This window comes from Streptodolium elevatio, from assembly GCF_053592165.1.
In genome coordinates, this window is sequence record NZ_JBSFVE010000016.1 from 1 (window position 1) to 57,212 (window position 57,212).

The 57,212-nt window shown below is 71.9% G+C and carries 52 protein-coding genes, 1 pseudogene and 1 riboswitch (1 of these 54 running past the window's edge); of the genes and pseudogenes, 37 read left to right on the top strand and 16 right to left on the bottom strand.

Going from position 1 to position 57,212, the window contains the following annotated elements:
• Positions 1-146 precede the first annotated feature (146 nt).
• Together ACWD12_RS26585 and ACWD12_RS26590 are read right to left on the bottom strand one after the other, a co-directional pair.
• Positions 147-578: a PPOX class F420-dependent oxidoreductase gene (locus ACWD12_RS26585; RefSeq protein WP_358361526.1), complete on the bottom strand. Its 432-nt coding sequence runs from the start codon at positions 576-578 to the stop codon at positions 147-149.
• 48 nt (positions 579-626) lie between these two features.
• Entirely contained in the window at positions 627-1,529 is a 903-nt protein-coding gene (locus tag ACWD12_RS26590) for an NAD(P)-dependent oxidoreductase (RefSeq protein ID WP_450101653.1), read from the bottom strand.
• An 84-nt stretch (positions 1,530-1,613) separates the two neighbouring features.
• On the opposite strand from ACWD12_RS26590, the gene ACWD12_RS26595 reads away from it, so the two are divergent.
• On the top strand, positions 1,614-1,979 hold the full coding sequence (locus ACWD12_RS26595) for a MerR family transcriptional regulator (RefSeq protein ID WP_358361533.1): 366 nt from the start codon (positions 1,614-1,616) through the stop codon (positions 1,977-1,979).
• 26 nt (positions 1,980-2,005) lie between these two features.
• Here ACWD12_RS26595 and narI read toward each other — a convergent pair whose 3' ends face one another.
• Genes narI through ACWD12_RS26615 form a run of 4 tightly spaced genes read right to left on the bottom strand, consistent with a single transcriptional unit; the run spans position 2,006 to position 8,995 of the window.
• A complete protein-coding gene (narI, locus tag ACWD12_RS26600; RefSeq protein ID WP_450101808.1) occupies positions 2,006-2,722 on the bottom strand; it encodes a respiratory nitrate reductase subunit gamma in 717 nt (238 codons plus the stop codon).
• 17 nt (positions 2,723-2,739) lie between these two features.
• Positions 2,740-3,483 carry a nitrate reductase molybdenum cofactor assembly chaperone gene (gene narJ, locus ACWD12_RS26605; RefSeq protein WP_450101809.1) on the bottom strand — a complete coding sequence of 248 codons (744 nt, stop codon included), beginning with the start codon at positions 3,481-3,483 and terminating at the stop codon, positions 2,740-2,742.
• A 5-nt stretch (positions 3,484-3,488) separates the two neighbouring features.
• A complete protein-coding gene (narH, locus tag ACWD12_RS26610; RefSeq protein ID WP_450101654.1) occupies positions 3,489-5,276 on the bottom strand; it encodes a nitrate reductase subunit beta in 1,788 nt (595 codons plus the stop codon).
• Entirely contained in the window at positions 5,276-8,995 is a 3,720-nt protein-coding gene (locus ACWD12_RS26615) for a nitrate reductase subunit alpha (protein ID WP_450101655.1), read from the bottom strand. The genes narH and ACWD12_RS26615 overlap by 1 nt, the downstream gene beginning before the upstream one ends.
• Positions 8,996-9,316: 321 nt before the next feature.
• On the opposite strand from ACWD12_RS26615, the gene ACWD12_RS26620 reads away from it, so the two are divergent.
• Positions 9,317-10,138: a vWA domain-containing protein gene (locus ACWD12_RS26620; RefSeq protein WP_358361541.1), complete on the top strand. Its 822-nt coding sequence runs from the start codon at positions 9,317-9,319 to the stop codon at positions 10,136-10,138.
• A 108-nt stretch (positions 10,139-10,246) separates the two neighbouring features.
• Positions 10,247-11,599, top strand: coding sequence for a replication-associated recombination protein A (locus ACWD12_RS26625; RefSeq protein ID WP_358361543.1), 1,353 nt, complete (start codon positions 10,247-10,249; stop codon positions 11,597-11,599).
• 71 nt (positions 11,600-11,670) lie between these two features.
• On the opposite strand, the gene ACWD12_RS26630 is transcribed toward ACWD12_RS26625, so the two are convergent.
• The 3 genes from ACWD12_RS26630 to ACWD12_RS26640 form a co-directional block, all read right to left on the bottom strand.
• On the bottom strand, positions 11,671-12,531 hold the full coding sequence (locus tag ACWD12_RS26630; RefSeq protein WP_450101656.1) for an MBL fold metallo-hydrolase: 861 nt from the start codon (positions 12,529-12,531) through the stop codon (positions 11,671-11,673).
• 327 nt (positions 12,532-12,858) lie between these two features.
• Entirely contained in the window at positions 12,859-14,229 is a 1,371-nt protein-coding gene (locus ACWD12_RS26635) for a threonine/serine exporter family protein (protein ID WP_358361548.1), read from the bottom strand.
• 363 nt (positions 14,230-14,592) lie between these two features.
• Positions 14,593-15,462, bottom strand: coding sequence for a DUF2470 domain-containing protein (locus ACWD12_RS26640; RefSeq protein WP_450101657.1), 870 nt, complete (start codon positions 15,460-15,462; stop codon positions 14,593-14,595).
• A 125-nt stretch (positions 15,463-15,587) separates the two neighbouring features.
• On the opposite strand from ACWD12_RS26640, the gene rpsD reads away from it, so the two are divergent.
• The 7 genes and pseudogenes from rpsD (at position 15,588) to ACWD12_RS26675 (ending at position 22,781) form a co-directional block, all read left to right on the top strand.
• The gene (gene rpsD / locus ACWD12_RS26645; RefSeq protein WP_358361554.1) at positions 15,588-16,196 is read left to right on the top strand and encodes a 30S ribosomal protein S4; all 609 of its coding nucleotides are present in this window, start codon (positions 15,588-15,590) and stop codon (positions 16,194-16,196) included.
• A gap of 349 nt (positions 16,197-16,545) precedes the next feature.
• Positions 16,546-16,974, top strand: coding sequence for a DUF948 domain-containing protein (locus ACWD12_RS26650; protein WP_358361557.1), 429 nt, complete (start codon positions 16,546-16,548; stop codon positions 16,972-16,974).
• A gap of 1 nt (position 16,975) precedes the next feature.
• Positions 16,976-17,479 carry a DUF6167 family protein gene (locus ACWD12_RS26655; RefSeq protein ID WP_450101658.1) on the top strand — a complete coding sequence of 168 codons (504 nt, stop codon included), beginning with the start codon at positions 16,976-16,978 and terminating at the stop codon, positions 17,477-17,479.
• Entirely contained in the window at positions 17,479-20,148 is a 2,670-nt protein-coding gene (alaS, locus tag ACWD12_RS26660) for an alanine--tRNA ligase (protein WP_450101659.1), read from the top strand. Before ACWD12_RS26655 ends, alaS begins: the two co-directional genes overlap by 1 nt.
• A gap of 83 nt (positions 20,149-20,231) precedes the next feature.
• A pseudogene (gene ruvX, locus ACWD12_RS26665) lies at positions 20,232-20,675 on the top strand (Holliday junction resolvase RuvX); the annotation flags it as partial.
• 130 nt (positions 20,676-20,805) lie between these two features.
• Complete coding sequence (gene mltG / locus ACWD12_RS26670) at positions 20,806-21,948, top strand: endolytic transglycosylase MltG (RefSeq protein ID WP_358361565.1); 1,143 nt, start codon at positions 20,806-20,808, stop codon at positions 21,946-21,948.
• Positions 21,921-22,781 (top strand): shikimate dehydrogenase, encoded by an 861-nt coding sequence (locus tag ACWD12_RS26675; protein WP_450101660.1) that lies wholly within the window; start codon positions 21,921-21,923, stop codon positions 22,779-22,781. The genes mltG and ACWD12_RS26675 overlap by 28 nt, the downstream gene beginning before the upstream one ends.
• Positions 22,782-22,973: 192 nt before the next feature.
• On the opposite strand, the gene ACWD12_RS26680 is transcribed toward ACWD12_RS26675, so the two are convergent.
• Complete coding sequence (locus tag ACWD12_RS26680) at positions 22,974-23,747, bottom strand: hypothetical protein (protein WP_450101661.1); 774 nt, start codon at positions 23,745-23,747, stop codon at positions 22,974-22,976.
• Between the two features lie 274 nt (positions 23,748-24,021).
• Between ACWD12_RS26680 and ACWD12_RS26685 the strand changes: the two genes are divergently transcribed.
• From ACWD12_RS26685 to ACWD12_RS26715, 7 genes are all read left to right on the top strand, one after another.
• Entirely contained in the window at positions 24,022-24,720 is a 699-nt protein-coding gene (locus ACWD12_RS26685) for a prepilin peptidase (RefSeq protein ID WP_450101662.1), read from the top strand.
• A gap of 257 nt (positions 24,721-24,977) precedes the next feature.
• Positions 24,978-26,162 (top strand): chorismate synthase, encoded by a 1,185-nt coding sequence (gene aroC / locus ACWD12_RS26690; RefSeq protein WP_358361576.1) that lies wholly within the window; start codon positions 24,978-24,980, stop codon positions 26,160-26,162.
• Positions 26,163-26,220: 58 nt separating this feature from the next.
• Complete coding sequence (locus ACWD12_RS26695; RefSeq protein ID WP_450101663.1) at positions 26,221-26,853, top strand: shikimate kinase; 633 nt, start codon at positions 26,221-26,223, stop codon at positions 26,851-26,853.
• Entirely contained in the window at positions 26,850-27,944 is a 1,095-nt protein-coding gene (gene aroB / locus ACWD12_RS26700; RefSeq protein WP_450101664.1) for a 3-dehydroquinate synthase, read from the top strand. The genes ACWD12_RS26695 and aroB overlap by 4 nt, the downstream gene beginning before the upstream one ends.
• Positions 27,941-28,384, top strand: coding sequence for a type II 3-dehydroquinate dehydratase (gene aroQ, locus ACWD12_RS26705; protein WP_358361582.1), 444 nt, complete (start codon positions 27,941-27,943; stop codon positions 28,382-28,384). Before aroB ends, aroQ begins: the two co-directional genes overlap by 4 nt.
• Positions 28,385-28,671: 287 nt before the next feature.
• Positions 28,672-28,732, top strand: a riboswitch (cobalamin riboswitch).
• Positions 28,733-28,814: 82 nt separating this feature from the next.
• On the top strand, positions 28,815-29,048 hold the full coding sequence (locus ACWD12_RS26710; protein ID WP_358361584.1) for a CbtB domain-containing protein: 234 nt from the start codon (positions 28,815-28,817) through the stop codon (positions 29,046-29,048).
• Positions 29,049-29,067: 19 nt separating this feature from the next.
• Positions 29,068-29,847 carry a CbtA family protein gene (locus ACWD12_RS26715; protein ID WP_450101665.1) on the top strand — a complete coding sequence of 260 codons (780 nt, stop codon included), beginning with the start codon at positions 29,068-29,070 and terminating at the stop codon, positions 29,845-29,847.
• 183 nt (positions 29,848-30,030) lie between these two features.
• Here ACWD12_RS26715 and ACWD12_RS26720 read toward each other — a convergent pair whose 3' ends face one another.
• The gene (locus ACWD12_RS26720) at positions 30,031-32,361 is read right to left on the bottom strand and encodes a trypsin-like serine peptidase (RefSeq protein WP_450101666.1); all 2,331 of its coding nucleotides are present in this window, start codon (positions 32,359-32,361) and stop codon (positions 30,031-30,033) included.
• Positions 32,362-32,791: 430 nt separating this feature from the next.
• On the opposite strand from ACWD12_RS26720, the gene ACWD12_RS26725 reads away from it, so the two are divergent.
• From ACWD12_RS26725 to ACWD12_RS26755, 7 genes are all read left to right on the top strand, one after another.
• Entirely contained in the window at positions 32,792-33,907 is a 1,116-nt protein-coding gene (locus ACWD12_RS26725) for an aminopeptidase P family protein (protein ID WP_450101667.1), read from the top strand.
• Between the two features lie 64 nt (positions 33,908-33,971).
• Positions 33,972-34,538 (top strand): elongation factor P, encoded by a 567-nt coding sequence (gene efp / locus ACWD12_RS26730; protein WP_450101668.1) that lies wholly within the window; start codon positions 33,972-33,974, stop codon positions 34,536-34,538.
• Positions 34,538-34,966 (top strand): transcription antitermination factor NusB, encoded by a 429-nt coding sequence (nusB, locus tag ACWD12_RS26735; RefSeq protein ID WP_358363370.1) that lies wholly within the window; start codon positions 34,538-34,540, stop codon positions 34,964-34,966. Before efp ends, nusB begins: the two co-directional genes overlap by 1 nt.
• Before the next feature lie 280 nt (positions 34,967-35,246).
• Positions 35,247-36,704 (top strand): MFS transporter, encoded by a 1,458-nt coding sequence (locus ACWD12_RS26740; RefSeq protein WP_450101669.1) that lies wholly within the window; start codon positions 35,247-35,249, stop codon positions 36,702-36,704.
• 2 nt (positions 36,705-36,706) lie between these two features.
• Positions 36,707-38,275 (top strand): pyridoxal phosphate-dependent decarboxylase family protein, encoded by a 1,569-nt coding sequence (locus ACWD12_RS26745; RefSeq protein ID WP_450101810.1) that lies wholly within the window; start codon positions 36,707-36,709, stop codon positions 38,273-38,275.
• 2 nt (positions 38,276-38,277) lie between these two features.
• Positions 38,278-38,643: a YidH family protein gene (locus tag ACWD12_RS26750; protein ID WP_358363367.1), complete on the top strand. Its 366-nt coding sequence runs from the start codon at positions 38,278-38,280 to the stop codon at positions 38,641-38,643.
• Positions 38,640-38,987 (top strand): DUF202 domain-containing protein, encoded by a 348-nt coding sequence (locus tag ACWD12_RS26755; RefSeq protein ID WP_358363366.1) that lies wholly within the window; start codon positions 38,640-38,642, stop codon positions 38,985-38,987. The genes ACWD12_RS26750 and ACWD12_RS26755 overlap by 4 nt, the downstream gene beginning before the upstream one ends.
• Before the next feature lie 84 nt (positions 38,988-39,071).
• Here ACWD12_RS26755 and ACWD12_RS26760 read toward each other — a convergent pair whose 3' ends face one another.
• Positions 39,072-39,572, bottom strand: a complete 501-nt coding sequence (locus ACWD12_RS26760; protein WP_358363365.1) for a MarR family winged helix-turn-helix transcriptional regulator — start codon at positions 39,570-39,572, stop codon at positions 39,072-39,074.
• A gap of 184 nt (positions 39,573-39,756) precedes the next feature.
• Between ACWD12_RS26760 and ACWD12_RS26765 the strand changes: the two genes are divergently transcribed.
• Entirely contained in the window at positions 39,757-40,143 is a 387-nt protein-coding gene (locus ACWD12_RS26765; protein ID WP_450101670.1) for a hypothetical protein, read from the top strand.
• Positions 40,144-40,231: 88 nt separating this feature from the next.
• Here ACWD12_RS26765 and ACWD12_RS26770 read toward each other — a convergent pair whose 3' ends face one another.
• Positions 40,232-41,848: an MFS transporter gene (locus ACWD12_RS26770; protein WP_450101671.1), complete on the bottom strand. Its 1,617-nt coding sequence runs from the start codon at positions 41,846-41,848 to the stop codon at positions 40,232-40,234.
• 140 nt (positions 41,849-41,988) lie between these two features.
• Between ACWD12_RS26770 and ACWD12_RS26775 the strand changes: the two genes are divergently transcribed.
• Positions 41,989-42,720, top strand: a complete 732-nt coding sequence (locus tag ACWD12_RS26775; RefSeq protein ID WP_358363361.1) for a TetR family transcriptional regulator — start codon at positions 41,989-41,991, stop codon at positions 42,718-42,720.
• Between the two features lie 294 nt (positions 42,721-43,014).
• On the top strand, positions 43,015-44,031 hold the full coding sequence (locus ACWD12_RS26780; protein WP_450101672.1) for a LacI family DNA-binding transcriptional regulator: 1,017 nt from the start codon (positions 43,015-43,017) through the stop codon (positions 44,029-44,031).
• A gap of 94 nt (positions 44,032-44,125) precedes the next feature.
• Here ACWD12_RS26780 and ACWD12_RS26785 read toward each other — a convergent pair whose 3' ends face one another.
• Complete coding sequence (locus ACWD12_RS26785; RefSeq protein ID WP_450101811.1) at positions 44,126-44,680, bottom strand: TetR/AcrR family transcriptional regulator; 555 nt, start codon at positions 44,678-44,680, stop codon at positions 44,126-44,128.
• 274 nt (positions 44,681-44,954) lie between these two features.
• Between ACWD12_RS26785 and ACWD12_RS26790 the strand changes: the two genes are divergently transcribed.
• Both ACWD12_RS26790 and ACWD12_RS26795 read left to right on the top strand, forming a co-directional pair.
• The gene (locus ACWD12_RS26790) at positions 44,955-46,442 is read left to right on the top strand and encodes a purine-cytosine permease family protein (protein WP_450101673.1); all 1,488 of its coding nucleotides are present in this window, start codon (positions 44,955-44,957) and stop codon (positions 46,440-46,442) included.
• A gap of 164 nt (positions 46,443-46,606) precedes the next feature.
• Positions 46,607-48,247 carry an amidohydrolase gene (locus ACWD12_RS26795; RefSeq protein WP_450101674.1) on the top strand — a complete coding sequence of 547 codons (1,641 nt, stop codon included), beginning with the start codon at positions 46,607-46,609 and terminating at the stop codon, positions 48,245-48,247.
• Positions 48,248-48,333: 86 nt separating this feature from the next.
• Here the strand turns inward: ACWD12_RS26795 and ACWD12_RS26800 are convergent, their stop codons facing one another.
• Positions 48,334-49,197, bottom strand: a complete 864-nt coding sequence (locus ACWD12_RS26800) for an SDR family oxidoreductase (RefSeq protein WP_450101675.1) — start codon at positions 49,195-49,197, stop codon at positions 48,334-48,336.
• Positions 49,198-49,346: 149 nt separating this feature from the next.
• Between ACWD12_RS26800 and ACWD12_RS26805 the strand changes: the two genes are divergently transcribed.
• Both ACWD12_RS26805 and ACWD12_RS26810 read left to right on the top strand, forming a co-directional pair.
• Positions 49,347-49,829 carry a winged helix-turn-helix transcriptional regulator gene (locus ACWD12_RS26805; protein ID WP_358363352.1) on the top strand — a complete coding sequence of 161 codons (483 nt, stop codon included), beginning with the start codon at positions 49,347-49,349 and terminating at the stop codon, positions 49,827-49,829.
• Positions 49,830-49,843: 14 nt separating this feature from the next.
• A complete protein-coding gene (locus tag ACWD12_RS26810) occupies positions 49,844-50,113 on the top strand; it encodes a hypothetical protein (protein ID WP_450101676.1) in 270 nt (89 codons plus the stop codon).
• 217 nt (positions 50,114-50,330) lie between these two features.
• On the opposite strand, the gene bldD is transcribed toward ACWD12_RS26810, so the two are convergent.
• Positions 50,331-50,834 (bottom strand): transcriptional regulator BldD, encoded by a 504-nt coding sequence (bldD, locus tag ACWD12_RS26815; protein ID WP_358363696.1) that lies wholly within the window; start codon positions 50,832-50,834, stop codon positions 50,331-50,333.
• A gap of 396 nt (positions 50,835-51,230) precedes the next feature.
• Here bldD and pyrR point away from each other — a divergent pair, with 396 nt between their 5' ends.
• The 6 genes in view from pyrR to carB are tightly spaced (at most 3 nt apart) and all read left to right on the top strand, a layout consistent with a single transcriptional unit that may run on beyond the window.
• Positions 51,231-51,869, top strand: a complete 639-nt coding sequence (pyrR, locus tag ACWD12_RS26820; RefSeq protein WP_358363698.1) for a bifunctional pyr operon transcriptional regulator/uracil phosphoribosyltransferase PyrR — start codon at positions 51,231-51,233, stop codon at positions 51,867-51,869.
• Positions 51,870-51,872: 3 nt separating this feature from the next.
• A complete protein-coding gene (locus tag ACWD12_RS26825) occupies positions 51,873-52,853 on the top strand; it encodes an aspartate carbamoyltransferase catalytic subunit (RefSeq protein ID WP_450101677.1) in 981 nt (326 codons plus the stop codon).
• On the top strand, positions 52,850-54,139 hold the full coding sequence (locus tag ACWD12_RS26830) for a dihydroorotase (protein WP_450101678.1): 1,290 nt from the start codon (positions 52,850-52,852) through the stop codon (positions 54,137-54,139). Before ACWD12_RS26825 ends, ACWD12_RS26830 begins: the two co-directional genes overlap by 4 nt.
• Entirely contained in the window at positions 54,136-54,780 is a 645-nt protein-coding gene (locus ACWD12_RS26835) for a PH-like domain-containing protein (protein WP_450101679.1), read from the top strand. The genes ACWD12_RS26830 and ACWD12_RS26835 overlap by 4 nt, the downstream gene beginning before the upstream one ends.
• On the top strand, positions 54,777-55,931 hold the full coding sequence (carA, locus tag ACWD12_RS26840; RefSeq protein ID WP_450101680.1) for a glutamine-hydrolyzing carbamoyl-phosphate synthase small subunit: 1,155 nt from the start codon (positions 54,777-54,779) through the stop codon (positions 55,929-55,931). Before ACWD12_RS26835 ends, carA begins: the two co-directional genes overlap by 4 nt.
• Positions 55,924-57,212 carry the 5' end (the start) of a carbamoyl-phosphate synthase large subunit gene (carB, locus tag ACWD12_RS26845; protein ID WP_358363707.1) on the top strand. Its footprint extends 2,023 nt past the window's final position, so only the first 1,289 of its 3,312 coding nucleotides appear in the window; its start codon is at positions 55,924-55,926; its stop codon lies beyond the right edge, outside the window. Before carA ends, carB begins: the two co-directional genes overlap by 8 nt.

Here is a 57,212-nt window from a genome sequence, read left to right on the forward strand (position 1 = left end):
GGCCGCGGGCCGGGGCCCCCCCCGTGTCTGGGGCCCCGGGGGGGGGGGGGGGCCGCCCCCCCCCCGCGCGGGGCCCCCCCGCGACAACACGGGCCGCCGGACCGGGAGTCGGGCACTTCGTCCCCCGGAGCGGCAGTGAATGGACGTCAGGCCACCGCGGAGCCGTACACGTGGTCGACCTTCATGGTCATCAGCACCCGGCGGTCGGACACCATGACCGACCGGTACTCGTCCCAGTCGGGGTGTTCCCCGGCGGCGCGGCGGTAGTAGTCGACCAGGGCCTCGACCTCCGGGCCGCCCGGATCGGTGCCGGGCCCGGTCAGGGTCACGGTGCCCTCGGCCGTCGCCCACTTCCAGCCGTCGGCGCTGGTGACCTCCAGGGCGGCCCTGGGGTCGCGACGCAGGTTGGCCGTCTTCGCCCGGCCTTCGGTCATCGACACGTACAGCAGGCCGGACTCCGGGTCGAAGAACGGCATGACCGGTGACAACTGGGGGCGGCCGTCGGACTTGATGGTCGCGAGCACACCGAGTCGGCTTTCCGCGAGCAGCGTGCGCGGGTTGAACGGTTCGGTCGTCATGTCAGAGCCAAGTCGTGGTCAGGGCCCGGCTATTCCGGGCCGGTTCGGTCAGGGCCGGATTTCGGCGGGCTTGCGGAGGATCTGGATCAGCGCGGCGTAGCCGCCGTCGCCGAGGCCTTCGGCCAGCGCCCGGTCGCCCAGGGACTTGGCCAGCTTCGGAAGCTCGGCGTTGACACCGAGGAACTCGCTTTCGTGGACCAGGTGTTCCATCGAGGCCACGTGGACGGCGAGGGAGGCGTCGGCGACGGGGAACGCGTTGTCGTCGATCTGCTTGGCGTATCCCGCCAGCCAGCCGCCCACGGTCTCCAGGCCCTTCTGCGCGACGGGGGCGAAGGCAGTGGCCTCGACGTTCGCCGTGCCGAGCAGCGCCGCGCCGTGCAGGAAGCCGTTGAGGATGCTCCACATCAGGCTCAGCGTGGCGGCCTCGTAGAGCGAGGCCAGGCCGTGGTCGGCGCCGAGGTAGGTCGCCTTGCCCGCGCCGAGCGCCCGCAGGGCCGCCCCGTGTTCCTCGAAGGCCGATGCCGGCCCGCTGTAGACGATGTCGGCCGCCTCGGTGCCGATCCCGTCGGGCGACGCCGGAATCGCGCCGTCGAGGTACGCCGCACCGTGCCGTGCCGCCCACGCAGCGGTGTCGCGGGCTTGCTGCGACGTACCCGAGGTCAGGTTCGCCAGGACCCGGCCGTCCAGGGTCCCGGCCAGCGGCTCGAGCAGTTCGTACATGGCGTCGTAGTCGGTCACGCACACCACGACCAGCGGGCTTGCGGCTATCGCCGCGGCGAGCGAGTCGGCCGGGACCGCGCCCTGGGCGACGAGGGGCGCGGTCTTCGCGGACGTGCGGTTCCACACGGTCGTGGGGTGCCCCGAGCGCAGGAACGTGGCCGCCAGCGCCTGGCCCATCAGCCCCAGGCCGACGACGGTGACGGGCGTCTTGGCGGTGTCGGGCGTCTGCATTTTTGCTCCTCGAAACGGGTCGGTGGGAAGCCTTGGAGGGATCTTCGACGTTCACACCGGTATGAAGGTCAAGGAGGGAGACACATGCTCATCGGGGAGCTGAGCCGGCGCACCGGCGTGCACGCGCACCAACTGCGCTACTACGAGGCTCAGGGGCTGTTGGAGCCGGGCCGGGGGACGAACGGCTATCGCGAGTACTCCGACGACGCCCTGGTGACGGTGACCCAGATCCGGGCGCTGCTGGAAGCCGGGCTCTCGACCGACGACATCCGCTACCTGCTGCCCTGCGCGTCGGGGGCCGGCCCCGACCTCGCCGCCTGCCCGGAGTTGCTGGACCTCCTGCGCGGGCGCCTCCAGGGCATCGAGGAGCGCATGGACGTCCTCGCACGGACCCGGCAGGCGCTCAGCGGCTACATCAACGCCACCGAACGGGCGTTGACGCCGAGCTGAGCCGGGCACCGAGCCACCGGAGCCGGTCAGGAGTCGACGCGGTCCCAGCCGCGGCGTGCGGGTCGTGCGGCCAACTGCTGCGGATCGCGGGAGCGGTAGACCAGGTACGGGCGGAACAGGTACTTCACCGGGGCGCTGAACGCGTGCACGAGGCGGGTGAACGGCAGCAGGGCGAACAGCACGAACGCCAGCACGGCGTGCACGTGGAACGCGAGCGGCGCCTCGGCCATCAGGTCGACGTCGGGCCGGAAGATGAACAGCGAGCGGAACCACGGCGACACGGTCTCGCGGTAGTTGTAGGTGTTCCCGAATCCGTTCTCGATCAGCGTGGTGGCGAGTCCGGCGAGGATCGTGGCCGCGAGCGCGACGTACATCAGCTTGTCGTTGCGCGTCGTGGCCAGGAACACCGGCCCGGTCGTGCGTCGGCGCCAGATGAGCAGGACGATGCCCACGACCGTGGCGAGGCCGGCGACGACGCCGAGCGACATCGCCAGGACGTGGTACACGTGTTCGCTCACGCCCACGGCATCGGTCCAGCCCTGCGGGATCAGCAGGCCCATCACGTGCCCGGCGAACACGAACAGCAGACCGTAGTGGAACAGGGGGCTGGCGATGCGCAGCAGGCGCGACTCGTACAACTCCGAGGAGCGCGTGGTCCATCCGAACTTGTCGTAGCGGTAGCGCCAGTACGTCCCGGCGATGAGCAACGCTGCGCTGACGTACGGGAGTACGCCCCACAGCATGACGTCGGCGGTGGATGTCACCGGGGTCCTCCCGTGACGGGGGTCGGGAACGGCAGGTCGACGACGCGGCCGCCGGGCGCGCTCGGCGGAGCGGGCATGTCCGGGGTTCCCGGCATCGGGCCGTACGGCTCCAGGCCGACGTCCTCGCGTGCCGGTCCGTTCGTCGCGAGTGCGCGGGCCTGGGCCTCGTCGGCCGGGGTCGGGCCCGGCAGGGTGGCGCAGACCGCGTCCAGGAGCAACGCGTACGGGGTGGCCGCCTCGGTGAGCGCGATCCGCAGGAGTTCGAGGCCGGCCCGGTGCTCGGCGAGCAGCCGGGTGCCCTCCCGCGGATCGCGGGCCGCGAACTCGAGGACCGCGGGCAGGAAGTCGGGGAGTTCGGCGGTGTCCGCCGACCCGTCGAACGACCAGCCGGCCGTCCGGTAGCGCTCCTTCAGCCGGACCAGGGCCATGCCGCGCCGGCGCGTGTCGCCGTCGGTCCACCAGGTCAGGTGGAGGCAGCGCCGGTTCTGCTGGTCGAACGTCGCGACGTAGTGCTCGGCGAGTTCGCGTTCGGGCGTCGCCGCGGCGCGCGACGCGAAGGCCAGGGCGGCGTCCCGGGAGGCGTGCGGCGGGAGCGAGGCGAGGGCCTCGACGATCAGTGGAAGGCGGTCGCGGAGGGCGGCGTCCGGGTAGTCGAGGAGGAGCGCGGAGGCCTGGCGTACGGCGGCGGTCTCCCGCGGGCCGGGAAGGGCGGCCGGGGACGCGTCCCCGAGGCGGCGCAGGCGTCTCACCGGGCCCCGCCTTCCGGCCCGGCAGGCCCGGCAGACCCGCCAGGCGTGGCAGCCTCGCCAGGCCCGCCAGGCCCGACACTTCCGCCAGGCCCGTCGCCGCCTGCCTCGGCACCGGCGCGTTCGCGGGCGCCGGCCGGGTCAGAGGCGGGGAACAGGCCGTCCGGACGCCCGTTGCCGTCCCAGTTCAGCAGGTTGACGCGCGTGCGTGCGGTGTCGGCGGGCGCGTCGGCGGTCGCCCGGTCGCGCAGCACGTGGAAGTTCTCGACCGATGCCGGGGCGAGGCGTCCGGAGGCCTCGCCGAACGGCCCCGAGCCGCCCATGCCCGGTCCGTCCGTGTAGTCGAGGCTGCACCCGTGGTCGAGCACGGACTCCTCCAGGGCCGCGGCGTCGCCGACCGCCGCGGTCGGAATCACGTACCGGTCCTCGTACTTCGCGATCGCCAGCAGCCGGTACATCTCCTCGATCTCCTCCGCCGTCATGCCGACCGCGGTGGCGATCGACGCGTCGGGCGGCTCGCCGAGGTTGGCGCGGCGCATGTGGGCGCGCATCGCGGCGAGTTTGCGCAGGCTCGCCTCCACCGGCCGTACGTCGCCCGCGGTGAACAGTTCGGCCAGGTACGCCACGGGGATCCGCAGCGTCTCGATCGCGCCGAACAGGTTCCCCTCGTCCTCGCCGTCGTGCCCGGTGGCCGCGAGGGCGTCCACGACCGGGGAGAGCGGCGGGATGTACCAGACCATCGGCATGGTGCGGTACTCCGGATGCAGCGGCAGCGCGATCCGGTAGTCCTTGATGAGCCGGTGCACCGGCGAACGGCGGGCGGCCTCCATCCAGTCGAACGGGATGCCCGCGCGCTCCGCCTCGCGCCCGACCTCCGGATCGTGCGGATCGAGGAAGACGTCCAACTGTGCCTCGTACAGCGCGTGTTCGTCGGGTGTAGCGGCCGCCGCAAGTACGGCGTCCGCGTCGTAGAGCATCACCCCGAGGTAGCGCAGCCGCCCCACACACGTCTCGGAGCACACGGTCGGCAGCCCGACTTCGAGCCGCGGGTAGCAGAGCGTGCACTTCTCGGCCTTGCCGGTGCGGTGGTTGAAGTAGACCTTCTTGTACGGGCACCCGGTCACGCACATGCGCCACCCGCGGCACTGGTCCTGGTCGACCAGCACGATGCCGTCCTCGGCGCGCTTGTACATCGCGCCCGACGGGCAGCTCGCGACACACGACGGGTTGAGGCAGTGCTCGCAGATGCGCGGCAGGTAGAACATGTAGGCCTGCTCGTACTGCAGCCGTACGTCGCGCGACACCTTGGCCAGCACGACGTCGTCGGCCCCGTGCTCCGGCATGCCGCCGAGGTTGTCGTCCCAGTTCGCCGACCACGTGATGTCGAGCTGCTTGCCGCTGATGAGCGACCGCGGCGCGGCCACCGGGAAGTCGGACCCGGCGGGCGCGTCGGTGAGGTTCTTGTAGTCGTATGTCCAGGGCTCGTAGTAGTCGCCGATGTTCGGCAGCACCGGGTTGCTGAAGATCGTGGCGAGCTTCTTGAACCGGCCCCCGGCCTTGAGCTTGAGCCGTCCGCGCGGGTTGAGCTCCCACCCGCCGCGCCAGCGCTCCTGGTCCTCGTGGCGGCGCGGATACCCCTGTCCCGGCCGGGTCTCCACGTTGTTGAACCAGGCGTACTCGACGCCGCCGCGGTTGGTCCACGCCTGCTTGCAGGTGACCGAGCAGGTATGGCAGCCGATGCACTTGTCGAGGTTCATGACCATGGCGATCTGGGCCATCAAGCGCATCAGTACCGCACCTCCTGGGAACGGCGGCGGATCACGGTGACCTCGTCGCGCTGGTTTCCGGTGGGGCCGAAGTAGTTGAACGCGAAGGACAGTTGCGCGTACCCGCCGATCAGGTGCGACGGCTTCAGCAGCAGACGGGTGAGGGAGTTGTGGATGCCGCCGCGGCGCCCGGTCGTCTCGCTCTTGGGCACCGCGATCGTGCGCTCCTGCGCGTGGTGCATGTAGACGGTGCCGGTCGGCATGCGGTGCGAGACGACCGCGCGCGCGACCACCACGCCGTTGCGGTTGACCGCCTCGATCCAGTCGTTGTCGCGTACGCCGATCGCCGCCGCGTCGTCGACTGACATCCACACCGTCTGCCCGCCGCGCGACAGCGACAGCATGAACAGGTTGTCCTGGTACTCGGAGTGGATCGACCACTTGTTGTGCGGCGTCAAGTACCGCACGGTCACCTGGCGTTCGCCGTCCGGGCCGATGCGTGGCTCGCCGAACAGCCGGTGCATGTCGAGCGGTGGACGGTAGACCGGCAGGCACTCGCCGAGTTCCTGCATCCAGTCGTGGTCGAGGAAGAAGTGCTGGCGCCCGGTCAGCGTGTGCCAGGGTTTCAGGCGCTCGACGTTGACCGTGAACGCCGTGTAGCGCCGCCCGCCGGTCTCGCTGCCGGACCATTCGGGGGAGGTGATGACGGGCACCGGCGCCGCCTGGGTCTCGGCGTACGTGATGCGCTTGCCCTCGTTGTCCCGTGCGAGGTCGGCGAGTTCCCGGCCGACGCGGCGTTCCAGCGTCTCGAACCCCTGCGCGGCCAGCCGCCCGTTGGTGGTGCCCGACAACGCGAGGATCGTGTCGCAGGCCTTGACCGCCGTGTCGAGCAGCGGGCGCCCGGCGGCGACACCGTACGCCGCCGGCGCGGCACCGTGGCGCGCGGTGAGGTCGGCGACCTCCTCGGACACGTCGAAGGTGACCCCTTTGGTCGCCACGCCGAGCTTGTCGACGAGCGGACCCAGCGTCGCCATCTTGGCCGCGACGGCGCCGTAGTCCCGTTCCACCACAGTCAGTTGCGGCATCGTCTTGCCGGGGATCGGCACCGCGTCGCCGGTACGCCAGTCCGGCACCGTGCCGCCGGGCTGCGCCACCTCCCCGGGGGTGTCGTGCAGCAGCGCGGTGGCGACCAGGTCGTGGCGTACGCCCAGATGGGTGGCGGCGAGCTCGGAGAACCGCCGCGCGAGGGCGTGGAACGCGTCGAAGTCGCTGCGTGCCTGCCAGGGCGGTCCGACGGCGGCGGTGAACGAGTGCACAAAGGGGTGCATGTCGGTCGAGGACAGGTCGGCCTTCTCGTACCACGTCGCGGCGGGCAGGACGATGTCCGACAGCAGCGTCGTCGACGTCATCCGGAAGTCCAGCGACAACAGCAGGTCGAGCTTGCCCTCGGGGGCTTCGTCGCGCCATTTCACGTCGCGCGGACGGGCGTTCGGCGGTGCCTCGGCCGCACGCAGGTTGTCGTGCGTGCCCAGCAGATGCCGCAGGAAGTACTCGTCGCCCTTGGCCGACGAGCCGAGCAGATTGGCGCGCCACACGGTCAGCACGCGCGGCCAGTTCTCCGGCGCGTCAGGGTCCTCGCAAGCGAACCCCAGGCGCCCGGAGGTGAGTTCGTCGACGACGTGGTCCGCGGGATCGCGTCCCGAAGCCATCGCCTCGTCGGCGAGGTCGAGTGGGTTGCGGTCGAACGTCGGGTAGGAGGGCATCCAGCCGAGCCGCGCGGACTGCGCCAGTACGTCCGCCGCGGTCATCCCCGCGAAGCGGCCCTCGCCCAGCGGGGACGCCAGCACGTCCGCGCCGAAGCCGTCGTACCGCCATTGGTCGGTGTTGAGGAACCAGTACGCCGTGCCGATCATCTGCCGGGGCGGGCGCCCCCAGTCGCCGGCGCCCGCGAGAGTCGCCCACCCGGTCACCGGGCGGCACTTCTCCTGGCCCACGTAGTGCGCCCAGCCGCCGCCGTTGCGGCCCTGGCAGCCGGTCAGCGCCAGCAGCGCGAGGAACGCGCGGTAGATCGTCTCGGAGTGGAACCAGTGGTTCGTGCCCGCGCCCATCAGGATCATGCAGCGGCCCTGCGACTTCTCGGCCGTGTCGGCGAACTCCCGGGCGATCTTGACGGCCCGGGCCGCGGGGACCGAGGTCAGCGACTCCTGCCAGGCGGGGGTGCCCGGCGCCTCGGCGTCGTCGTAGCCGCGCGGCCACGCCCCGGGCAGGCCTTCGCGGGCGACGCCGTACTGCGCCAGCAGCAGATCGAAGACGGTGGTGACCAGCGGCCCGCCCTCGCGCAGCCGCACGGCCGGGACGCCGCGCCGCAGCACGTCGCCCGAGCCGTCCGCGGTGTCGAAGCGCGGCAGATGGACCTCGACGCCCTCCGCGCGCTCGTCCTGATGGAAGGTCAGGCGCGGGGTGACCCCGCCCAGGTCGAGGTTCCAACGGCCTTCGGAGTCCGGTGCCCAGCGGTCGCCGAGCGTGCCGTTCGGCACGACCGGAGAGCCGGTGGCGTCGTCGACCAGGACCGTGCGCCACTCGGAGTGCGTGGCCGAGGCGTGCGCGCCGCCCAGGTCGCTCGCGCGCAGGAACTTGTCGGGCACCAGCCCGCCGTCCTTCTCACGGAGCGTCACCAGGAACGGCAGGTCGGTGTACGCGCGCACGTAGTCCGTGAAGAACGGCACCTGGCGCTCGACGAAGTACTCGCGCAGCAGCACGTGGCCCATCGCCATCGCCAACGCGCCGTCCGTCCCCGGATGCGGATGCAGCCATTCGTCGGCGAACTTGGCGTTGTCCGCGTAGTCGGGCGCGACCACCACGACCTTCTGGCCCCGGTAGCGCGCCTCCGCCATCCAGTGCGCGTCCGGCGTGCGCGTGACGGGCACGTTCGAGCCCCACATGATCAGGTACGCGGCGTCCCACCAGTCGCCCGACTCCGGGACGTCGGTCTGGTCGCCGAACACCTGCGGGGACGCCACCGGCAGGTCGGCATACCAGTCGTAGAAGGACAGCATGGGGGCGCCGATCAGCCCCATGAACCGGGCCCCGGCGGCGTGCGACACCATCGACATTGCCGGGATCGGCGAGAAGCCCGCCACCCGGTCCGGGCCCTGCGTCTTGATCGTGTGCACGTGCGTGGCGGCCGCGATCTCCATCGCCTCGTCCCACGAGACGCGCACCAACCCGCCCTTGCCGCGCGCCTGTTGGTAGCGGCGCCGGCGCTCCGGGTCGCCCACGACGTCGCCCCACGCGGCCACCGGGTCCCCGAGCCGGCCCTTCGCCTCCCGGTACATCTCGACGAGCACCCCGCGTGCGTACGGGTAGCGCACGCGCGTGGGGGAGTAGGTGTACCAGGAGAACGCGGCACCGCGCGGGCAGCCGCGCGGCTCGTACTCGGGGCGGTCCGGGCCGACCGACGGGTAGTCGGTGCCCTGGGTCTCCCACGTGATGATGCCGTCCTTGACGTACACCTTCCACCGGCAGGAGCCCGTGCAGTTGACGCCGTGCGTCGAGTTGACGACCTTGTCGTGGCTCCAGCGGTCGCGGTAGAAGACGTCGCCCGCGCGGCCTCCGGTCTTGTAGACCGAACGCAGGTCGTCGGACACGTCCGAACGGGTCAGGAAGCGCCCGGCTTTGAGTAGCGCGTCGACGGCGGGGCTGTCCAGTCCGGCCTGATCGCCGCGTACACCGTCGCCCACGCCGGCCTCCTCCGCCTGATGTCGGTCTGCCAGTCAAACTAGGGCAAAGGCCAGCAATACCGTTGTTTGTCCGCGTTGGATCCGCGTGTCGTGCGTCGGCCCAGGAGTTCCGTGCCCGACGCCGCACGGACCGCGAGGGAGAACCCCCGGCAGTCATAGGCCGGATCTGACAGCGTGGAAGCGGCAGAGCGGGCGGAAGCGGAATCATGGCCGGCACCGGAAGCGGGGCCTCGCCCGGCCGCCGCGGCAGTACTCGTACAGCAGTTCGTCGGCAGCCGCCGTCCTCCGGCGGCCGCGCCCGACCCAGGGGAGGCACACGACATGGTGTTCGGCTGGATCCGCCGCCTCAGGCAGACGCCCGCGGCACCGACGGCCCGACCGGCCGCGCCGACCGCACCGACCGCGCCCGCCGCGACGGTTCGTACCGGCAGCGGCTCGGCCGTGAGCCTCGACAAGATCGAGCGCACCGCGCCCGGCCTGGTCAGCCTCTACAAGGCCGCCGGCGTCAGCCTCGACAAGCACCGGCTGTCCGGGGTTCGGGCGGCGGTCTACCTGGTGCTCGACCGCTCGGGCAGCATGTCCGGGTTCTACCGCGACGGGAGTGTGCAGTCGCTGGCCGAGCGCGTGCTCGCGGCCGCGGCACACTTCGACGACGACGGCGTGGTGCCGGTGGTCTTCTTCGACAGCAAGGCCTACCAGGTCGAGGAGATCTCGCTGAGCGACTACCAGGGCCGCATCGCCGAGCTGCACGCCAAGCTGGGCCGCATGGGGACCACGAACTACGTCGCCGCCATGGAGGCGGTCATCCGCCACTACAAGGACTGCGGCGCCACCGACCCCGCGTACGTCGTGTTCCAGACGGACGGCTCGCCGGACAGCCCCAAGGCCGCGGAGAAGGCGATCTGCAAGGCGGCCAAGCTGCCGATCTTCTGGCAGTTCGTGGGCTTCGGCCGGGACAAGTTCCAGTTCCTCCACCGGCTCGACGACCTGCCCGCGCCGCAGTACCGGGTGGTCGACAACGCCGGGTTCTTCGAGGCGGGGGCCGACCCCAAGCGGATGAGCAACGAGAAGCTCTACGACCAGCTCATGATCGAGTTCCCGGAGTGGCTGCAGTCCGCCCGGGCCGCGGGCGTACTGCGCTGACCGGCCGGACCGCGCGGCGCGTCCACGCCGACCAACCGCCGACCGGTGACAGCAGACGGCTGACGGCTGACCGTCCGGTTGTCGGTACCTGCGGCTAGGGTCGTAGGCGTGGAACCCGATCTGTTCATCGCCGCCGCCGAGGAGCGGCAGAGCAAGGACCCGGCGCTCGCCCCGCTCGCGGTCCGCATGCGGCCGCGGGAGCTGGACGAGGTGGTCGGCCAGCAGCACCTGCTCGGCGACGGTTCCCCGCTGCGCCGCCTCGTGCGCGCCGGCAACGGCGTCACCGCGCCCTCCTCGGTGATCCTGTGGGGGCCGCCCGGCACCGGCAAGACGACGCTCGCGTACGTCGTCAGCCACGCCACCAAGCGCCGCTTCGTCGAACTGTCGGCGATCACCGCGGGCGTCAAAGAGGTCCGCACGGTCATCGAGGCCGCCCGCCGCGAGTCCGGCGCGCACGGCCGCGAGACGCTGCTGTTCCTCGACGAGATCCACCGGTTCTCCAAGGCCCAGCAGGACTCGCTGCTTCCGGCCGTCGAGAACAGGTGGGTGACGCTGATCGCGGCGACCACCGAGAACCCGTACTTCTCGATCATCAGCCCGCTGCTCTCCCGGTCACTGCTGCTGACCCTCGAGTCGCTGACCGAGGACGACATCCGCGACCTGGTCCGCCGGGCGCTCGCCGACGAGCGCGGCCTCGGCGGTGCCGTACACCTGGACCCGGACGCCGAGGACCACCTCGTGCGCATCGCCGGCGGCGACGCGCGGCGTGTTCTGACCGCGCTGGAGGCCGGCGCCGGATCGGCGATGGACCGGGGCGAGAAGTCGGTAACGCTTGCCACCCTCGAGGCGGCCGTCGACCGCGCCGCGGTCCGCTACGACCGCGACGGCGACCAGCACTACGACGTGGCGAGCGCCCTCATCAAGTCCATCCGCGGCTCGGACGTCGACGCCACCCTGCACTACCTGGCCCGCATGATCGACGCGGGGGAGGACCCGCGTTTCATCGCGCGGCGCCTGATGATCTCCGCGTCCGAGGACATCGGCCTGGCCGACCCCACGGCCCTCACCACCGCGGTCGCCGCCGCCCAGGCGGTCGCGCTGATCGGCTTCCCCGAGGCGCAACTGACGCTCGCCCACGCGGCGATCGCGCTGGCGCTGGCGCCCAAGTCCAATTCGGCGACGCTCGCGATCGGCGCCGCACTGGCCGACGTACGCGCGGGCCTGGCCGGCCCGGTGCCGCCGCACCTGCGTGACGGCCACTACAAGGGGGCCGCCAAACTCGGCCACGCGCAGGGTTACGTCTACCCGCACGACGTGCCGGGCGGCGTCGCCGAGCAGCAGTACGCGCCCGACACCGTGCACGGCAAGCGCTACTACCACCCGACGCGCTACGGCAACGAGGCGCGGTACGCCGACATCCTCGACCGCGTGCGCGGCAAGCTCGGCCACCCGGAGGAATGAGCCTCCCCGAGTGCCCGAGGCACGCGGTGCACTCGCGGCACACCGAGCAGGAAACGGATCGCCGAGCGGGGTCAGGGGCGTTCGACCACGAACTTCACGTCGCCGTCCGCGCGGGTGAGCCATCCGGCCGTCGGGGACGGGAAGTGCGTGCCGACGACCAGCGTCCCGGAGTCCGCGTAGCGGTCCACGAAGGCCCGCCGTGTCGCGATCGCGCCGGCGACGTCCTCGTCGGCCGCGCTCGGCACCTCGGGGGCGACGAACTGCACCGGGTGGTGCACCAGGTCACCGGTCACCACGGCACGTTCGCCGGCGGACTCGACGACCACCGCGACCTGGCCGGGCGTGTGCCCCGGCGCGGCCTCCAGGCGTACGCCGTCCGCCACTTCGTGGTCGGGGCCGACCAGGTCCACGAGCCCGGCCTCGAACACCGGCCGCAGCGTGTTGTCCAGATCGGCGCGGCCCACCGAGTCGGTGTCGACGGCGTTGCTCCAGAACTCCCACTCCGCGCGCGGGATGACGTAGCGGGCGTTCGGGAACGTCGGCACCCATGCCCCGTCGACCAAGTGGGTGTTCCAGCCGACGTGGTCGAAGTGGAGATGCGTGCACACGACGGCGTCGATCGTCTCGGCCGGGTAGCCGAGCCCCCTCAGCGTCTCCAACCACGCGGTCCGGAGCGGCGGCAGCTGCGGCAGGGTCACCCGGTCGTTGCCGATGCACGTGTCGACCAGGATGCGGTGGGTGCCGGTGTCCACCAGGATCGTCTGGATCGCCATCGTGAAGCTGCCGTCCGGCTCCGCGAAGTGCGGCGCGAGCCAGGGGTACCGGCCCAGGAGCCCGGTGTCGGACGAGCGCAGCGCGCCGGTCACCGTGACCGGGAACTCCATCTCGACGACCTTGTGCAGGACCGACGAACCGACGTGCCACGTTGCCATGACCGAAAACCCTCCCAGGGTGCGGGACCGGCCACCGGCTCCGCCGGCCGGTCGCCCGCCACACCTTCTCACTCACACGACTGTTTGAACACAGTCTTGTGATCGAGCGCTTGCGCACGGTAGAAACGACCACCGGGCGCCGTCCGTCTTCGCTCAAGGATTTCCAGGGGACGGCCGGGGGCGTACGGCGCCCGACTCACCCCCCAGCGTGCCGCGGGGGCCCGCAACGGCCCTCGCGGCCCGTCCATGCCGGGGACGTGCGTCCCGAAGGTACGTCAGATCCGTCAGATCCGTCAGGTAAGGCGACGTTCTCGTCGGACCTTGCGGTCAGAACCCGCGGGTGCGCTTCGCCGCCGCACGCTTCTCGCGGCCGCCGCGCTGCGGCGCGGGCAGCACGAACCGCGCGACCTCGCTCCCCAGGTTCACGCCTACCGCCAGCGCGAGCGCGAGTCCCGCCGCGTTGACCAGGCCCGCCCAGCCCCGGTCGGTGTGCCCGAGCGCGAGACCCAACATGCCCTGGTACATGGCGCTGCCCGGAAGCAGCGGGCCGATCGCCGGGATCACGTAGGGGAGCGCGGACGTACGGCCCGCGCGGGCCAGGAGTTGGCCGAGGAGCCCGACCACGCCGGTGGCCACGACCGTCGCGAGGATCGGCGCCGCGCCGCCGATGCGCAGCACCTCGAAGATGGACCAGCTCACCGCGCCGCCGGCCGCCGCGATCGGCAGCACGTGGTTGCGGACCTGCACCAGGACCGCGAACGTGAGGGACAGCCCGGCCGCCGCGAGGAGTTGCACCGGCGGGTTCGACTCGGGGAAGAACGATCCTTCGACGTCGAGGTCCACGCCCAGCTGGTTGCCGACGTACAGCATTATGGCGACGCCGCAGATGATGCCGATGATGAGGTAGAAGACCTCCAGGAGGCGGGCCGAGGCGGTGATGTAGAAGCCGGTCAGGCCGTCCTGGACCGCGGCGACGAGCGCACGTCCGGGCAGCAGGGCGAACAGCCCCCCGGTCACGACCGCGTACGGCTGCACCCCGAAGTCCGCCTTGATGAGCCCCACCGCGATCGCGGCCGCCGGCATCGCGGCCAGCACGAACTGGTAGAACTCCGGGACGCCGCGCTTGGCCAGCCCCTGCGCCAGGCTGTCGCCGACCACGGCCGCGAAGAACGCCGCGCACGCGACGACCGGCCCACCGCCGACCAGCACGCTCGCGGTCGCCGCCACCAGCCCGGTGGCCACCAGCACCAGCCAGGTCGGGTACGGGTGCCGGTTGCGGCGGATGTCGACGAGCCGGTGGTACGCGTCCTCGAGCGTCACCTCGCCGGTGGTGATGTCCTCGACGAGCCGGTGCGCCGCGTCCAGGCGCGTGTAGTCGGTCGCGCGGCGCCGGACCACGCGCTCGCTGGTGACCGGCGCGTCCACCAGGGACGGCTGGTAGGAGAGCGTGATGACGGTGAACGTGACGTTGGGTGTGCAGCGTTCCAGGCCGTAGGCGTCGGTGACGCCGAGCATCGCGGCCTCGACGTCCTCGCCCGCCTCGCCGCTCGCGAGCAGCAGTTCGCCGGTGCGCAGCGCGAGGTCGAGGACGCGCGGCACCGAGACGCTCGGCTCGCTCTTCTCCGGCGCGTCGATGCCGAGCGTCGAGCTGAACCGCAGCCGGGTGCGGAGCCGGTCCTGCCAGGGAAGCGTGGACAACGGCGGCGGGTGCCACGGCAGCCGTGTCCCGGATCGCCCGGACCGCCGGGCGGGGGGCGACGTCGCCGCGCCCTCCTGGGCGGGTGCGGCCGACGTGCTCCGGGGGTCGCGGGGATCCTCCGTGCCGCCGGCGGTGTCGGGTCGCCCGGCGCGATCGACCACCGCGTCCGTCCTTCCTGCTGATCGGTCGTGCCCCTCCACAGTGCCTCATGGAGGAGCCATCTCCTCAATCGGAAGATGACGGCACGCCGAAGGTCAATCTCGCAGCAAGAATGCAGAAGCGGTCAAAAACTCTCAACTTGGCCACAAGAGGCGGCAAACACGACCGGGAGTGTGCCTGCCGACCATGTACGCGGCGGGCGCCTACGCGCAGTCGGACTCGGCCGAGCGCGGGCCTTGGAAGAGCGCCCGCAACGCGTCGCCGAGCGCCGCCGGGTCACCGACGGGAGCGTCGAACTCGAACCGCACATCGCGCGTACGCGTCGGCCCGCTGCACCGCAGGCGCAGTCCGAACCGGTCCAGCGCGACGGGCGCCACGCGCTCGCCCTCGTCGCTCGCGCCCGTCATCCGGCACAGGTGCTCGAGCTCGCCACCGTGCGAGGCGTCCAGGTGCTGCAGGAGTTCGGTCTCGTGCTCCGCGAGCGGGTCGGGCGAGGCCTCCTCGTACTCGTCGGGCTCGACGTGCTCGGCGCCCCACAGGTCGTCGACCAGGACCTCGCCGGGCTCCAGGCGCACGACCGCGCCGGAGCGCGCACCGTCGAACGCCAGCAGCGCCGGGTCACGTGTCGCGGCGGCCAGGCGGCCGCGTGCGCGGGCCAGTTCGGCGCCGGTCGGCGCGCTCAGCCATCCGGCGATCCAGCAGTGCGCGCGCACCCGGTGCGGCACCGCGACGGGCGCCACGTCCACCACGTGCAGCACGGCGGCGACGTCGTCGCGGGCGGTCAGCACCGCGGCGCCGACCTCGGGCGGCAGCAGGAGCAGGACCGAGCCGTCGGCCTCCACGGTGCGGGCCTCCGGAACAACCTGCTCGTCGCCGATGTTTCCGGGGAGTTCGACGACCGCGGAGGCGGCGTACGCGGCGAGCGTGCGCGCCCGGGACGCGGCGTCCGGGTGGGTGCCGCGGGGCACGGTCCGCCCGGCGCACCGCCCGGCGTCGGAGACCGGGGTGTCGGTGGCGGAACTGTCGGCGGAGGTGTCGGCGGTCGTGTCGGCGGCGTCGGTGGCCCGGGGCATGTGTCCTCCAGCGGTTGTGTGCCGATCGTGCACCCCGGACTTCCCCTCGAGGCATCGTCGACGTTAAGGTTAGGCTTACCTAAGAAGGCCGCGGCTGGCAAGTACCCACCGATTCGGAGGATCCGTTGAACCAGGCCCGCCCCAAGGTCAAGCGCAGCCGAGCGCTCGGCGTCGCGCTGACCCCGAAAGCCCAGCGCTACCTGGAGAACCGCCCGTACCCTCCGGGGGAGCATGGCCGCGGCCGCAAGCAGGCGTCGGACTACAAGGTGCGCCTGCTGGAGAAGCAGAAGCTCCGCGCGCAGTACGACATCAACGAGACGCAGATGCGTGCCGCCTTCGACACCGCGCACAAGCACCAGGGCAAGACCGGCGACGAGATGGTCATCTCCCTCGAACGCCGTCTGGACGCCTTCGTGCTGCGCGCCGGATTCGCGCGCACCATCTACCAGGCCCGCCAGATGGTCAGCCACGGCCACTTCGAGGTCAACGGCGGCAAGGTCGACCGGCCCAGCTACAAGCTGCGCCCCGAGGACGTCGTCGGCGTGCGCGAACGCAGCCGTGAGAAGCCGCTGTTCCAGGTCGTGCGGGCAGGTGGCTTCGCCGCCGAGACCACGCCCAAGTACATCGAGGTGAACCTGCCGGCGCTGGTCGCCCGGCTCGACCGGCTGCCGCAGCGCCGGGAGATCCCGGTGATCTGCGACGAGCAGCTCGTGGTCGAGTACTACTCGCGCTGACCCCCGCACGCCCGGACCAAAAGAGGGCCCCGCTCCGGATCGGAGCGGGGCCCTCTCGTTCCCCCGCGACTGCGGGGCAACCCTCACGCCTACCAACGAGCGTCCCGACCCGAGGTCACGCCCGTACGAGAGCCGATGACCGGCGAACATCGGGGAACGAGCCGCCGCGCGCGAGGTCACGCCCGGTCCGTGCACTGCACCCCGCCCGGCCGGTAGTGTCGGGCGACCATCCCGCTACGGCGCGGTAGGGTCGGGGCTTCCGGGGTCGCCCGAGCGGCTGTGTCCCAGGTGACGCCCTCTCAGCTTGTCGTCCGCCGTTGTCTTTCGGCCATTGAAGGAGCGCATCAAGGTGTCGGGTGGCGAAGTCGCGCTGATGATCATCGCGACGTTCTGGGCGATTCTCGTCGCCTTCCTCGCGCTGGTGCTGGTGAAGCTGGTCAAGGTGCTCAAGGAGGCCACCCGCCTGGTCTCCGACATCGCCGACCGCACACCGCCCCTGCTGGATGAGATGACCGACGCCGTCCGCGCGACCAACGCGCAGCTGGCCCGTGTCGACCAAATCGCCGGGAACGTGCAGACGATGTCGACGAACGCCACCGCGTTGTCCTCGACCGTGGCCGCCACCCTCGGCGGCCCGCTGGTCAAGACCGCGGCGTTCTCGTACGGCGTGCGCCGTGCCCTGTCCGCCCAGCAACGCGCCGAATTCGCCAAGCGCGTACGCTCCACCGCCAGGGCGGAGCGCATCGCCCGCCAGCGCGCCGCGCGCGGGAGGTCATGACATGGCACGGCTGTTCTGGATGGCCGTCGGTGCGGGCGCGGGCATGTGGGCCGCACGCAAGGTGAAGGACAAGGCGGCGAAGTACACCCCCGAGGGAGTCGCCGACAACGTCACCGGAATCGGCGACGCCATCCGCTACTTCGCCGACGAGGTACGCGCCGGCATGGCCGAGCGCGAGTCCGAGCTCTACCGCGCGATCGGCGCCGACGTGACGGCGGCCGCGGCGCCTCCCGTCCTCCCCGGACCCCAGGTGCTGCCCGGCCGCCACCAGATGCGGGCGCTGCCCGCGGCCCGCGCGCCGTACCGTGGACAGGATGCGTACGGCCGGGACGTCTACGACGCCTACGAGTACGACGAGGCCGCCTACGACGGCTACGACGCATACGACAGGCACGACAACCAACAGGGCTTCCGCCTCGGCCTCGCCCGCGGCGCAGCTCCCGCACCGACACCGCGCGAACAACGCCGCGGTCGCGCCAGGTACGACCGGAAGGACCGACGCTGATGGATTCCGCAGAGATCCGTAGCCGCTGGCTGCGCTTCTTCGAGGAGCGCGGACATACCGTCGTGCCGTCCGCGTCGCTGGTCGCCGACGACCCGACGCTGCTCCTGGTGAACGCCGGCATGGTGCCGTTCAAGCCGTACTTCCTCGGCGAGGTCAAGCCGCCGTACCCGCGCGCGACCAGCGTTCAGAAGTGTGTGCGCACCCTCGACATCGACGAGGTCGGCAAGACCACCCGGCACGGGTCGTTCTTCCAGATGTGCGGCAACTTCTCGTTCGGCGACTACTTCAAGGAGCGGGCGATCACGCTCGCCTGGGAGTTGCTGACCAGCCCCGTCGCGGACGGCGGCTACGGCCTGGAGCCCGAGAAGCTCTGGATCACCGTCTACCTCGACGACGACGAGGCCGAGTCGATCTGGCGCGACAAGATCGGCGTGCCCGCGGAGCGCATCCAGCGCCTGGGCAAGAAGGACAACTTCTGGTCGATGGGCGTGCCCGGACCGTGCGGCCCGTGCTCGGAGATCAACTACGACCGCGGCCCGGAGTACGGCGAGGAGGGCGGCCCCGCCGTCAACGGCGAGCGCTACCTGGAGATCTGGAACCTGGTCTTCATGCAGTACATCCGCGGCGCGGGCATCGGCAAGGACGACTTCGAGATCCTCGGCGACCTGCCCGCGAAGAGCGTCGACACCGGCCTCGGCCTCGAACGCCTCGCGTGCATCCTCCAAGGTGTCGACAACCTGTACGAGATCGACACCTCGCGCATGATCCTCGACCGCGCCGCCGAGCTGACCGGCCACCGCTACGGCGGCGACCTCAGGTCGGACGTCTCGCTGCGCGTCATCGCCGACCACGTGCGCACCGCGGTCATGCTCATCGGCGACGGCGTGGTGCCCGGCAACGAGGGCCGCGGGTACGTGCTGCGCCGCATGATGCGCCGCGCGATCCGCAACATGCGGCTGCTCGGCGCCCAGGGCCCCACGCTCAGCGAGCTGGTCGCCACGACCATCGACGCGATGGGCCCGCAGTACCCCGAACTGGTCGCCGACGCCAAGCGCATCGACTCGGTCGCCGTCGCCGAGGAGGCCCGCTTCCTCGACAAGATCGTCACCGGCACCTCGATCCTGGACGGCGAGATCGGCAAGGCGAAGGCCGCCGGCGCCACGACGCTCCCGGGCACCGCGGCGTTCGCGCTGCACGACACCCACGGCTTCCCCATCGACCTCACCCTGGAGATGGCGGCCGAGCAGGGCCTCGAGGTCGACGAGGACGGCTTCCGCCGCCTGATGGCCGAGCAGAAGCAGCGGGCCAAGGAGGACGCGCGGGCCAAGAAGCACGGCCACGCCGACGTGTCCGCGTACCGCGAGGTCGCCGACGCCTCCGGGGCCACCCAGTTCACCGGCTACCTCCTCAACGAGGGCGAGGCGACTGTCGTCGGCCTCCTCGTCGACGGCGTGTCCGCACCCGCCGCGCACGAAGGCGACGAGGTCGAGGTCGTCCTCGACCGCACCCCCTTCTACGCCGAGGGCGGCGGCCAGCTCGCCGACACCGGGCGCATCCGTATCGAGGGCGGCGCCGTCGTCGAGGTCCGCGACGTGCAGCAGCCGGTGCCGGGGGTCAGCGTGCACCGCGGCACCGTGCAGGTCGGCGAGATCACCGTCGGGTCGCCCGCGTTCGCGAGCATCGACCTCGACCGCCGCCGCGCCATCGCCCGCGCGCACAGCGCCACCCACCTGACCCACCAGGCGCTGCGCGACGCGCTCGGCCCGACCGCCGCGCAGGCCGGCTCGGAGAACGCGCCCGGCCGCTTCCGGTTCGACTTCGGCGCCCCCGCCGCGGTCCCCGGCGGCGTCCTGACCGACGTCGAGCAGAAGATCAACGAGGTCCTGGCCCGCGACCTGGACGTCATGGCCGAGGTCATGAGCATGGACGAGGCGCGCAAGCAGGGCGCCACCGCCATGTTCGGCGAGAAGTACGGCGACGAGGTCCGCGTCGTCACGATCGGCGACTACTCCAAGGAACTGTGCGGCGGCACGCACGTGCACAACACCGCGCAGCTCGGCCTGGTCAAGCTGCTCGGCGAGTCGTCGATCGGTGCGGGGGTGCGCCGGGTGGAGGCGCTCGTCGGCGTCGACGCGTACCGCTTCCTGGCCCGCGAGCACACGATCGTCAACCAGCTCACCGACGTTGTGAAGGGCCGTCCCGAGGAACTGCCCGAGCGCGTCTCGTCGATCGTCGCCAAGCTCCGCGAGGCGGAGAAGGAGATCGACCGGATGCGCGCGGCCCAGGTGCTGCAGGCGTCCGCGAGCCTGGCCGAGCAGGCGTCCGACGTGCACGGCGTCGCGCTGGTCGCGCACCGGGTGGCCGACGGGACGTCGACCGACGACCTGCGCAAGCTCGCGCTCGACGTACGGCAGCGGCTCAACGCCCGCCCGGCCGTCGTCGCCGTGGTCTCGGTGGTGAACAACAAGCCCATGGTGGTCGTGGCGACCAACGAGACCGCGCGCGAGCGCGGCGTCAAGGCCGGCGAACTGGTGCGCACCGCGGCCAAGGCGCTCGGCGGGGGCGGCGGCGGCAAGGACGACGTCGCGCAAGGCGGCGGGCAGAACCCCGCCGCCGTCGAGGACGCCCTCGCCGCGGTGGCGCGCACGGTCGCCGAACGGGCGGCCTAGTTGGGGACCCGGATGGGGGGACGCGGCGCGGTCCACGGCACTGCGCGGTGTCCCCGGTCCCCGGTGCCTTTGGGGAGGCACCGGTGAGGCGAGGAGTACGCATCGCCGTCGATGTCGGCGACGTCCGCGTGGGCGTCGCCGCCAGTGACCCGCACGGCCTGGTCGCGACCCCGGTCGAGACGGTCAAGGCGGGGCGCGGCGACATCGCCCGCATCGCGGCGCTGGTCGCCGAGCGCGAGGCCGTCGAGGTGATCGTCGGCCTGCCGCGCTCGTTGTCCGGCCGGGAGGGGCCCGCGGCCGCGAAGGTGCGTGCCTTCGCGTCCCGGTTGGCCGCCGCGATTGCTCCGGTCGGCGTACGACTTGTCGACGAGCGGCTGACGACCGTGACCGCGACGCGAGATCTGCGCGCCTCGGGGGTACGCGGCAAAAAGGCCCGTACCGTCGTGGACCAGGCAGCGGCGGTCGTCATCCTGCAGAACGCGCTCGAAACGGAGAGGACTTCGGGACTCCCACCCGGCCAGGCGGTTCCTGGTACAACCAGTCCTACTGGTGATACCAGTAGCACCGGAACCACCGAACCGTCCTCGGGCGGCGAGTCCGCCCGAGACGCATCCCTGCCCGCGGCCCACGGCCCGACCCAGGCGGAGACCACCCCAGATGAGTGACCTCGGACTGACGATGGACACGGAGCCGCGCAGTCGGCGCCGGGGCAAAAACGGAGGTTCGCGCGGACGCCGCAAGGAGAAGCGCGGACGCAGCGGCTGTGCCGTCTTCATCGCCTTCGCCGTCGTGATCGGCCTTCTGCTGACCGGCGGGTGGTTCGCGTACGGCTTCGTGAAGGACCGTTTCGGCCCCCCGCCGGACTACTCCGGGGCCGGCGTCGAGGGTTCGTCCGTCGTGGTCGTCGTCAAGCCGGGGTGGGTCGCGTCGCAGATCGGCAACGAGCTGAAGCGCGCCAAGGTGGTCAAGAGCGTCGACGCCTTCACCAAGGCGTACACCGGGGACAAGCAGCAGCGGAACATCGAGGCCAGTGCGTATGTGCTCAAGGAGCACATGTCGGCGAAGTCGGCCTTCGAGTTCATGGTCAACCGCGCCAACCGGCAGAACATCACGCCGGGCGAGGGGCTGCGGGCGAGCAAGGTGCTCGACATCGTCGCCAAGAAGCTGAACGTCCCGTTCGCCGATGTCGAGGCCGCGTCGAAGGACCCCGCGCTAGGACTGCCCGAATGGGCGGGCGGCAACATCGAGGGCTTCCTCTGGCCGGCGCAGTACGCGGCGGCGCCGGGGATGAAGCCGATCGACGTACTCAAGGACATGGTCAACACGTCCAAGAACAAGTACGCGACGATGAAACTCGAGGAAAAGGCCGCGGCGGTCGGCAAGTCGCCCTACGACATACTGAAGATGGCCAGCATCATCCAGGCGGAGGTGCGCAACACCGAGGACATGACCAAAGTCTCCGAGGTCATCTACAACCGGTTGAACAAGAACATGTCGCTCGGCATGGACTCGACTGTCAACTACGTCCTCAACAAGAGCGCGCTCCAGCTCACCGCCGCGGAACTCAACACCGACAGCCCCTACAACACGCGCATAAAGAAGGGGCTTCCGCCGACGCCGATCAACAACCCGGGCGAGAAGGCGATCATCGCGGCGCTCTCGCCGACCCAGGGCAAGCTGCTCTACTTCGTGACGGTCAACCCGGACACCGGCGAGACCAAGTTCTCGGACAACCAGACGCAGTTCAACAAGGACGTTAAGGAACTCGAGCAGTGGCACAAGGACAACCCGGGCAGGTAGCAACGGCTGCGGGGGTCCATCGGGCCGCTGTACTCGGCTCCCCGATCACGCATTCGCTCTCGCCGGTCCTGCACCGGGCGGCGTACGCGGCGCTCGGACTCGCGGACTGGTCGTACGACGCGTTCGACGTCGACGAAGCCGGACTCCCGGACTTCGTCGGGGGATTGGACGCGTCGTGGGCCGGGCTCTCGCTGACCATGCCGCTCAAGCGGGCGATCCTGCCGCTGCTGGACGAGGTCTCGGAGACCGCGTCGGCGGTCGACGCCGTGAACACGGTCCTCATCGACCCGGAGGGCCGGCGCGTCGGGCACAACACCGATGTGCCGGGCCTGGTCGAGGCGTTGCGCGAACGCGGGGTCCACCGGGTCGAATCGGCGGCGGTGTTCGGCGCGGGCGCCACCGCCACTTCCGCGCTCGCGGCACTGGCCACCGTCTGTGACGGCCCGGTGCGGGCGTACGTCCGAGGCGCGGTGCGCGCACACGAGATGTTCGAGTCGGGGGAGCGCCTGGGCGTCGAGATCCTAGTCCGCCCGTGGGAAGACGCCCACAAGGGCCTCGACTTCCCGCTCGTGATCTCCACGACGCCCAAAGGCGCGACCGACCATCTCGTCGACAGCGTCGCGTCCGCCCCCGGCGTGCTGTTCGACGTCGTCTACGACCCGTGGCCCACGGCTCTGGCGGCGGCCTGGTCGAAGGCGGGCGGTCCGGTGGTCGGCGGGCTCGACCTCCTGCTCCACCAAGCCGTGCTCCAGGTGGAACTGATGACGGGGTACCCCGGCCCCCTGGCCGAAATGCGCGCGGCAGGAGAGGCCGCCTTGGCGGCGCGCACCTGATCGGGGCGCGTCGCACGAGATGCGTCGCACGAGGTAGGTCACGCGAGGTAGGTCACGCGTGACGAACCGGCGGGGCCCTTCCTGGCGGGACAACGCCTTTTGCTGCCGCGGTTGCCACCCATGGTCGGAGGCCAACCCCGGAATTCGGTGGGCAGGCGGAGAACTTGTGGTGCGCGCCCACGCACCCGATGCTCAGACCAGCTTCTTCTGGGCTTCGACGAGCAGCGCGAGCTGGAGTTCGAGCAGCTCGTCCGAAACGGCGAGCGGGGGCGCGGCCTTCGCGTCGACGACAGTGTCGATCGACATGGCCTGGACCGCCGCGGTGCCACTGCGCACCATGACCACCGGAATCAGGCTCTTGCGCGCGCCCTGCGCCCGAGTGAAGTCGATGCGGATGGTCGCGTCCCCCAGGGTGGCGCCGGTGCCTGCGGTGGCGGTGTAGTCGATCCTGGAGCCGTTCTTGTTGGTGCCGGAGAACTGGCCGCACTTCGGCAGCGCCGCGGCGGCGTCGACGAAGAGCTTCTCGACCTTGCCCGGGCCGAACTGGCCGATGCCCATGTTGATTTGACCAGGGACGTCGGCCTTGGTGATGGTGATGGCGGCTTTTGCGTCCGGCTGCAACGACGGCTCGGGGGCGACCAGGTCGAGGAGCGGCTGACACTCGGGATTGTCGGCCTTCTCGGGCGATGCGGGAGCGGGCTCCCGGTCGTTCGCCAAGATCTGCCAGCCGCGTACGCCGGTGAGGCGCGCGGCTTTGAGTTCGCCCTCGGTCAACGCGGTACGCGGCGGGCTCTTGCTGGTGGCCGGCGCGGAAGCACCTCCTGAAGCGCCGGGGCCCGTATGGCTTCCGGCATTTGGCGGCGCGGTCTCCTTTTTCCCGTTCGTCTGGCCCGAGCCGCACGCGGCGGTGAACCCGAGCAGGGGCAGGGCGACCGCGAGTGCGGCGAAACGGGCGTGAAGGCGCATGAAACGGCGTTCCTTTCAAGGCGGTTCGGGCTCGACCTGGCGGTCTGACCTCACACGCTCGCCACCCGGCCCTACGCACGGCAAGGGGGTAGTCCGTCAACTGCACGGGTCCTCGGAGCAGGCCGGTCCGAGCAGCGCGCCGTCCGCCGTGGGGCGGCCGCCTTGACGGGGTCGTGTTTGGTGGGGGTTTTCCACAGGAGCGGACGGGGCGGACGGGCTGTGGATAACTGAACGTCACCATTCGGTGATTCACCGTAAAGTCTGCTCTGTGTTCATGAGTTCCACGCTTGTGTGCGCCGCGGTGGGCTTCGCCGCGGGGCTGGTTCTGCGGGTGCCTGTCGAGAGGCTGGTGGCGGGGATGTCCGGGGTGACGGTGGGGGTGGGGGTGCGGCTCGGGCGGCCCGCCTGGCCGAGAGTGCCGGTGGCGCCCGTGCTGGGGGTGGTCACCGGGGGAGTGTTCGGGCTGCTGGCCTGGCGGCTCGGGCCGGGCCTCGACCTGCTCGCGTTCTTGCTGGTCGCGGCGGCGGGCGTGGTCCTCGCGCTCGTCGACATCCATACGTTGCGCCTGCCCGACTCCGTGATCGGGGTGCTGCTCCTCGCCGGTCTGACGCTGTTGGGGATGGAGGCGCTGGCGCTCGACGACTTCGACGCGTACGCGCGGGCGCTCCTCGGTTCACTGGTGCTCTCCACGTACCACTTCGGCGTCGCGGTGTGCCGCAGGGGCTCGCTGGGCCTGGGCGACGTCAAGCTGGCGGCGGTGCTCGGGCTGCATCTGAGCTGGTTGGGGTGGCACGTGCTGATCGCGGGCGCGCTGCTGTCCTTCGCGTGTGCGGGCGCCGCCGCGGTGTTGCTGCTGGCGACGCGACGGGCCCGGCTGGACACGGCTCTCCCGTTCGGGCCGCACATACTCGTCGGGGCGCTGGGCGGGGTGCTGTGCGGCGAGCAGCTGGTGGGCGCCTATGCGGGATGGTGACCGGGATCGTCCGGGGACGAGGACAAAGACCCGCCCGTCACCCGCCCACCCCGTGTCCGTCCTCGGGTCCATCCCCACGCCCATCCCGGGGTACGCCCCGCGTCCGTCCCCGTCCATCCGCCCGGTTCCGCGCGGTCCATTCCTCGGACGCCCGCACGGGCCCCGCCCGCGGGCATGAAAGGATCGAGTCAGGCCATCCCCGTTGTCGTTGGCGGGGTTCCCCGGCACTGTCGCCGGGCCGCACTGGAGGAACACCGTTGGGCAACTTGCGCTGGCTGACCGCGGGCGAATCGCACGGGCCCGCCCTCGTCGCGACCCTGGAGGGGCTCCCCGCCGGAGTCCCCGTCACCACCGAGGCGATCGCGGACGCGCTCGCGCGTCGGCGGCTGGGCTATGGGCGCGGCGCGCGCATGAAGTTCGAGCGTGACGAGGTCACGTTCCTCGGCGGCGTGCGGCACGGCCTCAGCATGGGCAGTCCGGTCGCCGTCATGGTCGGCAACACCGAGTGGCCCAAGTGGGAGACGGTGATGTCGGCCGATCCCGTCGACGCCGAGGTGCTGGCCGGGCTCGCCCGCAACGCGCCGCTGACGCGCCCGCGTCCGGGCCACGCGGACCTCGCCGGCATGCAGAAGTACGGCTTCGACGAGGCGCGTCCGATCCTGGAGCGCGCGAGCGCCCGCGAGACGGCGGCGCGCGTCGCCCTCGGCGCGGTCGCGGCGTCGTTCCTGGAGGCCGTCGCCGGCATCCGCATCGTGAGCCACGTCGTCGAGTTCGGGGCCGCGAAGGCACCGAGCGGCGTCGTGCCGGTGCCCGAGGACACCGAGCGGCTCGACGCCGACCCGGTGCGTTGCCTCGACCCCGAGGCGAGCGCCGCCATGGTCGCCGAGGTCGACGCGGCGCAGAAGGCCGGCGACACGCTCGGCGGTGTGGTCGAGGTGCTCGCGTACGGACTTCCCCCGGGTCTGGGCAGCCACGTGCACTGGGACCGCCGCCTCGACGCCCGCCTCGCGGCGGCGCTGATGGGCATCCAGGCGATCAAGGGCGTCGAGCTGGGTGACGGGTTCGACCTGGCCCGGGTCCCCGGTTCGCAGGCGCACGACGAGATCGTGAACACGCCCGAGGGCGCACGGCGTACCTCGGGACGCTCCGGCGGGACCGAGGGCGGCATGTCGACGGGCGAGGTGCTGCGGGTGCGCGCCGCGATGAAGCCGATCGCGACCGTCCCGCGCGCGCTGGCCACGTTCGACGTGCGGACCGGCGAGGTGGCGCAGGCGCACCACCAGCGTTCCGACGTCGCGGCCGTCCCGGCGGCCGGCATCGTGGCCGAGGCCATGGTGGCGCTGGTGCTCGCCGACGCCGTCGTGGAGAAGTTCGGCGGCGACTCGGTGCCCGAGACGCGGCGCAACCTGGCCGGGTACCTCGATGCCCTGGAGATCAAGTAGCCACGGTGCCGCCGGGATGAGCGGGATCCGAGGGAAGTCCGAGGGAAGGGAGTTCCCCATGGGTGAGTCGACCGGCCGCGAACCGGCGGACGACCAGTCGACCGGTCAGGGCACGGACCGCGTGTCCGTCGACCGTGGACCGACGGGCGGCGAACCGGTGGGCGCCGGGCCCGTGGTGGTCCTGGTCGGTCCCCCCGGGGCGGGCAAGACCACGATCGGGCTGCTGCTGGCCGAGCGGTTCGGCGTCGGATTCCGCGACACCGACGCCGACATCGAAGCGGCGGCCGGCAAGCCGATCCCCGACATCTTCGTGGACGACGGCGAGCCGCACTTCCGCACGCTCGAACACGAAACGGTCACCGCGGCGCTGGCCGCGCACGCCGGTGTGCTGGCACTGGGCGGCGGCGCGGTGATGGATCCGCGGACCCGCAAGCTGCTGGCGGACCGTCCGGTGGTGTTCCTCGACGTCGAACTGGCCGACGCGGTACGCCGCGTGGGCCTCGACGCGCCTCGCCCGCTGCTGGTGGGCAACCCGCGGGCGCGCTGGCGCGAGCTGATGGAGCAGCGCCGTCCGCTGTACGAAGAGGTGGCGACCGTGGTCGTGGCCACCTCCGGGCGGACCCCGCAGGAGGTCGCCGACGATCTGGCGTCCGCGCTGGCCGCCGCAACCACGAAGGACCAGGAGCGATGAGCGCAACGAGCGAGCCCGTCCGCATCGGAGTCGGCGGCGACGCCGAGCCGTACGAGGTCGTGATCGGGACCGGCCTGCTGGGCGAACTGCCCGGCATCATCGGCACCAAGGCGCGCCGCGTCGCGGTGATCCACCCCGAGGCGCTGAGCGTCGCGGGCGAGGCGGTCCGCGAGGACCTCGCGGCGCAGGGCTACGAGGCGATCGCGATCCAGGTGCCGAACGCCGAGGAGGCCAAGGACGTCCAGGTCGCGGCGTACTGCTGGTCGGTGCTCGGGCAGACCGGGTTCACCCGCTCCGACGCGGTGGTCGCGATCGGCGGCGGTGCCACGACGGACCTCGCGGGATTCGTGGCTGCGTCGTGGCTGCGCGGTGTGCGCTGGGTGGCTGTCCCCACCACCCTCCTGGCGATGGTCGACGCCGCGGTGGGCGGCAAGACCGGGATCAACACCGCCGAGGGCAAGAACCTCGTCGGGGCGTTCCACCCGCCGGCCGGCGTCCTCGCCGACCTCGCGACGCTGGAGACCCTGCCGGGCAACGACTACATCAGTGGCCTCGCGGAGGTGGTGAAGGCCGGATTCATCTCCGACCCGGTGATCCTGGACCTCATCGAGGCGGACCCGGCGGGCGCGCGCGTGCACTCGGGGCCACACACGGCGGAGCTGATCGAGCGGGCCATCCGGGTGAAGGCCGACGTGGTGACCGCCGACCTCAAGGAGTCCGGCACCCGTGAGTTTCTGAACTACGGTCACACGCTCGGGCACGCGATCGAGAAGGCCGAGCGCTACAAGTGGCGGCACGGTGCCGCGGTCAGCGTCGGCATGGTCTACGCCGCCGAACTGGGCCGCCTCGCGGGCCGGTTGGACGACGCGACGGCGGACCGCCACAAGGCCGTCCTGGAGTCGCTGGGCCTGCCCCTGACCTACCGTGCGGACGCCTGGCCCAAGCTGCTGGAGTCGATGCGGATCGACAAGAAGTCGCGCGCGGACCGGCTGCGCTTCGTGGTGCTCGACGGCCTGGCGAGGCCGGCGATCCTGGAAGCGCCCGACCCCGCGATGCTCGCGGCGGCGTACGGAGAGGTGGCGCGCTCGTGACCGCGACCAAGGTCCTGGTCCTCAACGGCCCCAACCTGGGCCGCCTGGGGAGTCGCGAGCCGGATGTCTACGGCTCGACGTCGTACACCGGCCTCGTCGCGGCCTGTGAGAAGGCCGGCGCCGAGTTGGGCTTCGCGGTCGACGTCCGCGAGACCAACGACGAGGCCGAGATGATCCGCTGGATCCACGAGGCCGCCGACGAGCGCACCCCGATCGTGATCAACCCGGGGGCGTTCACGCACTACTCGTACGCCCTGCGCGACGCCATCGCCCAACGCACCGCGCCGCTGATCGAGGTGCACATCTCGAATCCGTACGCCCGCGAGGAGTTCCGCCACACCAGCGTCGTGGCCGCCGTCGCCAGCGGCACCATCGCCGGCTTCGGCATCACCTCCTACACCCTCGCCCTCCGCGCGCTGGCCGACCAGCTCTCGGCCTGAGGCCGCCGCACGCAGCCGCGTCCGGGAGTTCGGGTGTTCGGGCCGGCCTTCGCGTTCTGACGGAGCATCAGATAGCAGGCCCTTGCCACCTGCCATGGCAAAAGGCAACAACACATCGCGCCAAGCTCGGCGAGCCCCCTGGATCGCGCGCGTCCGTCCCAGGCCGGTGCCGGGGCAACTGTCGCTCGTACGACGGATGGTGCGCGGCGACGTGTCCGGCATATGTGCACACGTTGACGCGGCCAGTCCCGTACCCCTACGTTGCGAACGACATTGCGATGCTGTGGGGAAGCCGGTGGGAATCCGGCGCGGACGCGCCACTGTGATCGGTTCCGCGGGCCCGGGTACTCCGGGCAGCGCGGATGCCGTCAGTCAGACCCTCCACGTCGTGCCGCCACCGAACGGGCGCGTGCCCCGAAGGAGGAACTCCGTGGCTACGGCTGCTGTCCCCACCCCGTCTTCCGCCACCACCAGCGCCCCACCCGTACCGGTGAGAATTCCGGTACGCGAAGTGCTGCCCTGGGCGGTCTTCATGGGCGCCCTCATGCTGTTCCTCATCTACTTCGTCGGCGCTGAGCAGGGCGCCACGGCGATCTTCTCCGGAACGGGGGTGCACGAGTTCGTGCACGACGGCCGGCACCTGCTCGCATTCCCCTGCCACTGAGCGCGGGGGAAGCACCGAAATGATGCGTGGACTGTTGATCCGGGGCATGCTCGTGGGCATTGTCGCCGGACTGTTGGCATGGGGTTTCGCGTACGTCTTCGGCGAGCCCGAGGTGCGGAGCGCCATTTCGTTCGAGGAGTCGAAGGCCGCCGCGGAGGCCGCTCCCGCCGAGCCCGGGCACGACACGGGCGCGGCCGGGCATGCCGCGGCGCACGAGGAAGAAGAAGAGGTCGTCAGCCGGGACGTGCAGAGCTCGGTCGGGCTGCTGACCGGGGTGGGCGTCTACGGGATCGCGGTGGGCGGGTTGTTCGCCCTCGTGTTCGCGGTCGCGTACGGTCGGCTCGGACCGTTCGGGGCGCGGGCGACCGCGGGGCTGCTGGCCTTCGCCGGCTACGTGGCCGTCGTGCTCGTGCCCTTCCTGAAGTACCCGGCGCAACCACCGGCGGTGGGTGATCCGGACAGCATCTCCGAGCGTACGGCGCAGTACTTCGGGCTCATCGCGATCAGCATCCTGCTCGCGGTCGGGGCGGCGTACCTGGCCCGGCAGTACGCGCCGCGGATCGGGGCCGGGAACGCGGTGCTCGCGGCGGTCGGCGGATACGTCGTCGTGGTGGCGCTGATCGCCCTGGCGCTGCCGTCGCCCGAGACCGTCCCGGACGGCTTCTCGGCAACCGTGCTGTGGCGGTTCCGGGTGGCGTCGCTGGGCGTACAGGCAGTGCTGTGGGCGACGTTCGGGGTGTTGTTCGGGTACCTGGCGGCCAAGGTCGTCGAGCGGCGCCCGGTGGCGTCGCCTGCCTGAGCACGCCGGGAGACAGCTCGCGCGGCGGGGCCGGGGAAGCGGGACTTCCCCGGCCCCGCCGCACGAGGCGGCGTAGGGCCCCTCGGCGTCGGCGTCGGCGTGGGCGTCGTCAGCGTCGTCCGCCGGGCGACGACCGTGATGCAGCGCGGGACCGGCACACCGGCCCTGGGCGCTGGTGGAATCTCACTTCCGAGCCAGGCCGAGCGCGGTCGCCAGCGCCGCGGCCACTTCCGGGCGGGCCAGGTACTCGTCGATGTCGTGCGCCCGGTCGCGCGGGTTGTCGACGCAGGCCTCGGTGCTGACGCCCGACCAGCGTCCGCGCAGCGGGCAGCCGATCGCGACGCCGTCGGCGGGCGCCCACCCGTTGAACCACCACGGCACGCGCGTCGGGCAGTGTGGGCCGCGGGTGCGGAGCCGGTCGTGCACGGTGTCCAGGCCGAGCGGTGCTCCGAGGGTCAGCAGGCCGGTGACGTCGGGGCCCTCGGGGTCGCAGAGCAGGTCCATCGCGACGACGGTGCCGAGGCTGTGCGCGACGAGGACGAGGCCGCCGGTTCGCGGGACGGTGTCGCGTACGCACGCGAGCACGCGCTCCCGGACCGCGGCCGTGTCGAGGTAGAGCGCCACGTCGCGGAACGCCTTGGCGACGACCAGCCGGTCCACCCCGGAGTGCCGGGCGATCCAGTCGAGCGGGCGGCGGGCGAGGTGTACGACGCCGCCGACCCCGAACCGTTCGTCGCCGCCGACCGCGACGCCGTTGTCGCCGTCGTCCCGGGCGCCGGCGGGCATCCCGGAGCGCTCGGCGGCCTGGTCGAGCATGCGGTGGTACAGGTCGCGTGCCGACGCGGATGCGGGAGCGGCCGCCGCAGCGGGGTCGTCGGCGACGGCGTCGAAGCTGGTGGCGACCGATTCCCGGGTATTCAGGGCGTCGGCGAGCAGGTCGCCGTAATAGGGGAAGAACACATCGCGCGGGTCGACGGTCGCGAAGCCCAGCCGGGTGAGCCCGTTGTTGAGGCCCGCGGCCCACTCGCGCCGCATCTCCTCGGGATCGCGGCCCTGCTGGCTGCGGCCGTGCAGGAAGACCAACTGCCGAGCGGCGCCGAAGGCTTCGGTACGCCCGGCGACACCCGTGCGGTACGTCGTCGAGGTCGCCGCCCCGACCGTCTCCGGCGCCCGGGGCGTGGGCACGGGCGCCGCGGGCCTCACCGTCGGCGGGACCGGCCCCGCCGGCGGCGGCACCAACACCGCCGGGCCCAGCACAGGCTGATCGGGCACAGGCTGGTCGAGCTGGGCCGGGCCGGCCGCGGTCGGATCGAGGGGAGCCGGCGTGTCGCTCGGCCCGCCGATCGGCGCCCCGGTCGCCGAGCCGGCCGCACCCGCAGAGGCACCTGCCGTGGAACTCGCTGTGGAGCCAGCCGCCCCGGTCACCGCGGCGGCCCCCGACGTGCCCGGGGGACTCGACGGCGGTGCCCCGACCGCCGGGCCCAACTCGCCGAGCACCGACCGCAATTCGCCGGGAGTGTTGGCGGCCAGGTGCCTCACTACGGCGCTTATGCGCGCGCCTTCGTTGGCGATCCACGCGACGGCGGCATCACCCTGCGCCGCCGTCCACACGCCGCCGTCGACGTTGAGCGTACGGCCCTGGTCGTCCGTTCTGGGCACGCCGCGGTGGTGCAGGGCGACGACTTCCCACTGGTCGTTGAAGACCGGCGACCCGGAGTTCCCCGGCTCGGTGTCGGTCTTGTAGTGCAGGAAGTCGTCCAGGCGCACCAGGAGTTCGTTCTCGCGGACGGCGATCTCCTTCAGGCGCCCGGACGGGTGGCCGATGATGTTCACGGGGTCGCCGATCACGAGCTTGCCCTCGGCGGGGTCGAGGCGGTTCCAGCCGAAGAGCTCGCCCGCGCTACGTCCGTCGGCGCCCGGCGCGAGGGCGACCAGGGCGTAGTCCAGGTGCTCGTCGGCGAGGAAGAACACGTCGGGTGCGAAGCCGAAGCGCACGGTGGGCGCGGGCATGTCGTCGAGGCCGGCCTCGGCGCCGAACTCCACGAACGCGTCCAGCGTGCCTGCCGCCTCGGGGAAGACGTGGTGGTTCGTCAGCAGCAGCCGAGGGGCGACCAGGAAGCCGGTCGCGGCGGGCTGCACGCGTCCGCCGAGCCGGAGCCAGATGCGGCCGACGGTCGCGGACGCGCGGACGCCGCGCGGCAGGAACGCCGCGGCCTGGAGGTCGTTGGAGTCGCCGATGATGCGCTCGTCGGTCTCCACGGCGTCGCCGCCGGGCGGGATGGCGAGCAGGATCTCGCCGGGCACCTCGCCGGCTTGCACCAGTCGCCGGGCCCGCCGGGCCAGCCGCTCGGGCTCGTCGGGATACCGCATGCCCTGCTCGCGCCGCCGTGCGATGTCGTCGATCTGGCCTTGTGCGCCCCGGTGTCGCGTGGCGGCGGCCGCCATCTGTGCGATTCGGCGTTCCTGGAGTGCGGGATCCGCCGCGCCCCCTTGGCCGAGTTCCCCGATGTTCATCGCGACCACCCCCCGGGCGTGACGACGTGGCGACGGGCCGCGGAAGTTCGCCGGATCCCCACCCGGACGGCGCACCCTGCAAGACCCGCAGTAAGACCTGCAAGAAGCGTAGGGCTGCGCGAGGCCGCCGGAGGGTCTGTCGGACCGACCAGGGCGAAGGTCAACCGAACGGACGAACACGCGGCGGTTCGAACCCCCGCGGCCTCGAACTGGCGTACGCCCGAACGGTGTCGGCGGGAAGCCGGCGGAGCCTGTGGCAGGAACGCGCGGCTGAGGGGGCCGTGGCGGCGTGTACAGGGGCCAACCCGCGTGGCGGCGATTGCGACACGCCCGGTGCGGGCATGCGGCTTGGCCGGTCCGGGAGGGGGAGGCGCCCGCCCCGGACTTGCCCTGCCGGGCCGTTCACCTGGTGCGGGGTTACGCTGAGCGCATGCCCGAGGCCCACGCCGTTCGACGTGACCGGCTGCGCGCCCGTGTGGCCGCGACCGGAGCCGACGCCGCGTTGATCACGAATCTGGTCAACGTGCGCTACCTGACCGGGTTCACCGGGTCGAACGCCGCTCTGCTGGTGTTCTCGGCGGTGCCCGACGGTGCCGAGCGCGGCTCCGGGACGGTGCTGGCGACCGACGGCCGGTACGTCACCCAGGTGGCGGAGCAGGCGCCCGACATCGAACTGGTCGTGGAGCGCGCGTGCGCGCCGGCCCTGGCCACGCGCGCGGCCGACGCCGGCGTGCGGCGGCTCGCGGTGGAGGAGCACGCGGTCACGGTCGAGATGTACCGGACCCTGGGCGAGGCGGCCAAGGGTGTGGACCGGGTGGCGTTGGGCCGCGCGGTCGAGGAACTGCGCCGGGTCAAGGACGCCGACGAGATCGCGACGCTGCGGATCGCGTGCGAGATCGGCGACCAGGCGATCGCGGAGATGATCGAGTCGATCCTCGTGGGGCGTACCGAGCGGCACATCGCGCTGGAGCTGGAGCGCCGGATGGCGGACCACGGCGCGGACTGCCCGGCGTTCCCGACGATCGTGGCGTCCGGCCCGCACTCGGCGGTCCCGCACCACAGCCCGGGGGACCGGCGGGTGGAGGACGGCGACTTCCTGAAGATCGACTTCGGGGCGTGCTACCGGGGCTACCACGCGGACATGACGCGCACCTTTGTGATCGGCAACGAGCCGGCCGACTGGCAGGTGGAGGTCTACGACGTCGTGTTCGCGGCGCAGAAGGCGGGCCGCGAGGCGCTGGCGCCGGGGGTGGAGACGGCCGCGGTGCACCGCGCGGCGAAGGACGTCATCGACGCGGCGGGGTACGGCGAGTACTTCCCGCACGGCCTCGGGCACGGCGTCGGGCTGGAGATCCACGAGGACCCGCGCATGGGTCCGACGTCGAGCGGTAAGCTGGACGCTTGCATGCCGGTCACCGTCGAACCGGGGATCTATCTCCCGGGGCGCGGCGGCGTCCGCATCGAGGACACCCTCGTGGTCCGTCCGCCCGAGGACGGCGGGCCCGAGCTACTTACCATCACGACCAAAGAGCTGCTTGTCCTGTAGTGCGCGCCCGCGTACGGCAGGTGAGGGCGGCCAGGTCCGAAGCAACGCAGGAGACCCCGCACCCGTGGCCACGACCAACGACCTGAAGAACGGTTTGGTGCTCAAGCTCGACGGTGGACAGCTCTGGTCCGTCGTGGAGTTCCAGCACGTCAAGCCGGGCAAGGGCCCCGCCTTCGTCCGTACCAAGCTCAAGAACGTGCTGTCCGGCAAGATCGTCGACAAGACGTTCAACGCGGGCATCAAGGTCGAGACGGCCAACGTGGACCGTAGGGGCATGCAGTTCTCGTACAAGGACGGCTCGGACTTCGTGTTCATGGACACGGAGACGTTCGACCAGCTGCCGGTGACGCCCGAGGTGGTCGGCGACGCGGCGAACTACCTGCTCGAGGGCTTCGAGGCGACCGTCGCGATGTACGAGGGCGCGGCGCTGTACGTCGAGCTGCCGGCGTCCGTCGAGCTGGTCATCGAGTACACCGAGCCGGGCGTGCAGGGCGACCGCTCCACCGGCGGCACCAAGCCGGCGAAGCTGGAGACGGGCTACGAGATCGCGGTCCCGCTCTTCATCACGACCGGCGAGAAGGTCAAGGTCGACACCCGTTCCGGTGACTACCTGGGCCGTGTGAACAACTAGTGGCCGGTGCCCGTACCAAGACCCGGCGCCGCGCGCTCCAGATCCTCTTCGAGGCGGACCAGCGCGGCGGCGACCCGGCGCGGGTGCTCGCGGACTGGGTGGGGCGTTCGCGCAACGACGCGGACACGCCGCCGGTGGCCGAGTACACGATGCAGCTGGTCGAGGGCGTGCAGGCGCACCGGGTGCGGATCGACGACCTGATCTCGACGTACGCGGTGGGCTGGACCATGGACCGCATGCCGACGGTCGACCGCAACGTGCTGCGGCTGGGTGTGTACGAGCTGCTGTGGGAAGACGACGTGCCGGACGCGGTGGCGATCGACGAGGCGGTGGAGCTCGCGAAGGAGTTCTCGACCGACGATTCGCCGCAGTTCGTGAACGGGTTGCTGGCCCGGCTGAAGGATCTGAAGCCGACGCTGCAGCGCTGACCCGCGCACGGCCTTCGAGTATCGCCGACGCCCGCGGAGCCCGACGGCTCCTCGGGCGTCGGCGTTTTGCGGAGCGCCCTCGGACGGCGAGCCAAGCCGCCGGGGCCTCACGCGGGGTGCTCGAGACGGGGCGAATAAGGCCACCGCGCGGGCGTTTTCCGTCAATCGGCGTCAAATCCCGTCGCCGGTCGCGGCGTGTTTTTGCAAGCCTCTCCGAAATTGGTCTGGACCACAGGTAAAACCCTGGTGGCAGGCCCCGGCAGGGCCTACGTTCATGACCATGGTTTCCGCCGCGGGCCCCGACGCCGCCGAGCCGTCGGCCCCCGAGATCCCGCCCCTGCCCGGCATCGTGCGGATCGGCTACGGCCTGGGGTCGTTCGGCACCGGCATATTCGGCGCCGTACCCGGCCTGCTGCTGCTCTTCTACCTCACCGACGTGCTCGGCGTGGAGCCCCTCGTGGCGGGCGTCGTCGTGTTCCTGCCCAAGGCGTGGGACGCCGTCGCGAACCCCTACGCGGGAACCCTGTCCGACCGCACCGAGCACCGCTGGGGTCCGCGCCGCCCGTGGATGCTCGGCGGTGCGTTGACGCTCCCCTTCTTCTTCGCGGCGATGTTCGCGGGACCGCCGCTGACCGGCGGCTGGGCCGCACTGTACGTCGGCGTCATGTACCTGCTCGCCGCGACCGCCTTCGCCGCGTTCCAGGTCCCCTATATCGCGATGCCCGCGGAGATCACCGCCGACCACCACGAGCGCACCCGCATGATGGCGTGGCGCGTCGCGTTCCTGTCCTTCGCGATCATGCTCTCCGGCGGCCTCGCCCCGCTGATCACCGGCCACTCCGGCGGCGACGACCCCGGCACGCTGGGCGGCTACCGCCTCATGGGGGTCGTCCTCGGCGTGCTGCTCATGGCGGGGATGCTCGCGGCGTTCTTCACCACCGCCCGCGCGCGTACCGTCGTGCCGGTCACCGCGAGCGAGAGCTCGATCCTCAAGCAGCTCGCCATCGCGCGGACGAACCGTTCCTTCATGAACCTGTTCGGCATGTACGTCATCCAGGCCATCGGCGCGGGCGCGATGCTCGCGGGCGTGCAGTACTTCTCCACCTACATCCTCGACGACTCGTCGGCCACCACCTGGCTGTTCGCGGCGCTCGTCCTGCCGTCGATCGTCGCGATGCCGCTGTGGTCGCGCGCCGCGCTCCGCTTCGGCAAGCGCAACGCCGCGTTCGCGGCCTCGTGCTGCTTCCTGGTGGCGTCGCTGCTCATGATGTCCGCGGGGCAGGTCCCGGCCGGTGTCGTGTACGCCATCACCGGCATCGCCGGCGTCGGCTACGCGGGCATGCAGATGCTGCCGATGTCGATGATCGGGGACGCGGTCGCGGTGGACGCCATGACCACCGGGCAGCGCCGCGCGGGCGTCTTCACCGGCGTGTGGACGGCGGGGGAGATGCTCGGACTCGCCCTGGGCGCCGGGGTGTTCGCCGCGATGCTCCAGGCGAGCGGGTTCGTGTCGTCCGACGCGGACCACCGCGTACCGCAGCCCGACTCGGCGCTGACCGGGGTGCTCCTCGGCTTCACGCTGCTGCCGGCGGTGTTGCTGGTGATCAGCATGCCGTTCATCCTGCGCTACGACCTGACCGAGGAGAAGTTGGCCGAACTGCGGGACCGGCACGCCAAGATCCCCGCCCAGACCGCGCGGACGCCGGAGGCGGCCCGCGCCGAAGAGGACACCGTGTGACCGTGCAGAACGACCCGCCCGCCGAGTCCGCCGCGGCCCCTGCCCGCGCCGCGCCCGCCGAGTCCGCCGAGTCCGCCGCCGCGATTCTCGCCGACCTCGCCGCCCTGCGCGCCGCCGACCTCCCGGTGCACGGCGGGCGCACGCTCGCGTACGTCTACGACTCCGGGCTCGGTGCGGAGACCGCCGCGCTCGCCGAGGCCGCGTATGCCGCCGTGGCCGGGGTCAACGGGCTCGACATGACCGCCTTCCCCAGCGTCGTCGCGCTGGAGAACGAGGTGGTCGGCACCACCGCGCGCCTGCTGGGCGGCACCGCCGACACCGTGGGCACGGTCACCTCGGGCGGCACCGAGAGCGTTCTGCTCGCCGTCCTGACGGCTCGCGAACACGCCCGGGCCACACGGGGTGTGACGAACCCTCAGCTCGTGCTGCCGGTCACCGCGCACGCCGCCTTCCACAAGGCCGCGCACCTGTTCGGACTGGAGACCGTCGCGGTGCCGGTCGACGGGCGCACCTTCACGCCCGACCCCGCTGCCGTCGCCGCCGCGCTCGGCGAGCGGACCGCGCTGGTCGTCGCGTCGGCACCGTCGTACGCGCACGGCGTCGTCGATCCGGTGGCCGAGATCGCGGGGCTCGCCGCCGAGCGCGGCGTGCTGTGCCACGTGGACGCGTGCATCGGCGGGTGGCTGCTGCCGTACGCGCGGCGCCTGCCCGAGGCGGCACCCGTCGCCGACTTCGACCTGTCGGTGCCCGGCGTCACGTCCCTGTCGGTCGACCTGCACAAGTACGCGTACACCCCCAAGGGCGCCTCCGTGCTCCTCTTCCGCGACGCCGAACTGCGCCGCCACGGCTACTTCGCGTGCGCCGCATGGCCCGGCTACCCGGTCGTCAACGCGACCCTCCAGGGCACCAAGTCGGCGGGGCCGCTCGCGGCGGCCTGGGCGGTGCTGCGGCACATCGGCGACGCGGGCTACGAGGAACTGGCCCGCCGCACGGTTCGTACCGCCCGCGCGCTGCGCGTCGGCGTGGACGCGACCCCCGGGCTGCGCGTCCTGGGCGACCCGCCCGGATCACTCCTCGCGGTCGCGAGCGAAGACGCGGAGCTGGACGTGTTCGTGCTCGCCGACTGCCTGCGCTCCCACGGATGGTATGTACAGCCGCAGCCCGGCTACGCGGGACTGCCGCGCACCGTGCACCTCACGGTGACCGCCGCCGCCGACGGCAAGGCCCCGGAGCTGCTCGCCGCGCTCGCGTCGGCGGCCGCAGAGGCGCGTACGCTCGGCCCGGCCGTCGCCGATGGGCAACTCGCGGAAGCGGCCGCCCTTGTGGACCCCGCGGCGCTCGGCGCCGCCGACTCGGCGGCTCTCCTCGATCTGGCCGGCATCGGCGCGGGCGGCTCGCTCCCCGAACGCATGGCCCCGGTCCTGGCACTCCTCGAACAACTCCCCACGGCGCTCGCCGAGCGTCTGCTCCCCGACGTCATCGGCGGCCTGTTCCGACCGGCGGCGGAAATCCACGCGACGCGCCAGGCTGCCCCGCGCGGTGGGTCGGGAGGGCACACGGCACAATCGTGACCATGGCCAACGATCGGCGCCGTCCCCGGCTCCAGGACATCGGGGACGAGCCCGACTACCGGTTCACCCTCGCCAACGAGCGCACCTTCCTCGCGTGGATACGGACCGCGTTGTCGCTGTTGGCGGGCGGGGTCGCGGTCGTGCAGTTCCTGCCGGACCTCGGCCCACGCGGCCAGCGGCTGGTGCTGGGGTTCGTCCTCGTCGCCATAGCGACCGCGCTCGCTGCGTTCTCGTACCGGCGCTGGTTCCGCGTCGAGCGGGCGATGCGCCTCAGCCAGGCCCTGCCCGCGACGTCGATGCCGCTCATGCTTTCGCTGGGGGTCGCGGCGGTGATCGTCGTCAGCGTGATCCTGATGGCGATCGGGTGACGGGCGGGGCACCGGCGACGCGCAACGGCCCCGTCGACCCGGGCCTCCAGCCCGAGCGGACCCGCCTCGCCTGGTCGCGCACCGCCCTGGCTTTCCTCGCGAACGGCGGGCTCATGCTGCACGCGGGCCATCGCCTGGACCACTGGGGGTGGATGGTCCCGGGCGCGGTCGTCATCGCGGTGTCGGTCTTCGTCTACCTCGCGAGCGCCGTACGCTTCCGCCGCGTCGACGACGCGATCCGCCGCGGCACTCCCGTCGTGGGCGCCGGGCCGATCGCGTTCACGGCGGCGGCCGCCGTTCTGGTCTCGCTGATCGCCGCGGCCGTCCTGGCCTTGGCCGAGTGAACCGAGCCGACTGAGCCGACCGAGCCCGGTGAGCCCGGTGAGCCCAGCGAGCCGGGTGACCGGTGCGCGGCGCCGGGCGTGGGGTCACGCGTACCACCACCAGGCCTGGCGCAGGCCTTCGGGGATGTGGCCGCCGTCGCGGAGGGTGCGCAGGCCCTTGCGCAGGCCGGTCGTGAGGTCGTCGAGGCCCGCGGTGCCGACGGCTCCCTCCCAGGCGCTTTGTATGTCGGCGAGTTCGGTCCAGATGATGCCGACGCATTCGTGGCCGCGTGCGGTCAGGGTTATGCGGCGGGCGCGGCGGTCCTCGGGGTCGGGCTGGCGTTCGACGTAGCCCTGGCGGGCGAGGTGGGTGACGACCTCGCCGGCGGACTGCTTGGTCATGCCGAGCCGTCGTCCCAGCTCGGTGGCGGTGGTGCCGTGCTCGCCGACCAGGGTGAGGGCGAAGCCGTGGGTCGGGCGTACGTCGTCGAAGCCGGCGGCGGTCATGCGGTCCGAGAAGACCTGGCTGATGCCGCGTACGGCGCCGACGAGCAGCGTCACGAGTTCCGACCCCGGGTGGGCTCCGGCGAGCGCGTCTTGATGCACGCGGTCAGAGTACCTGTCTATCTGCCCGCAAACCGGCGTAGGGGCCGACTGCTTCCCCGGTTCGCGACGTGGCGCGCCTCGTCACTCACGACCACCACCGCGAGAAGTTCGATACCGCGAACGGATGCCTTCCCCGTACCGCTGCTGTGGAATGGCAGAAGCCGACCGCAGAAGGGACCACCACGTGAGTAGCGACGTACTTGGCAAGAGGTTCGCCGAAGCGCTCGTGGCCAAGGACCGCGAGGCCCTGCTCGCCTTGCTCGACCCCCACGTCGACTTCAGGGGCCTCACCCCCGGAAGGCCGTGGGAAGCCGCCGACGCGGCCGAGGTCGTCGACGACATCATCCTGGGCCGCTGGTTCGACCCCGACGACCACATCGAGCGCCTCCTGCACGTCGGCACCGGGTCGATGGGCGACCGCGAGCACCTCGCCTACCGCCTCCAGGTCCGCACCGGCGACGCCCGCTTCCTCGTCGAGCAGCAGGCGTACTACGCCACCGACGGCGACCGGATCACCTGGCTGCGCGTGCTCTGCTCCGGCTACCGCCCCGTCGACACCGGACGCCCGTGACACGCCACCGCGGGTGAGCGGGAGAGCCGAGACGGTGAGGGGCCGACTGCTTCACCAGTCGGCCCCTCGTTTCCCCCCGTGGCGCCGGTCAGACGTGTACGGACGCCATGCCCTCACGGCGTTCGCCCGACCGGACGAGCAGCGCCAGGGAGATCGCGCAGACGAACGCGATCGCACCGATGGCGAAGGACAGATGCATGCCGTCGAGGAACGACGCGTGCGACGCCTCGGAGATCCTTGCGGCGAGGTCGGGTGCGGTGCCGGGCGGCACGGGCGCGACGCCGGTCGACACCGAGTCCTTCATCTGGTTCACCGCGTCGCCGGACAGCGGACCGAGGCCCTGGTCGGTCCAGTGGCCGGGCAGCGACGAGGAGACCTCGGCGGCCATGACCGCGCCCAGGACCGCGGTGCCCAGCGCGCCGCCGACCTGCATCGCGGCCTGCTGGATGCCGGAGGCGACGCCGGCGAGTTCGACCGGGGCGTTGCCGACGATGACGTCGGTCGCGGCGATCATGATCGGGCTGATGCCGAAGCCGAGCAGCGCGAAGCAGGGCGCGGTGGAGGCCAGGGAGGCGTCGGCGTCGAGTTGCGTCATCCAGAACATCGAGCCGGCGGTGACGATCAGGCCGCCGGTCATCGGCAGGCGCGGGCCGAGGCGTCCGACCAAGGCGCCGGAAACCGCCGAGCCGACGACCATCATGACGGTCAGCGGCAGCATGCGTACGCCCGCGTCGACCGGGCTGAGGCCCCCGACGCCGATCAGGTAGAAGGTGAGGAAGAACAGCGCGCCGAACATGCCGAAGGCCATGAAGATCATCAGCACCACGCCGGACGAGAACGACCGGTTGCGGAACAGCCTGAGCGGCATGAGCGGTTCGGTGGCGCGGGCCTGCCACGCGGCGAACAGGAGCAGCAGCGCCACGAAGGCGGCGAGGAAGCCGAGCGTGTACGCGCTGCCCCACCCGTGGTCGGCCGACTTGATGACGCCCCACACGAGGCAGAACATCGCGGCGGACAGCAGGGTGACGCCCGGCAGGTCGATGCGTCCGGCGGCGCCCGCGGTGCGGCTGCCGGGCAGGACCGCGAGGCCGACCGCGATGGCGATCGCACCGAGCGGGGCGTTGACGAAGAAGACCGACTCCCAGCCGATGTGCTGGACGAGCAGACCGCCGACGATCGGGCCCGCTGCGGAGGCGGCGGAGATCGCCGCGCCCCATATGCCGATGGCCATGTTGAGCTTGTGCGGCGGGAAGCCGGCGCGCAGCAGGCCGAGCGCGGTGGGCTGGAGCATGGCGCCGAACAGGCCCTGGAGGACCCGGAATCCGATGAGCGCGGTGATGTTGCCCGCGACTCCGATGGCCACCGAGGTGAGGACGAAGCCGACGGCGCCGACCAGGAAGACCGTGCGGTGGCCGTAGCGGTCGCCGAGTTTGCCCGCCGGGATCAGGAAGACCGCGAGCGCGAGCAGGTAGCCGTTGGTGACCCACTGGAGTTCGCCGAGCGACGCGCCGAGGTCGGCGGAGATCTCGGGGTTGGCGATGGCGACCACGGTGCCGTCGAGGGACACCATCATCACGCCGAGTGCGACGGCCAGCAGGATGAGCCACGGGTTCCCGCGAAGTCCCCTGCTCTTGACGTCGGTTGACGGCGCGTCGGGTGAGCGGGGCGCTCTGGCGTCCCGTTCCGGGGCGGTGGTGTTCGGCATCGGTCCATCCCCCCCGGGGGCGTGTTTGCGGGGCGCGGGAAACGGACACAGGTTATGGCACTGAGTGCCATATGGCAAAACGCGCCATGTTGCACTGAGTGGCAGGTGGCATACTCGCCGCCAGGAACGGGAGAGGAAGCGTGATCGTGGACCAGGGCTCGGCGAGAACCACCCCCGGCACGACCCCGGGCGCGACCTCGGGCACGGCCCCCGGCGCCGGCGGTGCCACGGGCCTGCGCGAGCGCAAGAAGGAGCGCACCCGGGAGGCGCTCGTCGACGCGGCGCTCGAACTCTTCTGGCGCAAGGGGTACGACGCGACGACCATCGACGAGATCGTCGCCGCGGTCGACGTGTCCAGGCGTACCTTCTTCCGCTACTTCCCCGGCAAGGAGGAGGTCGCCCTCGCCCGCTCCTCGGAGGTCGAGCGCTCGCTCGTCGCCGCCGTCGCGGCCCGGCCCGCCGACGAGCCGCCGGTCGTCACCCTGCGCCGGGCGACCGCCGAGGTGATGGACGCCATCGCCCGCGACCCCAAGCTCGGGTCCACCGAGGCGTGGCTGCGCACCCGCCGCCTCATCGAGGGCAATCCGACGCTGATGGCGGCGAGCCTGCGCCACGCGATGGAGACCGAGCGGCTGATGGCCGCCGAGATCGCCCGCCGCCAGGGCGTCGACCCGCACCGGGACCTGCGCCCGGCGATCACGGTCAGCTGCTTCAACGCGGTGGTGCGCGTCGCGATGGACGAGTGGACCGAGCGCGGCGCGTACGACCCCGAGGACCTCGCCGTCACCATCGACGCGGCGTGGTCGGCGATGTCCGGACTCGTCGACACGGGCTGGCTAGGAGCGGGCTGGGAGCCGGACTCCGGGCGGTAGTCGGCCCGCGTCCCGTGCTGAATCAAGCGCTTGAATCGGACGTCCCGGACGTCCCGGACGCCGCCGTTCCGTATCCGGCCCGCGCGGCCCGGAAAACCTGCCGGAACCCGAGAATTCATCAGGCTGAAAACCCCTGATTTGAGCAAGGAAACAGTAAGGTTTCCTGGGCATGTCGATCCGTGCCCGAGGCCACCAACTGGCAGTGACGGGGGTGCTCGACATGGGGTTCCGTCCAACCCCGGTGCACGCGCCGCGACAAGGCCGCCCCAGGCGGCTCAGGGAGGGGTGTCGGCCATGACCATGCCCGAGTCCGGGGCCAAGCCCCCCACCAGCGCCGACGTCGCCCGCGTCGCGGGCGTGTCCCGCTCGACGGTGTCGTACGTGCTCAACTCCCCGCCCGGAGCCCGGGTCAGCGCCGAGACCCGCGAACGCGTCCTCAAGGCCGTGCGTGAACTCGGCTACGCCCCCAGCGCGCCCGCCCGCTCGCTGCGCTCCGGCAGCAGCGACATCGTCCTGTTCCCGCTGCCCCTCCAGCCGATGGGCCAGCTCCTGGAGCAGTTCGTGGACGAGTTCACCGAGGCGCTGCGCCGCCAGGACCTCAACCTGCTGATCCACGGCGACCGGTACGCGCGCGGCGTGGACGCGGCGCGCACCTGGGCCGCACTGCGCCCGCTCGCGGTACTCGCCGAGTCCAACCGGCTCACCGACGGCGGCGTGGAGGTGCTGCGCCGGGCCGGCGTCCGCGCCATCTTCGCGTGGGGCCGCGAGGAGCACCCCGGGGTGCCGACCGCGATCTTCGACAACCGGGACTCCGGCGCGCTCGCGATCCGCCACCTGATAGGCCGCGGACACAGACGCATGGCCTGCCTCGTCCCGGCAGGCCCACTCGCAGGTCTCGCGAACGAACGCTGGGAAGGCGCGAAGTCGGCGGCGGAGGAAGCCGGTTGCTTCCTGGAGCGGGTCGACGTCGGCTACGTCCGCGAGGACGTCCTCGCGGTCGTGCGCGGCTGGCAGCACCAGACCGAGCCGCCCACCGCGGTCTTCGCCGGCAACGACGACTTCGCCCTCATGATCATTTCCGCACTGCGCGAGTGCGGCTGGTCGGTGCCCGACGACATGGCCGTGGTCGGCGCCGACGACCTGCCCTTCTGCGACCTGGTGTGGCCGCGGCTCACCAGCGTCGCGATGCACACCCGCACGATGGGCAGCGGCGCCGCGGACATGGTGACCGCGCTGATGACCGGGCGGCCGTACAAGCACCGGGACCACATGGTCGTGCACCCGCGCGTCGTCGTACGCGAGTCCGGCTGACGCGTCCTGGACGCCCGCGCCGTGCTGGGCCGCGCCGGGCCGTGCCTTTCTGCTCCGTGCTGCTGGGCACCACGTCGTCCTGCTCCGCGTCGCGCTAGGCCGTACCGGTCAGGCGCGTCGCGGCCCGTCGTGCGGTGGCCAGGGCGTCCTCCCGTGTCGCCCCCGCCAGCCCCAGCACCACCCGGGTGCTGAGCCCTTCCAGCAGCGCCAGCAGTTCCGACGTGTCCGACGCCGCGTCGCCGAGGGCGAAGGCCCCGGCGTCCGCGCCCCGGCGCAGGATCGTTTCGAGGTCGTCGCTCCACCCCCGGTCGATCTCCTCCTGGGCGCTGCGCAGTTCGTCGTTTCCGGCGGTACGCGCCCACAGTTCCAGCCACAGCATCCACCGCGGGTCGCGGGCCCCGCTGGGCAGGTAGAGGCCGAGGAACAGGTCGAGCATGCGGGGCGGGCGTACGCGCCGCCCGAGCAGGGCCGCGCGCTCGCCGCTCAGCCGGTCCTCGCTCCAGCGCAGCGCCGCCAGCAGGAGCTGGTCCTTGCTGCCGAAGTAGTACAGGATGTGGCCGCCGCTGGTGCCGAGCCGGTCCGCGAGGCCGGCCATCGTGAGGGACGCGAGGCCGTCCTCGGCGATCGCCGTGACCGCCTCCTCCAGCATGCGGTCCTGTGCGATCCGTCCGTCCCGCCGCCGTGCCGCCACCGCTGAACCTCCGTGTGCCGCGTCCCGCGTCCGCGCCGACCGGATGGGCGGCGCCGCTCGCCGAGACCCTACCCGCAGGCCGCCCCTGCGCCCGGGTACCTTGAACGTCGGTCAAATATGTCACGGATTTCCGGAGAACTCTTGACAGCGGCGCGATCCGTGAACGACCTTGAGTGCCGTTCAAAGTTCTTGAGCGTCATTCAAACTTCTGCCCCGGAGAGGGGAGGTCCCGGTGACCCTGCCCCGCGAACCCGCGGCGCCGTTCGCCGCCAAGGCCAAGGCCACGGCCACGGCTGCGTCCGCGACCGCGCCCACGACCGCGTCCGCCGCCTCGGACCCCGCGTCCGCCGCCACCGCGGCCGCCCGCGACGAGGTCTTCCAGGTCGAGACCCACGGCATCGACCCGATCCCCGACGACGAGCGGCACGGCGGCGCGAAGGACCTGTTCTGGCTGTGGTTCGGCTCGAACCTGACCTTCACGTACGTCATCAACGGCACCCTCGCCGTCGCGTTCGGCCTGTCCTTCTGGGCGGCGACCGCCGTCGTCGTCCTCGGCGGCCTGGCGTTCTTCGCGGTCAGCGCCCTTGGTCTCGCCGGCATCCGCACCGGCACCGCGACACTCGTCATCTCCCGCGCCACCTTCGGCGTGCTGGGCAACCTGCCCGCCGGGCTGCTCAACTGGGTCGTCGGGATCGGCTACACCATCCTCAACACCGTGGTCGGCACCTTCGCCCTGGAGGCGCTGTTCGCGGAACTCGGCTGGCACGGCGGAGACTTCGGGCGCGCGCTGGCCCTGGTCGTCACGCTCGCGCTCACCTTCGTCGTGGCGATGTGGGGGCACGCGACGGTGCAGGCGGCCGAGCGGTGGATGGCGTACGTCCTCGGCGCCGGCTTCGCCCTCGTCGTGCTGTTCGTCGTCCCCGACGCCGACCCCGGCGCGGTCTCCGGCGGCGGCTTCCACGCCTGGACGCTCGCGCTGGTCGTGATGATCGCCGGCCCGGTGTCGTACCTGCCGATGCCCTCCGACTACACCCGCTACCTGCCCAGGACCACGACCCTCAAGGCGATCACCTGGAGCGGCGCGGTGGGCGGCATGCTCGCGTCCGTCGTGCTGGGCGTGGTCGGCGTGGCCGCAGCGACGCAGGCCGACATGACGGACCCGGTCGCGGGCGTCGCCGACCTGCTGCCCGGTTGGTTCCAGGCGCTGTTCCTGTTCCTGGTGGTGGGTGGCTCGGTCACCAACTCGATCCTGACCCTTTACTCGTCGAGCCTGAACCTCCAGGTCCTCGGCATCCCGTGGTCGCGCTCGCGCGGCATCCTGGTGAGCACCGCCGTCGTCGCGGCCGGCTCGCTCGCGACCCTTTTCTGGGTCGACTTCACCGAGTCGCTCACCAGCTTCCTGTCCGTGCTGCTGGTCGTCTTCGCGCCGTGGGGCGGCGTGTTCATCGCCGACACGCTCATGCGCAGGTGCCGGTACGACGCGGCGGCACTGCACGACATGACCGGCGGCGCGTACTGGTACCACCGCGGGTTCCACATCCCCGGCATGGCCGCGCTCGCGACCGGCGTCGCAATTGCCGCGCTGGCCGCCGAATCCGCCCTGTGGACCGGCCCGCTGGTCGCCCCGCTCGGCGGTGACTTCACCCTCGTGGGCGCGGTCGTCGCCGGACTCCTCTACTGGGTTCTCGCCCGCCGCGAACCGCAGTTCCGCCGGAACTGACGCGCCCGACCGACCGGCACGACGCGCCACCACGCGCGCATCGCGCACGACGCACCGTCCGCGCGCCGCACGACGCATGACACCCGCCGCATGGCACACGCCACATGACACACGCGCATGACGCACCACCCGCACCACCCGCACCACCCCCGTTGGGAGCTCCCGTGAACCAGACCGCCGACCTCGTCCTGCGCGGCGCGCGCATCCACACCGTCGACCCCGATCTGCCCGAGGCCGAAGCCCTCGCGGTCGTCGCCGGGCGTATCGCCTGGATCGGGCCCGACGACGGCGCGTCCGCGTGGATCGGCCCCGGCACCCGGGTCGTGGCGGGCGAGGGCCGCCGCGTCCTGCCCGGGTTCGTCGACGCGCACAACCACGTGCGCCTCGGCTCCGACGACGCGTGCGTGCAACTCGCGGGCGCGCGTACGCTCGACGCCATCCACGACCGCATCCGCGCGTGGCACGCGCAGAATCCCGACGCCTCCTGGATCGAGGGCGAGGCGTTCGACTACTCCGCCATCCCGGACGGCCGCATGCCGCGCGCCGAGGATCTGGACCCGGCCACCGGCGACACCCCCGCTATCGTGTTCTCCTACGACGTGCACACCGCGTGGCTCAACACCGCCGCGCTGCGCCGCCTCGGCATCACGCGCGACAGCGACGTTCTCCCGTACGGCCGGGTGCACAAGGACGAGGCCACCGGCGAACCCACCGGGTTCATCAAGGACTTCGCGGTGCGCGGCCTCTCCCGCGACGGCCACCGTGAACTGCGCGCGCTCGGCGTGCCGTGGGCGAGCCCGGACCGCCAGTACGGCCGCCTCGCGCGCAGCCTCGACGACGCCATCCGCTACGGCATCACCACCGTCGTCGAACCCCAGAACTCGCTGGACGACCTCGCCCTGTTCACCCGCGCCCGCGCCGAGGGGCGGCTGCGCTCCCGCGTCGTCGCCGCGCTGTTCCACCCGCGCGGCACCACCGACGCCGACCTCGACGACTTCGCCGCGGCGGCAAAGGAGTTCGACGACGAGCGCTTCTCGGTCGGGCCGCTCAAGCTCTACATCGACGACGTCGTGGAGCCGCGCACCGCGGCGCTGCTGGAGCCGTACCGCGGCTGCGCCCACCACCGCGGGGACACCTTCTACCCCGCGGAGGAGTTCGCCGGGCTGCTCGCCAAGCTGGACGCACGCGGCTTCCAGTGCTTCGTGCACGCCACCGGCGACCGCGGCATCCGGACGGTCCTGGACGCCGTCGCGCACGCCCGGAACGTGAACGGCGCCCGCGACGCGCGCCACCAGGTGGTGCACGTCGAGTGCCTGGACCCCGACGACGTGGCGCGGTTCCGCGAACTCGGCGTCGTCGCCTGCATGCAGCCGCGGCACTGCGCGCCCGAGATCGCCGGGCCGGGGCAGGACTGGGCGGAGAACGTCGGCGAGGAGCGCTGGCACAAGGCGTGGCCGATGCGCAGCCTGCACGAGGCGGGCGCGGTGCTCGCGTTCTCCAGCGACTGGAACGTCGCCGAGATGGACCCGATGGTCGGCATCTACACCGCGGTGACGCGGCGTCCGCTCGGGGGAGGGGAGCCGTGGGTGCCGTCCGAGACGGTCGACGTCGCGACGGCCGTGCACGGCTACACGATGGGGTCGGCGTACGCGAACTTCCTGGAGCACGAGCGCGGTTCCCTCACGGTGGGCAAGCTGGCGGACTTCGTGGTCCTGTCGCGCGACATCCTGGCCGCGGACCCGGCCGACATCCCGGACACGGTCTGTGAACTCGTTGCCGTGGGCGGCGAGATCGTGCACGGCTGACGGCAAGCTCGGCCCGCACGCCTGACGGCCCGCCGCGGAGTTCCGCGGCGGGCCGTCGTGTTCGTGCGGGGGTGCCTTCCGTTCCGTCAGTCCTTGAGCGCCTCGGCGACGGCGTCGGCGAGGGTCGTCGTCGGGCGGCCGATCAGCGTGCGCAGCTGGTCGGTCACGGTGCCGAGCGCGCCGGTACGCGTGTGGGTCTCGGCGTCGACGAGCAGCGCGACGAGACCGGCCGGCAGTCCGGCGCCCGCGAGGATCTCGGCCAGCTGCTCGGCGGGGAGGTCGGTGTAGGCGACCGGCTTGCCGGACTGCCGCGAGACCTCGGCGGCGAGGTCGGCGACGGTCCAGGAGGTGTCGCCGGTCAGCTCGTACACCTTGCCGTCGTGGCCGTCCGTGGTGAGCACCACCGCGGCCGCCTCGGCGAAGTCGGCGATCGAGGCCGCGGCGATGCGGCCGTCGGACGCCGTGCCGACGATGCCGCCGCGCTCGACCGCGCCCGGTACGCCTGCCGTGTAGTTCTCGAAGTACCAGCTGTTGCGCAGGAACGTGTACGGCAGGCCGGTCGCGCGGATGCGCTGCTCGGTGTCGTTGTGCACCCGGGCCAGGTCGAGCGGGTTGGTGTCGGCCTCGACGATCGAGGTGTAGACGACCCGGCCGACGCCGGCCTCCTGGGCCGCGGCGACCACGTTGACGTGCTGCGCGATGCGCAGGTCGTTGTCGTGCGCACTCGCGGAGACGAAGAGCAGCCGGTCCGCCCCCGCGAAGGCGGGGGCCAGGGTCTCGGGGCGGTCGTAGTCGCCCTCGCGGACCTGGACGCCGCGTGCGGCGAGGTCGGCGGCGCGCTCCGGGGAGCGGACGGCGACGGCGATGTCCGCGGGCGAGACGCCGCGGGCGAGCAGGTTCTCGACGGTGAGGCGGCCCAGGCGTCCGGTGGCGGCGGTGACGACGATCACGGTGGTTCTCCTCGATGCGTGGGGCGGTGTGCGGGGCGGTGCGCGGTGTGGCTCGGCGCTTACGAAGACCATGGCACTAACTTTTGGAAAGTGCAACCCATCGGATAGTGCTCTCGCATCGCCAGTACTGTAGAGGTACCGTTGTGCGCATGGACACCACCAAGAGCCCCCGCGTCGCCGAGCACGCGGCAGACGGCCTCGAGGAGGTCGTGTTCGACGTGTTCGCCCGGGGTTGCCCGTCCCGGCCGACCATGGAGCACGTCACCGGCCGCTGGGGCGGCCTCGTGCTCGTCGCGCTCGCCGACGGCGACATGCGCTTCAACGCGCTGCGCCGCCGAGTCGAGGGCATCAGCGAGAAGATGCTCGCGCAGGCGCTGCACGCCCTGGAGCGCGACGGCCTGGTCGTACGCGAGGTGCGGCAGGCGATCCCGCCGAAGGTCGAGTACCGGCTGACCGAGTTCGGGTCGGGCGTCGTGGCACGCCTGAGCGACCTGATCGGGTTCATCGAGGGCAACATGGCCGGCGTGCTGGCCGCGCAGGAACGCTACGACGCCGCCAAGGCCGCGGAGTCCGGGGCCGCCGAGGCCGCGGGCGGCGAGGCGACCGCCGGTTCCGCGTCCGCGGCGCCCTGACGAGCTGTACTCCGGTGGAACTGACGCAGGTTCTGGCCCGCATGCGCGAACTGATGGCGCTGCCCGGAAACGACTTCGGCTGGTCGTCGTGGAACGACGCCGCCGAGGCACTGGCGGAGTTCGACGCGCTGGCCGCCGAGGTCGAGGCCGGCGGCCGCCCGGCCGGCATGCGTCTCCTCTTCCTGCCGACCGGCCCGTTGCAGGAACTGTCGATCTCCAGCGGCTGGGGCAACGAGTACCTCCACCTGGCGGCACGCTTCGACGAGGCCTTCCAAGCCGAGTAAGTCGAGCAGTTCGGCCCGGACGACGGCGGCTCCGCGGTCGCAGCCGTCCGTCCCCGCGGCGTCTCGCACCGCGTCTCGCGCTCAGCGGACGGGCCGTACCGGGGTGCGGGACCAGCGAGTTCGGGCGGGGCGGACATACGCCCGGTAAACGACGGTGGGACCGGGAGGACGACGTCCTCCCGGCCCCACCGCGTGTGACGCTGTGTCAGTTCCCGGGTCAGGCGCCCGGGGTCGTGTCGACCGCACGCCGCGCCTCGGGGTTGAGGACCCCCCAGCTGATCAGCTGCTCGGTGAGCACGCTGGGCGACTGGTCGTAGATCACGGCGAGTGTGCGCAGGTCGTCCTGGCGGATCGACAGCACCTTGCCGTTGTAGTCGCCGCGCTGGCTCTGGATCGTGGCGGCGTAACGCTGGAGAGGCCCGGCCTTGTCGGACGGGACCTGTGAGAGGCGCTCGAGGTCGAGCACGAGGCGCGGCGGCGGCTCGGCGGCGCCGTTCGGCGTGCCGCCGGGCAGCAGCTCCTGGACCGGAACACCGTAGAAGTCGGCGAGCTCGGCGAGACGCTGCACCGTGACGGCGCGGTCGCCGCGTTCGTACGACCCGACGACGACGGCCTTCCAGCGCCCCTGGGACTTCTCCTCGACACCGTGCAGGGACAGCCCCTGCTGGGTTCGGATGGCGCGGAGTTTCGCCCCGAGCTGCTTGGCGTAGTCGCTGGACATCTGGCTCCCAAAAACAGGTGACTGTGACCATGAAGGCCCACCGGTGGATGAGCCGATGGGGGAGAAGCCACCGCTGCGCCGCACGATCTCGGGGCGCCGGCCCGGAACCTCGGCCGACACGTCGCGAGTGTCGCGTTTCGCCCGGTGGTCACTCATTGTGAGGTTACGCAGAGTAATTTGCGTCCGTCAAGCCGAACGGCCTAACCGGTACGTTCGCCCCGGCGTCCGCCGGGACCGAAGGCCGGGACCCGCGGGGCCTCCGGCAGCTCTGTGTGCAGGCCGGACGGTTGGAGGAAGCACGCAAATCGGCGCGATCATGGCCCTGCTAGTGTGAGGGCGTAACCCGACGTCCTTTAAAGCCCGTCCCGTGAGACGGGGAAGGAGGTCTGCATCCGCATGACCAAGGCCAATCCGCGTCCCGGAGACCTGGACCCCGGCACCGCCCGGACCGTCCTCGACGCCTCCGACATCGCCCGGGTCCTCACCCGGGTCGCCCACGAGATCGTCGAACGCGCCAAGGGCGCCGACGACGTGGTGCTGCTCGGTATTCCGACCCGCGGCGTCGCACTCGCCCGCCGGCTCGCCGAGCGCCTCGAGGACATCGAGGACATCAAGATCCCGGTCGGCGCCCTCGACATCACCATGTACCGCGACGACCTGCGCCTGCGGCCCGCCCGCGCGCTGGAGCGCACCGAGATCCCGCCCGCCGGGATCGACGGCAGGCTCGTGGTCCTCGTCGACGACGTGCTCTTCTCCGGCCGCACGATCCGCGCCGCGCTCGACGCGCTCAACGACATCGGCCGCCCGCGCGCCGTGCAGCTGGCCGTCCTCGTCGACCGCGGACACCGCGAACTGCCCATCCGCGCCGACTACGTGGGCAAGAACCTCCCCACCTCGCAGCGCGAGAAGGTCCAGGTGCTACTGGAGGAGTACGACGGCCGCGACGCCGTCCTCCTCGGCACCCGCGGCGGCACGTCCGGCCCGCCCGGCGACGCCGCGAAGGTCCCCCCGGCCGCAACCCCGGAAGCGAAGTAGCCCGTGAAGCGTCACCTCATCTCGGCCGCCGACCTCACCCGGGACGACGCGCTCCTGATCCTCGACACCGCCGAGGAACTCGCGCACATCGCCGAGCGGCCCATCAAGAAGCTGCCCACCCTGCGCGGCCGGACCGTGGTCAACCTCTTCTTCGAGGACTCCACCCGCACCCGCATCTCCTTCGAGGCCGCCGCCAAGCGCCTCTCCGCGGACGTCATCAACTTCTCCGCCAAGGGCTCCTCGGTGTCCAAGGGCGAGACGCTGAAGGACACCGCGCTCACCCTCCAGGCCATGGGCGCCGACGCCGTCGTCATCCGGCACGGCGCGTCCGGCGCGCCGCACACCCTGGCCAACTCCGGCTGGCTGCGCGGCTCGGTCGTCAACGCCGGCGACGGCACGCACGAGCACCCCACCCAGGCCCTGCTCGACGCGTTCACGATGCGCCGCCGCCTGAACGACGGCAAAGGTGACCTGGAAGGGCGCCGCATCACGATCGTCGGCGACGTCCTGCACAGCCGCGTCGCGCGCTCCAACGTGCTGCTGCTCGCCACCCTCGGCGCCGAGGTCACCCTCGTCGCCCCGCCGACCCTGCTGCCGATCGGCGTGGAGACCTGGCCCTGCCAGGTCAGCTACGCCATCGACTCGACGCTCGTCAAATCCGACGCGGTGATGATGCTGCGCGTGCAGCGCGAGCGCATGAACGCCGCGTTCTTCCCCACCGAGCGCGAGTACTCGCGCCGCTACGGCCTCGACGCCAAGCGCATGGCCGCGCTGCCCGAGCACGCCATCGTCATGCACCCCGGCCCGATGAACCGCGGCATGGAGATCGCCGCCGAGGTCGCCGACTCGCCGCGCTCGACCATCGTCGAGCAGGTGACCAACGGCGTCAGCGTGCGCATGGCCGTCCTGTACCTGCTGCTCGGCGGCTCCGAGCCCGCCGTCACCGCCTCCACCACCACGCCTGCCGAGGAGACCGCCAAGTGAGCACGTACCTGATCCAGAACGCCAAGGTGCTCGGCGGCGACCCGCAGGACGTGCTCGTCTACGACGGCCGGGTCGCCGAGATCGGGCACGGCATCGAGCCCGCGGACGCCACTCAGATCATCGACGCGGCCGGACAGATCCTGCTGCCCGGCCTCGTCGACCTGCACACCCACCTGCGCGAGCCGGGCCGCGAGGACGCCGAGACCGTCGAGACCGGCACCCGCGCCGCCGCGCTCGGCGGCTTCACCGCCGTGCACGCGATGGCCAACACCGATCCCGTCGCCGACACCGCGGGCGTCGTCGAGCAGGTGTGGCGCCTCGGCCAGGAGGCCGGACGCTGCGACGTGCACCCGGTCGGCGCGGTCACCGTCGGCCTGGCCGGCGAGCGCCTGGCCGAGCTGGGCGCCATGCACGAGTCCGCCGCGAACGTGAAGGTGTTCTCCGACGACGGCAAGTGCGTGCACGACGCCGTCATCATGCGCCGCGCGCTGGAGTACGTGAAGGCGTTCGACGGCGTCGTCGCGCAGCACGCGCAGGAGCCCCGGCTGACCGAGGGCGCCCAGATGAACGAGGGCCTGGTCTCCGGCGTCCTCGGTCTGCGCGGCTGGCCGGCGGTCGCCGAGGAGGCGATCATCGCCCGCGACGTGCTGCTCACCGCGCACGTGGGCTCGCGCCTGCACGTGTGCCACGTCTCCACCGCCGGCTCCGTGGAGATCATCCGCTGGGCCAAGTCGAAGGGCTGGGACGTCACCGCCGAGGTCACGCCGCACCACCTGCTGCTGACCGACGAACTCGTGCGCTCCTACGACCCCGTCTACAAGGTCAACCCGCCGCTGCGCACCGCCGAGGACGTCGCGGCGCTGCGCGAGGGCCTGGCCGACGGCACCATCGACGCGGTGGCCACCGACCACGCGCCGCACCCGTCCGAGGACAAGGACTGCGAGTGGGCGGTCGCGGCCATGGGCATGCTCGGCCTGGAGACCGCGCTGTCGATCGTGCAGCAGACCATGGTCGACACCGGCCTGCTGGACTGGGCGGGCGTCGCCGACCGTATGTCGGTGCGCCCCGCGCGCATCGGCCGCCTCGACGGCCACGGGCGCCCGCTCGCGGTCGGTGAGCCCGCCAACCTGGTGCTGGTCGACCCGGCGGCACGGCGTACCGTCGAACCGTCCGAACTCGCCTCGCGGAGCGCGAACACCCCCTACGCCGGGATGCAGCTGCCCGGCCGGGTGGTGGTTACCTTCCTGCGCGGCGTACCGACGGTGATCGACGGGAAGCTCGCGTGAACTCCAGCACCGGCACCACTGTTCTGCTCGCGGCCGAGAAGAAGTCCGCCGAGGTCTCCGACTGGGGCCAGTACCTGCTGTGGACCGGCGTCTTCGTGGTCCTCATCGGCGGCGTGTACGCGCTGATGTGGCGCGCGTGGAAGAAGCGCGGCCGACGTCAGGCCGACCTGCCGGCCCCCGCGTCCGCCCCCGACGCCGACGGCCCGGACGCCGGTACGCCGCTGCTCCCGACGCTGTCCGGCCGCTACTTCGGGACCACTATGGCCGGCCGCTGGCTGGAGCGCGTCGTCGCGCACGGCCTGGGCACCCGCAGCACCGTCGACGCGACCCTGACCGAAAAGGGGTTGCGGGTGGACCGGCCCGCCGCGGCAGGCTTCTTCGTCCCGGCCGCGGACCTCGTCGAGGCGCGCTTCGAGAAGGCGGCGGCCGGCAAGGTCCTGCCCGAGGGCGGCCTGCTGGTGGTCACCTGGCGGCTCGGCGACACGCTCGTCGACTCCGGCCTGCGCAGCGACCACGTCGCCGACCACGACGCGTGGGTCGACGCCGTCAACCGCCTCGTGGCGGGGGACGTCCCGGCTGCCGCGCCTGCCGGGCCGGCCGCGCACCCGAATGTGAACGATCAGGAAGGCACCCGACAGTGACCGCAACAAACGCCAAGGCCGCGGGCCCTGCCGTCCTCGTCCTGGAGGACGGCCGCACCTTCCGCGGCAGCGCGTACGGCGCGGTGGGGGAGACCTTCGGAGAAGCCGTGTTCTCCACCGGCATGTCCGGCTACCAGGAGACGCTGACCGACCCCTCGTACCACCGCCAGGTCGTCGTCATGACGGCCCCGCACGTCGGCAACACCGGCGTCAACGACGACGACCCCGAGTCCTCCCGCATCTGGGTGTCCGGGTACGTCGTGCGCGACCCCGCCCGCCGGCCCTCCAACTGGCGTTCGCAGCGCAGCCTCGACGAGGAGCTGGAGCGCTACGGCGTCGTCGGGATCTCCGGCATCGACACCCGTGCGCTCACCCGCCACCTGCGCGAGCGCGGCGCGATGCGCGTCGGGATCTTCTCCGGGGCGGCCGTCGCCGACGACGCGGTGCTGCTGGAGAAGGTCCGCAGCGCGCCCGAGATGACCGGTGCGGACCTGGCCGGGGAGGTCGCCACCAAGGAGGCGTACGTCGTCCCCGCGATCGGCACCAAGAAGTTCACCGTCGCGGCCCTCGACCTCGGCATCAAGGGCATGACCCCGCACCGCATGGCCGAGCGCGGCATCGAGGTGCACGTGCTGCCCGCCGCCGCGACCGTCGAGGACGTCTACGCGGTGAACCCCGACGGCGTCTTCTTCTCCAACGGCCCCGGCGACCCCGCCACCGCCGACCACCAGGTCGGCGTCGCCCAGGCGGTGCTGGAGCGCGGCACGCCGTTCTTCGGCATCTGCTTCGGCAACCAGATCCTCGGCCGCGCGCTGGGCTTCGGCACCTACAAGCTCAAGTACGGCCACCGCGGCATCAACCAGCCGGTGCAGGACCGCACCACCGGCAAGGTCGAGGTCACCGCGCACAACCACGGGTTCGCCGTGGACGCGCCGCTCGACAAGGTCACCGACACGCCGTACGGCCGCGTCGAGGTCACCCATGTGTGCCTCAACGACAACGTGGTCGAGGGCCTCGGCCTGCTCGACCGGCCCGCGTTCAGCGTGCAGTACCACCCCGAGGCCGCGGCCGGTCCGCACGACGCCGCGTACCTCTTCGACCGCTTCACGTCTTTGATGGACACCGCCCTGATGGAGAGCAAGAGTGCCTAAGCGCAACGACCTGAAGTCCGTCCTGGTCGTCGGCTCGGGCCCGATCGTCATCGGCCAGGCCGCCGAGTTCGACTACTCCGGCACCCAGGCCTGCCGCGTGCTCAAGTCCGAGGGACTGCGCGTCATCCTGGTCAACTCCAACCCGGCGACGATCATGACCGACCCGGAGGTGGCGGACGCGACGTACGTCGAGCCCATCACCCCCGAGTACGTCGAGAAGATCATCGCCAAGGAGCGCCCCGACGCCCTGCTGCCGACCCTCGGCGGGCAGACCGCGCTCAACACCGCGGTCGCGCTCAGCGAGAACGGCGTGCTGGAGAAGTACAACGTCGAGCTGATCGGCGCGAACATCGACTCCATCCAGAAGGGCGAGGACCGCGACCTCTTCAAGGACGTCGTGGAGCGCGTACGCCAGAAGATCGGGCACGGCGAGTCCGCCCGCTCGGTCATCTGCCACACGATGGACGACGTCATCGCCGGCGTCGAGACGCTCGGCGGCTACCCGGTCGTGGTCCGCCCGTCGTTCACGATGGGCGGCGCCGGCTCCGGCTTCGCGCACGACGAGCAGGACCTGCGCCGCATCGCCGGACAGGGCCTCGCGCTCTCGCCGACCACCGAGGTGCTCCTCGAGGAGTCCATCCTCGGCTGGAAGGAGTACGAGCTGGAGCTCATGCGCGACAAGAACGACAACGTCGTCGTCGTGTGCTCCATCGAGAACTTCGACCCGATGGGCGTGCACACCGGCGACTCGATCACCGTCGCGCCCGCGATGACGCTCACGGACCGCGAGTACCAGCGGCTGCGCGACATCGGCATCGCGGTCATCCGCGAGGTCGGCGTCGACACCGGCGGCTGCAACATCCAGTTCGCGGTCAACCCCGAAGACGGCCGCATCATCGTCATCGAGATGAACCCGCGTGTCTCGCGCTCGTCGGCGCTCGCGTCGAAGGCCACCGGCTTCCCGATCGCGAAGATCGCCGCCCGCCTCGCGGTCGGTTACACGCTCGACGAGATCCCCAACGACATCACCCGCGAGACCCCCGCGTCGTTCGAGCCCACGCTCGACTACGTGGTGGTCAAGGTGCCGCGCTTCGCCTTCGAGAAGTTCCCGGCCGCCGACGCCACCCTCACCACCACGATGAAGTCGGTCGGCGAGGCCATGGCCATCGGCCGCAACTTCACCGAGGCCCTGCAGAAGGCGCTGCGGTCGCTGGAGAAGAAGGGCTCGCAGTTCGACTTCGCCGCCGAGCCCGGCGACAAGGCCGCGCTGCTGGAGCTGGC

Excerpts from the sequence above, each read along its gene's own strand:
- ACWD12_RS26585 (WP_358361526.1), bottom strand. The coding sequence starts at position 578 with ATGACGACCGAACCGTTCAACCCGCGCACGCTGCTCGCGGAAAGCCGA.
- ACWD12_RS26590 (WP_450101653.1), bottom strand. The coding sequence starts at position 1,529 with ATGCAGACGCCCGACACCGCCAAGACGCCCGTCACCGTCGTCGGCCTG.
- ACWD12_RS26595 (WP_358361533.1), top strand. The coding sequence starts at position 1,614 with ATGCTCATCGGGGAGCTGAGCCGGCGCACCGGCGTGCACGCGCACCAA.
- narI (WP_450101808.1), bottom strand. The coding sequence starts at position 2,722 with ATGCTGTGGGGCGTACTCCCGTACGTCAGCGCAGCGTTGCTCATCGCC.
- narH (WP_450101654.1), bottom strand. The coding sequence starts at position 5,276 with ATGCGCTTGATGGCCCAGATCGCCATGGTCATGAACCTCGACAAGTGC.
- ACWD12_RS26620 (WP_358361541.1), top strand. The coding sequence starts at position 9,317 with ATGGTGTTCGGCTGGATCCGCCGCCTCAGGCAGACGCCCGCGGCACCG.
- ACWD12_RS26630 (WP_450101656.1), bottom strand. The coding sequence starts at position 12,531 with ATGGCAACGTGGCACGTCGGTTCGTCGGTCCTGCACAAGGTCGTCGAG.
- ACWD12_RS26640 (WP_450101657.1), bottom strand. The coding sequence starts at position 15,462 with ATGCCCCGGGCCACCGACGCCGCCGACACGACCGCCGACACCTCCGCC.
- ACWD12_RS26655 (WP_450101658.1), top strand. The coding sequence starts at position 16,976 with ATGGCACGGCTGTTCTGGATGGCCGTCGGTGCGGGCGCGGGCATGTGG.
- alaS (WP_450101659.1), top strand. The coding sequence starts at position 17,479 with ATGGATTCCGCAGAGATCCGTAGCCGCTGGCTGCGCTTCTTCGAGGAG.
- mltG (WP_358361565.1), top strand. The coding sequence starts at position 20,806 with ATGAGTGACCTCGGACTGACGATGGACACGGAGCCGCGCAGTCGGCGC.
- ACWD12_RS26680 (WP_450101661.1), bottom strand. The coding sequence starts at position 23,747 with ATGCGCCTTCACGCCCGTTTCGCCGCACTCGCGGTCGCCCTGCCCCTG.
- ACWD12_RS26685 (WP_450101662.1), top strand. The coding sequence starts at position 24,022 with ATGAGTTCCACGCTTGTGTGCGCCGCGGTGGGCTTCGCCGCGGGGCTG.
- ACWD12_RS26695 (WP_450101663.1), top strand. The coding sequence starts at position 26,221 with ATGGGTGAGTCGACCGGCCGCGAACCGGCGGACGACCAGTCGACCGGT.
- aroB (WP_450101664.1), top strand. The coding sequence starts at position 26,850 with ATGAGCGCAACGAGCGAGCCCGTCCGCATCGGAGTCGGCGGCGACGCC.
- ACWD12_RS26715 (WP_450101665.1), top strand. The coding sequence starts at position 29,068 with ATGATGCGTGGACTGTTGATCCGGGGCATGCTCGTGGGCATTGTCGCC.
- ACWD12_RS26720 (WP_450101666.1), bottom strand. The coding sequence starts at position 32,361 with ATGAACATCGGGGAACTCGGCCAAGGGGGCGCGGCGGATCCCGCACTC.
- ACWD12_RS26725 (WP_450101667.1), top strand. The coding sequence starts at position 32,792 with ATGCCCGAGGCCCACGCCGTTCGACGTGACCGGCTGCGCGCCCGTGTG.
- ACWD12_RS26740 (WP_450101669.1), top strand. The coding sequence starts at position 35,247 with ATGGTTTCCGCCGCGGGCCCCGACGCCGCCGAGCCGTCGGCCCCCGAG.
- ACWD12_RS26750 (WP_358363367.1), top strand. The coding sequence starts at position 38,278 with ATGGCCAACGATCGGCGCCGTCCCCGGCTCCAGGACATCGGGGACGAG.
- ACWD12_RS26770 (WP_450101671.1), bottom strand. The coding sequence starts at position 41,848 with ATGCCGAACACCACCGCCCCGGAACGGGACGCCAGAGCGCCCCGCTCA.
- ACWD12_RS26780 (WP_450101672.1), top strand. The coding sequence starts at position 43,015 with ATGACCATGCCCGAGTCCGGGGCCAAGCCCCCCACCAGCGCCGACGTC.
- ACWD12_RS26785 (WP_450101811.1), bottom strand. The coding sequence starts at position 44,680 with ATGCTGGAGGAGGCGGTCACGGCGATCGCCGAGGACGGCCTCGCGTCC.
- ACWD12_RS26805 (WP_358363352.1), top strand. The coding sequence starts at position 49,347 with ATGGACACCACCAAGAGCCCCCGCGTCGCCGAGCACGCGGCAGACGGC.
- bldD (WP_358363696.1), bottom strand. The coding sequence starts at position 50,834 with ATGTCCAGCGACTACGCCAAGCAGCTCGGGGCGAAACTCCGCGCCATC.
- pyrR (WP_358363698.1), top strand. The coding sequence starts at position 51,231 with ATGACCAAGGCCAATCCGCGTCCCGGAGACCTGGACCCCGGCACCGCC.